Annotated in this window: 49 protein-coding genes, 2 tRNA genes and 2 pseudogenes (1 of these 53 cut by a window edge); 17 read left to right on the top strand and 36 right to left on the bottom strand. The window is 72.2% G+C overall.

The features are described 5' to 3' along the window. The 5 genes from mreC to ACFQ87_RS28620 all read right to left on the bottom strand — a co-directional run. On the bottom strand, positions 1–275 hold the start of the coding sequence (gene mreC / locus ACFQ87_RS28640) for a rod shape-determining protein MreC (RefSeq protein WP_380613724.1). 679 nt of this gene lie to the left of the window's left edge; 275 of the gene's 954 nt are visible here — the first part of the coding sequence; the start codon lies at positions 273–275; its stop codon lies off the left edge, out of view. Positions 276–372: 97 nt separating this feature from the next. After that, positions 373–1,398, bottom strand: a complete 1,026-nt coding sequence (locus ACFQ87_RS28635; protein WP_030256393.1) for a rod shape-determining protein — start codon at positions 1,396–1,398, stop codon at positions 373–375. Between the two features lie 365 nt (positions 1,399–1,763). Next, a complete protein-coding gene (gene ndk / locus ACFQ87_RS28630; protein ID WP_380613723.1) occupies positions 1,764–2,177 on the bottom strand; it encodes a nucleoside-diphosphate kinase in 414 nt (137 codons plus the stop codon). Positions 2,178–2,308: 131 nt separating this feature from the next. Further along, positions 2,309–2,662 carry a DUF4233 domain-containing protein gene (locus tag ACFQ87_RS28625; RefSeq protein ID WP_380613722.1) on the bottom strand — a complete coding sequence of 118 codons (354 nt, stop codon included), beginning with the start codon at positions 2,660–2,662 and terminating at the stop codon, positions 2,309–2,311. A gap of 1 nt (position 2,663) precedes the next feature. Next, entirely contained in the window at positions 2,664–4,055 is a 1,392-nt protein-coding gene (locus ACFQ87_RS28620) for a bifunctional folylpolyglutamate synthase/dihydrofolate synthase (RefSeq protein WP_380613721.1), read from the bottom strand. Positions 4,056–4,291: 236 nt separating this feature from the next. On the opposite strand from ACFQ87_RS28620, the gene ACFQ87_RS28615 reads away from it, so the two are divergent. Beyond that, positions 4,292–5,908 (top strand): glycosyltransferase, encoded by a 1,617-nt coding sequence (locus ACFQ87_RS28615; protein WP_380613720.1) that lies wholly within the window; start codon positions 4,292–4,294, stop codon positions 5,906–5,908. 245 nt (positions 5,909–6,153) lie between these two features. Here the strand turns inward: ACFQ87_RS28615 and ACFQ87_RS28610 are convergent, their stop codons facing one another. Together ACFQ87_RS28610 and ACFQ87_RS28605 are read right to left on the bottom strand one after the other, a co-directional pair. Next, a complete protein-coding gene (locus tag ACFQ87_RS28610; RefSeq protein WP_380613719.1) occupies positions 6,154–6,678 on the bottom strand; it encodes a hypothetical protein in 525 nt (174 codons plus the stop codon). 284 nt (positions 6,679–6,962) lie between these two features. After that, positions 6,963–9,599, bottom strand: coding sequence for a valine--tRNA ligase (locus tag ACFQ87_RS28605; protein WP_380613718.1), 2,637 nt, complete (start codon positions 9,597–9,599; stop codon positions 6,963–6,965). A gap of 191 nt (positions 9,600–9,790) precedes the next feature. Here ACFQ87_RS28605 and ACFQ87_RS28600 point away from each other — a divergent pair, with 191 nt between their 5' ends. Then, the gene (locus tag ACFQ87_RS28600) at positions 9,791–10,615 is read left to right on the top strand and encodes a hypothetical protein (RefSeq protein ID WP_380613717.1); all 825 of its coding nucleotides are present in this window, start codon (positions 9,791–9,793) and stop codon (positions 10,613–10,615) included. Between the two features lie 68 nt (positions 10,616–10,683). Here the strand turns inward: ACFQ87_RS28600 and clpX are convergent, their stop codons facing one another. The 5 genes from clpX to ACFQ87_RS28575 all read right to left on the bottom strand — a co-directional run bounded on the left by clpX (position 10,684) and on the right by ACFQ87_RS28575 (position 15,726). After that, the gene (clpX, locus tag ACFQ87_RS28595; protein WP_063347569.1) at positions 10,684–11,973 is read right to left on the bottom strand and encodes an ATP-dependent Clp protease ATP-binding subunit ClpX; all 1,290 of its coding nucleotides are present in this window, start codon (positions 11,971–11,973) and stop codon (positions 10,684–10,686) included. A gap of 247 nt (positions 11,974–12,220) precedes the next feature. Then, positions 12,221–12,883, bottom strand: a complete 663-nt coding sequence (locus ACFQ87_RS28590; RefSeq protein WP_153460658.1) for an ATP-dependent Clp protease proteolytic subunit — start codon at positions 12,881–12,883, stop codon at positions 12,221–12,223. Positions 12,884–12,939: 56 nt separating this feature from the next. Continuing rightward, positions 12,940–13,557, bottom strand: a complete 618-nt coding sequence (locus tag ACFQ87_RS28585; protein ID WP_380613737.1) for an ATP-dependent Clp protease proteolytic subunit — start codon at positions 13,555–13,557, stop codon at positions 12,940–12,942. A gap of 420 nt (positions 13,558–13,977) precedes the next feature. After that, positions 13,978–15,354 (bottom strand): trigger factor, encoded by a 1,377-nt coding sequence (gene tig, locus ACFQ87_RS28580; RefSeq protein WP_380613716.1) that lies wholly within the window; start codon positions 15,352–15,354, stop codon positions 13,978–13,980. 298 nt (positions 15,355–15,652) lie between these two features. Continuing rightward, positions 15,653–15,726, bottom strand: a tRNA-Pro gene (locus ACFQ87_RS28575). A 159-nt stretch (positions 15,727–15,885) separates the two neighbouring features. On the opposite strand from ACFQ87_RS28575, the gene ACFQ87_RS28570 reads away from it, so the two are divergent. Further along, positions 15,886–15,956, top strand: a tRNA-Gly gene (locus ACFQ87_RS28570). 76 nt (positions 15,957–16,032) lie between these two features. Here the strand turns inward: ACFQ87_RS28570 and ACFQ87_RS28565 are convergent. Then, complete coding sequence (locus ACFQ87_RS28565) at positions 16,033–16,593, bottom strand: hypothetical protein (protein WP_380613715.1); 561 nt, start codon at positions 16,591–16,593, stop codon at positions 16,033–16,035. Positions 16,594–16,794: 201 nt separating this feature from the next. Between ACFQ87_RS28565 and ACFQ87_RS28560 the strand changes: the two genes are divergently transcribed. After that, positions 16,795–17,586, top strand: coding sequence for a DUF6348 family protein (locus ACFQ87_RS28560; protein WP_380613714.1), 792 nt, complete (start codon positions 16,795–16,797; stop codon positions 17,584–17,586). 72 nt (positions 17,587–17,658) lie between these two features. Here ACFQ87_RS28560 and ACFQ87_RS28555 read toward each other — a convergent pair whose 3' ends face one another. The 4 genes from ACFQ87_RS28555 to ACFQ87_RS28540 form a co-directional block, all read right to left on the bottom strand. Next, positions 17,659–17,856, bottom strand: coding sequence for a hypothetical protein (locus tag ACFQ87_RS28555; RefSeq protein ID WP_380613713.1), 198 nt, complete (start codon positions 17,854–17,856; stop codon positions 17,659–17,661). Between the two features lie 595 nt (positions 17,857–18,451). Continuing rightward, the gene (locus tag ACFQ87_RS28550; protein ID WP_380613712.1) at positions 18,452–19,678 is read right to left on the bottom strand and encodes a PP2C family protein-serine/threonine phosphatase; all 1,227 of its coding nucleotides are present in this window, start codon (positions 19,676–19,678) and stop codon (positions 18,452–18,454) included. Between the two features lie 334 nt (positions 19,679–20,012). Further along, a complete protein-coding gene (locus tag ACFQ87_RS28545; RefSeq protein WP_380613711.1) occupies positions 20,013–20,498 on the bottom strand; it encodes a ribose-5-phosphate isomerase in 486 nt (161 codons plus the stop codon). Positions 20,499–20,544: 46 nt separating this feature from the next. Beyond that, on the bottom strand, positions 20,545–21,144 hold the full coding sequence (locus ACFQ87_RS28540; RefSeq protein WP_380613710.1) for a biotin transporter BioY: 600 nt from the start codon (positions 21,142–21,144) through the stop codon (positions 20,545–20,547). A gap of 267 nt (positions 21,145–21,411) precedes the next feature. Here ACFQ87_RS28540 and ACFQ87_RS28535 point away from each other — a divergent pair, with 267 nt between their 5' ends. Beyond that, on the top strand, positions 21,412–22,833 hold the full coding sequence (locus ACFQ87_RS28535) for an amino acid permease (RefSeq protein ID WP_380613709.1): 1,422 nt from the start codon (positions 21,412–21,414) through the stop codon (positions 22,831–22,833). Between the two features lie 72 nt (positions 22,834–22,905). Here the strand turns inward: ACFQ87_RS28535 and ACFQ87_RS28530 are convergent, their stop codons facing one another. Further along, a complete protein-coding gene (locus ACFQ87_RS28530) occupies positions 22,906–23,538 on the bottom strand; it encodes a DsbA family protein (protein WP_380613708.1) in 633 nt (210 codons plus the stop codon). A gap of 219 nt (positions 23,539–23,757) precedes the next feature. Here ACFQ87_RS28530 and pepN point away from each other — a divergent pair, with 219 nt between their 5' ends. Beyond that, the gene (pepN, locus tag ACFQ87_RS28525; protein WP_380613707.1) at positions 23,758–26,349 is read left to right on the top strand and encodes an aminopeptidase N; all 2,592 of its coding nucleotides are present in this window, start codon (positions 23,758–23,760) and stop codon (positions 26,347–26,349) included. A 176-nt stretch (positions 26,350–26,525) separates the two neighbouring features. Here the strand turns inward: pepN and acnA are convergent, their stop codons facing one another. The 3 genes from acnA to ACFQ87_RS28510 all read right to left on the bottom strand — a co-directional run bounded on the left by acnA (position 26,526) and on the right by ACFQ87_RS28510 (position 30,564). Then, on the bottom strand, positions 26,526–29,171 hold the full coding sequence (acnA, locus tag ACFQ87_RS28520; protein WP_380613706.1) for an aconitate hydratase AcnA: 2,646 nt from the start codon (positions 29,169–29,171) through the stop codon (positions 26,526–26,528). Between the two features lie 224 nt (positions 29,172–29,395). Further along, complete coding sequence (locus ACFQ87_RS28515) at positions 29,396–29,554, bottom strand: hypothetical protein (protein ID WP_380613705.1); 159 nt, start codon at positions 29,552–29,554, stop codon at positions 29,396–29,398. After that, positions 29,551–30,564 (bottom strand): hypothetical protein, encoded by a 1,014-nt coding sequence (locus ACFQ87_RS28510; RefSeq protein ID WP_380613704.1) that lies wholly within the window; start codon positions 30,562–30,564, stop codon positions 29,551–29,553. Before ACFQ87_RS28510 ends, ACFQ87_RS28515 begins: the two co-directional genes overlap by 4 nt. A gap of 30 nt (positions 30,565–30,594) precedes the next feature. Between ACFQ87_RS28510 and ACFQ87_RS28505 the strand changes: the two genes are divergently transcribed. The 5 genes from ACFQ87_RS28505 (at position 30,595) to ACFQ87_RS28485 (ending at position 33,776) form a co-directional block, all read left to right on the top strand. Next, on the top strand, positions 30,595–30,942 hold the full coding sequence (locus tag ACFQ87_RS28505; protein ID WP_380613703.1) for a hypothetical protein: 348 nt from the start codon (positions 30,595–30,597) through the stop codon (positions 30,940–30,942). Between the two features lie 114 nt (positions 30,943–31,056). After that, positions 31,057–31,581 carry a SigE family RNA polymerase sigma factor gene (locus tag ACFQ87_RS28500; RefSeq protein WP_380613702.1) on the top strand — a complete coding sequence of 175 codons (525 nt, stop codon included), beginning with the start codon at positions 31,057–31,059 and terminating at the stop codon, positions 31,579–31,581. Between the two features lie 36 nt (positions 31,582–31,617). Further along, complete coding sequence (locus ACFQ87_RS28495; protein ID WP_380613701.1) at positions 31,618–32,673, top strand: hypothetical protein; 1,056 nt, start codon at positions 31,618–31,620, stop codon at positions 32,671–32,673. Between the two features lie 59 nt (positions 32,674–32,732). Beyond that, entirely contained in the window at positions 32,733–33,140 is a 408-nt protein-coding gene (locus ACFQ87_RS28490) for a type II toxin-antitoxin system VapC family toxin (protein ID WP_380613700.1), read from the top strand. A 102-nt stretch (positions 33,141–33,242) separates the two neighbouring features. After that, positions 33,243–33,776, top strand: coding sequence for a superoxide dismutase family protein (locus ACFQ87_RS28485; RefSeq protein WP_380613699.1), 534 nt, complete (start codon positions 33,243–33,245; stop codon positions 33,774–33,776). A 35-nt stretch (positions 33,777–33,811) separates the two neighbouring features. Here ACFQ87_RS28485 and argF read toward each other — a convergent pair whose 3' ends face one another. The 3 genes from argF to ACFQ87_RS28470 form a co-directional block, all read right to left on the bottom strand. Beyond that, positions 33,812–34,813, bottom strand: a complete 1,002-nt coding sequence (gene argF / locus ACFQ87_RS28480) for an ornithine carbamoyltransferase (protein ID WP_380613698.1) — start codon at positions 34,811–34,813, stop codon at positions 33,812–33,814. A 160-nt stretch (positions 34,814–34,973) separates the two neighbouring features. Then, positions 34,974–37,610 carry a polynucleotide kinase-phosphatase gene (locus tag ACFQ87_RS28475; protein ID WP_380613697.1) on the bottom strand — a complete coding sequence of 879 codons (2,637 nt, stop codon included), beginning with the start codon at positions 37,608–37,610 and terminating at the stop codon, positions 34,974–34,976. Then, positions 37,607–39,250 (bottom strand): 3' terminal RNA ribose 2'-O-methyltransferase Hen1, encoded by a 1,644-nt coding sequence (locus ACFQ87_RS28470; protein ID WP_380613696.1) that lies wholly within the window; start codon positions 39,248–39,250, stop codon positions 37,607–37,609. Before ACFQ87_RS28470 ends, ACFQ87_RS28475 begins: the two co-directional genes overlap by 4 nt. Before the next feature lie 141 nt (positions 39,251–39,391). Here ACFQ87_RS28470 and dapD point away from each other — a divergent pair, with 141 nt between their 5' ends. Continuing rightward, positions 39,392–40,381, top strand: coding sequence for a 2,3,4,5-tetrahydropyridine-2,6-dicarboxylate N-succinyltransferase (gene dapD, locus ACFQ87_RS28465; RefSeq protein ID WP_380613695.1), 990 nt, complete (start codon positions 39,392–39,394; stop codon positions 40,379–40,381). Positions 40,382–40,571: 190 nt separating this feature from the next. Here dapD and ACFQ87_RS28460 read toward each other — a convergent pair whose 3' ends face one another. Both ACFQ87_RS28460 and helR read right to left on the bottom strand, forming a co-directional pair. Next, entirely contained in the window at positions 40,572–40,871 is a 300-nt protein-coding gene (locus tag ACFQ87_RS28460) for a DUF6087 family protein (RefSeq protein WP_380613694.1), read from the bottom strand. 146 nt (positions 40,872–41,017) lie between these two features. Beyond that, the gene (gene helR / locus ACFQ87_RS28455; protein ID WP_380613693.1) at positions 41,018–43,177 is read right to left on the bottom strand and encodes an RNA polymerase recycling motor ATPase HelR; all 2,160 of its coding nucleotides are present in this window, start codon (positions 43,175–43,177) and stop codon (positions 41,018–41,020) included. A 348-nt stretch (positions 43,178–43,525) separates the two neighbouring features. Between helR and ACFQ87_RS28450 the strand changes: the two genes are divergently transcribed. Continuing rightward, positions 43,526–43,762 carry a hypothetical protein gene (locus tag ACFQ87_RS28450; protein ID WP_380613692.1) on the top strand — a complete coding sequence of 79 codons (237 nt, stop codon included), beginning with the start codon at positions 43,526–43,528 and terminating at the stop codon, positions 43,760–43,762. Here the strand turns inward: ACFQ87_RS28450 and ACFQ87_RS28445 are convergent. The 6 genes and pseudogenes from ACFQ87_RS28445 to ACFQ87_RS28420 all read right to left on the bottom strand — a co-directional run. Beyond that, the gene (locus tag ACFQ87_RS28445; protein WP_380613691.1) at positions 43,708–44,337 is read right to left on the bottom strand and encodes a DUF6099 family protein; all 630 of its coding nucleotides are present in this window, start codon (positions 44,335–44,337) and stop codon (positions 43,708–43,710) included. The two genes, ACFQ87_RS28450 and ACFQ87_RS28445, sit on opposite strands and share 55 nt — an antisense overlap. Before the next feature lie 169 nt (positions 44,338–44,506). After that, the gene (locus ACFQ87_RS28440) at positions 44,507–44,848 is read right to left on the bottom strand and encodes a nucleotide pyrophosphohydrolase (RefSeq protein ID WP_380613736.1); all 342 of its coding nucleotides are present in this window, start codon (positions 44,846–44,848) and stop codon (positions 44,507–44,509) included. Between the two features lie 50 nt (positions 44,849–44,898). Continuing rightward, on the bottom strand, positions 44,899–46,218 hold the full coding sequence (locus ACFQ87_RS28435) for an AAA family ATPase (RefSeq protein WP_380613690.1): 1,320 nt from the start codon (positions 46,216–46,218) through the stop codon (positions 44,899–44,901). 164 nt (positions 46,219–46,382) lie between these two features. Then, positions 46,383–47,234, bottom strand: coding sequence for a putative RNA methyltransferase (locus tag ACFQ87_RS28430; protein WP_380613689.1), 852 nt, complete (start codon positions 47,232–47,234; stop codon positions 46,383–46,385). 52 nt (positions 47,235–47,286) lie between these two features. Continuing rightward, positions 47,287–48,114: pseudogene (locus tag ACFQ87_RS28425) on the bottom strand (RimK family alpha-L-glutamate ligase). Next, positions 48,111–48,641: pseudogene (locus tag ACFQ87_RS28420) on the bottom strand (RimK family alpha-L-glutamate ligase); the annotation flags it as partial. The pseudogenes ACFQ87_RS28425 and ACFQ87_RS28420, both read right to left, overlap by 4 nt. A 139-nt stretch (positions 48,642–48,780) precedes the next feature. Between ACFQ87_RS28420 and ACFQ87_RS28415 the strand changes: the two are divergent. Continuing rightward, complete coding sequence (locus ACFQ87_RS28415) at positions 48,781–49,635, top strand: GNAT family N-acetyltransferase (protein ID WP_380613688.1); 855 nt, start codon at positions 48,781–48,783, stop codon at positions 49,633–49,635. Between the two features lie 123 nt (positions 49,636–49,758). Here ACFQ87_RS28415 and ACFQ87_RS28410 read toward each other — a convergent pair whose 3' ends face one another. Further along, positions 49,759–50,187 (bottom strand): fic family toxin-antitoxin system, toxin component, encoded by a 429-nt coding sequence (locus ACFQ87_RS28410; RefSeq protein WP_355669577.1) that lies wholly within the window; start codon positions 50,185–50,187, stop codon positions 49,759–49,761. Next, complete coding sequence (locus tag ACFQ87_RS28405) at positions 50,184–50,420, bottom strand: toxin-antitoxin system HicB family antitoxin (RefSeq protein ID WP_380613687.1); 237 nt, start codon at positions 50,418–50,420, stop codon at positions 50,184–50,186. Before ACFQ87_RS28405 ends, ACFQ87_RS28410 begins: the two co-directional genes overlap by 4 nt. Positions 50,421–50,703: 283 nt before the next feature. Here ACFQ87_RS28405 and ACFQ87_RS28400 point away from each other — a divergent pair, with 283 nt between their 5' ends. Beyond that, entirely contained in the window at positions 50,704–50,898 is a 195-nt protein-coding gene (locus ACFQ87_RS28400) for a hypothetical protein (protein WP_380613686.1), read from the top strand. 67 nt (positions 50,899–50,965) lie between these two features. Here the strand turns inward: ACFQ87_RS28400 and ACFQ87_RS28395 are convergent, their stop codons facing one another. After that, positions 50,966–52,315 carry a class I SAM-dependent RNA methyltransferase gene (locus ACFQ87_RS28395; RefSeq protein ID WP_380613735.1) on the bottom strand — a complete coding sequence of 450 codons (1,350 nt, stop codon included), beginning with the start codon at positions 52,313–52,315 and terminating at the stop codon, positions 50,966–50,968. Positions 52,316–52,656: 341 nt separating this feature from the next. Beyond that, complete coding sequence (locus ACFQ87_RS28390; protein WP_380613734.1) at positions 52,657–54,732, bottom strand: APC family permease; 2,076 nt, start codon at positions 54,730–54,732, stop codon at positions 52,657–52,659. Between the two features lie 247 nt (positions 54,733–54,979). On the opposite strand from ACFQ87_RS28390, the gene ACFQ87_RS28385 reads away from it, so the two are divergent. Together ACFQ87_RS28385 and ACFQ87_RS28380 are read left to right on the top strand one after the other, a co-directional pair. Next, a complete protein-coding gene (locus ACFQ87_RS28385) occupies positions 54,980–55,648 on the top strand; it encodes a potassium channel family protein (protein ID WP_380613685.1) in 669 nt (222 codons plus the stop codon). Next, complete coding sequence (locus ACFQ87_RS28380) at positions 55,648–56,319, top strand: potassium channel family protein (protein ID WP_380613684.1); 672 nt, start codon at positions 55,648–55,650, stop codon at positions 56,317–56,319. The genes ACFQ87_RS28385 and ACFQ87_RS28380 overlap by 1 nt, the downstream gene beginning before the upstream one ends. The last annotated feature ends 145 nt before the right edge of the window (positions 56,320–56,464 follow it).

The following is a 56,464-nucleotide window of genomic DNA, read 5'->3' as shown; positions in this document are numbered from 1 at the left end:
GAGGCGAGCTTCTGCCGCAGTTCGGTGTTCTCGCGGGCGAGCTGGTCGGTGCGGCCGTTGTGGGTGGCGGCGTCGCGGAAGGCGCGGACGGTGTTGGCCACCGGGTCGACGACGGTGGCGGCGCTGCGCTCGACCGGGCCGAGGACGCTGGCGGCCGCGTGCCGGGCCGGGCCGAGCGGGGAGTCCGCACCGCCCTTGATGTCCACGGTGATGAGCGCGAAGGCGACGGCCACCAGCAGGATGAGCAGCAGCCGGCTCTCTCGTGTGTCCCTCACGGTGCTGGTACTGCCCCTTCGTACCTGGCGGCCGCCCGGGGCCGTGGGGCCCGGGCGGCGGCCCGTTCAGTTGAGTGTCGGATGTCTCGTCGTGGTGCTAACGGCGCGGCTGGGCGTCCAGTACCTGCTGGAGCGCCTCGAACTCCTCGACGCACTTGCCGGAGCCGAGCGCGACGGAGTCGAGCGGGTTCTCGGCGATGTGGATCGGCATGCCGGTCTCGCGGCGCAGCCGCTCGTCCAGGCCGCGCAGCAGGGCGCCGCCGCCGGTGAGGACGATGCCGCGGTCCATGACGTCGCCGGCCAGCTCGGGCGGGCACTGGTCGAGGGTGGTCTTGACCGCGTCGATGATCGAGTTGACCGGCTCGTCGATGGCCTCGCGGACCTCGGCGGCGGAGATGACCACGGTCTTGGGCAGGCCGCTGACCAGGTCGCGGCCGCGGATCTCGGCGTGCTCGTCCTTCTCGCCCTCCAGGCCGAAGGCGCTGCCGATGCTCATCTTGATCTGCTCGGCGCTGCGCTCGCCGAGGAGGAGCGAGTACTCCTTCTTGATGTGCTGGACGATCGCGTTGTCCAGCTCGTCGCCGGCCACCCGGATGGACTGGGCGGTGACGATGCCGCCGAGGGAGATCACGGCGACCTCGGTGGTGCCGCCGCCGATGTCGACGACCATGTTGCCGGTGGCCTCGTGGACGGGCAGGCCGGCACCGATCGCGGCGGCCATCGGCTCCTCGATGATGTGCACCTGGCGCGCGCCGGCCTGCGAGGAGGCCTCGATGACGGCGCGGCGCTCCACGCCGGTGATACCGGAGGGCACGCAGACCACGACGCGCGGGCGGGCGAGATAGCGGCGGCGGTGGATCTTGAGGATGAAGTAGCGCAGCATCCGCTCGGTGATCTCGAAGTCGGCGATCACGCCGTCCTTGAGCGGGCGGATGGCGACGATGTTGCCGGGCGTACGGCCGATCATCTTCTTGGCCTCGGCGCCGACCGCGAGGATGCCGCCGGTGTTGGTGTTGACCGCGACGACGGACGGCTCGTTGAGGACGATCCCCTTGCCCCTGACGTACACCAGCGTGTTGGCAGTTCCGAGGTCGATCGCCAAGTCGCGGCCGATGAACGACAGGTTGCTCGCCATGGGGTGTGGGTGCCTTCCCGGGCTCGGAGTTCATGGGGTGTGGACGGATGCAGCGCCCACGCTTGGGCGGAGACCAGCTGAGCTGCCTTACCGGGCCCTTGAGTCGCGTCCATCGTAGTCACGCCGCGCGGCACGGACGTCGACGTGGGGCACACCGTCCATTGTCCGGAGCGTGATCGCTTCTCCGAGCATTGGGACGCCGTGTCGGCATCCCCAGTTCCCTATTTCACGATAAGAATGCCCCGGCCGGGCCAATGGTCCCGACCGGGGCAGTCCCAAGGTCCTGCGGGCCGTGACGAGCTGCCCGCCGGGGCGGATCGTCCGGCCTTCCCGGGCATGTCGCCCGGCTCGGATCAGGCGTGAGCCGGGAAGAAGATCTTGATCTCGCGCTCGGCGGACTCCGGGGAGTCGGAGGCGTGGATCAGGTTCTCGCGGGTGATCGTCGCGTAGTCGCCGCGGATGGTGCCGGCCCCGGCCTCCAGCGGGTTGGTGGCACCGGCCAGCATGCGGATGCCCTTCACGACCTCCTCGCCCTCGACGATCATCGCGATCGACGGGCCGGAGGTCATGAACTCCAGCAGCGGCTCGTAGAACGGGCGGCCGACGTGCTCCTCGTAGTGCTGCTCCAGCGTCGCCCGGTCGAAGGTGCGCAGCTCCATGGCGGCGAGCTGCCAGCCGGCCTTGCGCTCGATGCGGCTGATGATCTCGCCGGCCAGGCCGCGGCGGACGGCGTCGGGCTTGAGCAGGACGAGAGTGCGCTGGGACACGGTGCGTCTCCTGGGGATTCGGTTCGGCAGACAGTCGGGTCGCGAGGCGGGAGCCGACAGGGCAGAGGTTACCTTGCGTACACGGCGTGTCGGTCCGCCGGTCCCGGCCCCGGCCCTGTACGGCCGCCGGCTCAGGCCTGTACGGCCGCCCCGGCCTCGGCGGCCGCGCGGGCGGCCTTGAACTCGTCCACCTTGCGGCCGTAGTGCACCGAGCACCACCACAGGCCGGCGAAGACCACGCCGAGGCCGAACATGGTCGGCAGGATGAAGCCGCTGGCGATCAGGCCGATCTGCAGCACCCAGCCGATCTGCACCGCGCCGGGGCGGTTGATCATGCCGCAGAGCGCGACGCACAGCGCCATCGCGATCCCGCTGACGATCCACACCGTGGCCGTCGAAACGCTGGAGAGCTGCATCGCGACCAGCGCCGCGAAGAGAACCAGCAGCGCCTCGCCGATCAAGGTCGAGGAGCAGAGCGTCCTCATGTCACTTCCTCCCGAGCAGCAGGCGGGCCTCGCCCACCGTGATGACCGAACCGGTGACCAGCACCCCGGCGCCGCCGAGGTCGCCCTCCTCCTCGGCCAGGGTGACGGCGGCGGCGATGGCGTCGTCGAGCCGGGGCTCGACCTGGACGCGGTCCTCGCCGAAGATCTCGACGGCCAGGGCCGCGAGCGCGTCCACGTCCATCGCACGATGGGTGGAGTTCTGGGTGATGACGACCTCGGCCAGGATCGGCTCGAAGGCCTCCAGCACGCCGGCCACGTCCTTGTCCCCGGAGGTGCCGATCACACCGACCAGGCGGGTGAAGCCGAAGGACTCGGAGATCGCGGCGACGGTGGCCTGGGCGCCGTGCGGGTTGTGCGCCGCGTCGAGGATGATCGTGGGGCTGCGGCGGACGATCTCCAGGCGGCCCGGCGAGGAGACGCCGGAGAAGGCCTGGCGGATCTTGTCCACGTCAAGCTGCCCGCCGCGGGCGCCGCCGACGCCGAAGAAGGCCTCGACCGCGGCCAGCGCCAGCGCCGCGTTGTGCGCCTGGTACTCGCCGTGCAGCGGGATGAAGACGTCCTCGTACTCCTCGCCGCCGAGCCCGCGCAGCGTCACCAGCTGGCCGCCGACGGCGAGTTCACGGCGGATCACACCGAACTCCATGCCCTCGCGGGCGACCGTGGCGTCCACCTCGACGGCCCGGCGCAGGATGGTCTGGGCGGCGTCCAGCTGCTGCTGGGCGACCACGGCGACGGCGCCGGACTTGATGATCCCGGACTTCTCGACCGCGATCTCGCCGGTGGTCTCGCCGAGCTTGTCGGTGTGGTCCAGCCCGATCGGGGTGATCACGGCGACGGCGGCGTCGATGACGTTGGTGGCGTCCCAGGAGCCGCCCATCCCGACCTCGACCACCGCGACGTCCACCGGGGCGTCGGCGAAGGCGGCGTAGGCCATGCCGGTCAGCACCTCGAAGAAGGACATCGGCACCGGCTGCGTCGCGTCGACCATCTGCACGTAGGGCTCGATGTCGCGGTAGACCTCGACGAACCGCTCGGGGCTGATCGGGGCGCCGTCCAGGCTGATCCGTTCGGTGACGGTCTCCACGTGCGGGCTGGTGTAGCGGCCGGTGCGCAGCTCGAAGGTGTTGAGCAGCTGCTCGATCATCCGGGCGGTGGAGGTCTTGCCGTTGGTCCCGGTGATGTGGATGGAGGGGAAGGACCGCTGGGGCTGGCCCAGGATGTCCATCAGCGCCTCGATCCGGTCGAGCGAGGGCTCCAGCTTGTTCTCCGGCCAGCGCTTGGACAGCTCGAGCTCGACGTCGCGCAGGGCGTCGCCGGTGCCGCCGTCGGCGGGGCGGAGGGTGTACGGGTTCGGGTCGGCCTTGTCGCTCACGACCACAGTCTACGGAGCGGCGGCGGTCCGTCCCCACAGGGTGAGAGCGGGGGCGGTGGCGGGGGCGGCGGCCGCGGCGAGAACGGCCAATTTGCCCGGGCTCTGCCCCATGCCTCCGATTTACTCCCTTTGCTATTGTTTTAGCGAGTTTGAACGGCAATGAAGCATCGATTCGCAAGTCATAGGAGCTGACAGCCTTTGATCATGAGGCCCTTGATAGTGAGGAGAGCCGCGCCATGCCCGACACCCTGCACGACTGGATCGTGTTCCGTCAGGAAGAGATCGTCTGGGTCGCCGGACTGATCTCCCCGGCACTCGTCGGCTACATGGCCTTCGTCTTCGGACGCTTCCTCGTGTACCGGGCCGGCTCCCGCCACGCCTTCGAGCACAACAAGCCCGCCGAGCCCGGCGACCCGTCCGCCTTCCAGTGGCACCTGGTCATCCCCTGCCGCGACGAGGAGGCCGTGGTCACCCAGACCCTGGCGGGTCTGCGGGCCGGCGCGCCCGACGCCCACCTGTGGGTGATCGACGACGACAGCGAGGACGCCACCCGCGACCTCGTGCTCACCGCCGCGGCCCGCGACCCCCGCATCCACCTGGTCCAGCGCCGCCGCCCGCACGCCCGGACCGGCAAGGGCGCCGCCCTCAACGTCGCCTACCGCGAGATCTCCGCCTGGCTGCCCGAGTCCACCGACCGCTCCCGCGTGGTGATCGGCGTGGTCGACGCCGACGGCCGGCTCGGCCCGGGCACCCTCGGTCAGGTCTGCAACCCCAAGGCGCTCGGCCGCCCCGACACCGGCGCCGTCCAGATCGGCGTGCGGATGCGCAACGCCGACGACGAGCGACCGCTGCCCGGCCGCGGCCGCACCGCCAACGCCTTCGCCCGCGCCCTGGTCCGGATGCAGGACGTCGAGTTCCAGGCCAACAACGCGGGCATGCAACTGCTGCGCCGCCGCACCGGCAGCGTCGGCCTCGGCGGCAACGGACAGTTCGTCCGGCTCACCGCCCTGGACTCGCTCACCACCGAGGAGGGCCGGGCCGGCCGCCCCTGGCCCGAGCGCGCCCTGCTGGAGGACTACGAGTCCGGCCTCGACCTGCGGCTGGCCGGCTGGCGGCTCACCCACATCACCGAGGCCCAGGTCTCCCAGGAGGCCCTGGTCTCGCTGCGCCGCTTCCTCACCCAGCGCACCCCCTGGGCCCAGGGCAACATGCAGTGCCTGCGCTACACCGGCCGGGTGCTGCGTTCCCCGCACTACACCTGGTCCGGCAAGGCCGAGCTGCAGGGAGGTGATGTACACCTTCCTGCAGCCCGTGGTCTGTGTGCTGCTGGTGCTGCTCTTCCCGCTCTCGCTCGGGATCACCGCCGCCGGGCTGGTGCTCTTCCCCGCCGAGACCGCCGAGTTCCAGCTCCGGTTCGGCCCGTGGATGCTGCTCGCCTTCGCGCTCGCCGCCCTGTCGATGGTGTTCTGGGGCCTCGCCTACCGCAAGCACGTCCACACCGACCGCAGCCGGCTCACCGGGCTGCTCTGGGGCGTCCTGGTCTGGCTCTACGCCTACCACCTCTTCGTGGTCGCCCCACGTGCCGCCGTACGGATACTGCTCGGCCGCAACGGCTGGGCCAAGACCCGGCGCAATGCCGAGAAGGTCGCCTTCGGCGCCCCCACGGCGCTCGAATCCTGTGCACCGCTCCACCGAGCGCCCGGAGGCGATGGCGGCCGGCTTCGCCGCGCTGGTGCAGCCCGGCGAGGAGCTGGACGAGCTGGCCCGCGCCTGGCTGTCCGACACCCCGGAGCGGCTGGCCCGGCTGGCCGCCACCCCGAGCCCGTACGGCGACGGCCTCGCCTCGGCCCTGATCGCCACGCTGACCGCCGAACTGGCCACCGGGTCGGCCGGGCACAGCGAGGCCCCGGCGCTGCCGCTGGCCGCGTAGGGCCTCTTGACGACCGGATCGGCCCACTCCACCTTGCGAGTCAAGTCTCCTTTGTGGAAAGGGACTTGAGCTGGTCGACCAACCGGACCGCCAGAACGGGCGATCCGGCCGCCGACGCCGTCGGCACACCCTTCGGCTCGGGGCACAGGGCCCGGGCCCGTCGAGGGGTCAGGCCCCGGCCCGGGCCTCGGGGACGTGCGCGGAGCCGCCGTGGCGACGGCGCAACTCGGCCGTGATCTCGGCCAGTTCGCCCTCGGGCAGCAGCGGCAGCATCATCGCGACGCCCTGCAGCAGGCCGCCGAGCAGGAAAGTGGTGTCCGCCGTCGCGGCGACCAGCCCGCGGACCTCGGCCACCTCGCCGGCCGCCACCGCCTCGATCAGCTGGGCTGCGGACGCGGTCTCCTCGTCCACCTGGACCGCCGCGGTGTCCTCGGGGGCCCGCCGGGCCATCGACCGCAGCACCCGGTCGCCGACCTCGGGGGCGTACGCCTTGCGGACGGCCTCGGCGGCGATCCAGGTGAGCAGCGTGGTCACCTCCCGTTCGACGTTCTCCTCGAACAGCAGGTCCAGCTCGTGGTCGAACGCGAGCTGGTTCCCGTGCCGGAAGGCGAGCAGCAGCGTCGCCGCCCTGGCCTTGGCCTCCTCGACCGCCGCGGCAGGCAGCTCCTCGGCCAACTCCTCGGTCACCACCACGCCATGCCCTCCCGTCCGTCGTTCACTAGGAACGCTCAGCAGAAACGCCTTCGGAAACTCCGTGCACACCGTACACATCCGACCTGCAAACTTCCGCGAACGCGCGCGGGCAAGACCGGAATCAATTCGCTCGGAATAGGACCCCACCCGGTCCAGGATGAATATTCGCCGGAAGGGAGCAATGTTTCTGCTCTATTAGGCGTAGCGACTGCGACTTTCCGGAAAAGCCCGAGGGGCCGCACCCCGCGTGTCGCGGAGTGCGGCCCCTCGAAGGGCGATCGGGCTCAGCCCTGCGGCAGCGCCGCGAGCTGGGCGGTGATCCGCGCGATGTCGGCCTCGGCGGCCTCCTGGCGGCCCCGGATCTTGGCGACCACCTCGTCCGGCGCCTTGGCCAGGAAGGCCTCGTTGCCGAGCTTGGCGGCGGTCTGGGCCTTCTCCTTCTCGGCGGCCGCGAGGTCCTTGGCGAGGCGCTTGCGCTCCGCCGCGACGTCGATGGTGCCGGAGAGGTCCAGCGAGACGGTGGCACCGGCGACCGGCAGCGAGGCGGTGGCCGCGAAGCCCTCCTCGGGGGCGGTCAGCCGCAGCAGCGAGCGGATCGCGTCCTCGTGGGCGGCCAGCGCGGTGCCGTCCAGCTCCAGCTGCGCCGGGACGCGCTGGCCCGGCTTGAGGCCCTGGTCGGTGCGGAACCGGCGGACCTCGGTGACCACCTGCTGCAGCGTGGCGATCTCGGCCTCGGCCGCGGTGTCACGGTAGCCGCTGTCCTTCGGCCAGTCGGCGATGACCACCGACTCGGCACCGGTGAGCGTGGTCCACAGCGTCTCGGTGACGAAGGGCACGATCGGGTGCAGCATCCGCAGCGTGACGTCCAGGACCTCGCCGAGCACCCGGCGCGCGGCGTCGGCCTGCGGGCCGCCCTTGGCCAGGGTGGTCTTGGAGAGCTCGACGTACCAGTCGAAGACCTCGTCCCAGGCGAAGTGGTACAGCGCCTCGGAGAGCTTGGAGAACTGGTAGTCCTCGTACAGCGCGTCCACCTCGGCGACGGTGCTGCCCAGACGCGACAGGATCCAGCGGTCGGTCGCGGTCAGCTCCTCCGGCGCGGGCAGCGGGCCCTCGACGGTGGCGCCGTTCATCAGCGCGAAGCGGGTGGCGTTCCAGATCTTGTTGGCGAAGTTGCGGGCCGCCTGGACCCAGTCCTCGCCGATCGGCACGTCGACGCCGGGGTTGGCACCGCGCGCGAGCGTGAAGCGCAGCGCGTCGGAGCCGTACTTGTCCATCCAGTCCAGCGGGTTGACCACGTTGCCGAAGGACTTCGACATCTTCTTGCCGTTCTGGTCACGGACCATGCCGTGCAGCGCGATGGTGTGGAACGGCGGGGTGCCGTCCATCGCGTAGAGGCCGAACATCATCATCCGGGCGACCCAGAAGAACAGGATGTCGTAGCCGGTGACCAGGACGGAGTTCGGGTAGAACTTCGCGAGGCTCTCGGTCTGCTCCGGCCAGCCGAGCGTGGAGAACGGCCACAGGCCGGAGGAGAACCAGGTGTCCAGGACGTCGGTGTCCTGGTGCCAGCCCTCGCCGGCGGGCGGCTGCTCGTCGGGGCCGACGCAGACGATCTCGCCGTTCGGGCCGTACCAGACCGGGATGCGGTGACCCCACCACAGCTGGCGCGAGATGCACCAGTCGTGCAGGTTGTCGACCCAGTCGAAGTACCGCTTCTCCATCTCCTGCGGGTGGATCTTGACCTTGCCGTCGCGGACCGCGTCACCGGCGGCCTGGGCGAGCGGGCCGACCTTGACCCACCACTGCATGGACAGCCGCGGCTCGATGGTGGTCTTGCAGCGCGAGCAGTGGCCCACCGAGTGGACGTACGGGCGCTTCTCGGCGACGATCCGGCCCTCGGCGCGCAGCGCGGCGACGATCGCCGAGCGGGCCTCCAGGCGGTCCAGGCCGAGGAAGGGGCCGTGCGCGGTGATGACGGCGTGCTCGTCCATCACGGCGATGTTGGGCAGGCCGTGCCGCTGGCCGATCTCGAAGTCGTTCGGGTCGTGCGCGGGCGTCACCTTGACGGCGCCGGTGCCGAACTCCGGGTCGACGTGGGCGTCGGCGACGACCGGGATGCGACGGCCGGTCAGCGGCAGCTCGATCTCGGTGCCGACCAGGTGCTTGTAGCGCTCGTCCTCCGGGTGGACGGCGACCGCGGTGTCACCGAGCATCGTCTCGGCGCGGGTGGTGGCCACGACGATCGAGTTCTCACCCTCGCCGTAGCGGATCGAGACCAGCTCGCCGTCGTCGTCCTGGTACTCCACCTCGATGTCCGAGATGGCGGTCAGGCAGCGCGGGCACCAGTTGATGATGCGCTCGGCGCGGTAGATCAGCTCGTCGTCGAAGAGCTTCTTGAAGATGGTCTGGACGGCCTGGGACAGGCCCTCGTCCATGGTGAACCGCTCACGGGACCAGTCCACGCCGTCGCCGAGGCGGCGCATCTGGCCGGAGATCTGGCCGCCGGACTCCGCCTTCCACTTCCAGACGCGCTCGACGAAGGCCTCGCGGCCCAGGTCGTGGCGGGACTTGCCCTCCTTGGCGAGCTCGCGCTCGACCACGTTCTGGGTGGCGATGCCGGCGTGGTCCATACCGGGCTGCCACAGCGCCTCGTAGCCCTGCATCCGCTTGCGGCGGACCAGCGCGTCGATCAGCGTGTGCTCGAAGGCGTGGCCCAGGTGCAGACTGCCGGTGACGTTCGGCGGGGGGATGACGATCGTGAACGGGGGCTTGTCGCTCTTCGCGTCCGCGGTGAAGTAGCCACGCTCTACCCAGCGCTCGTACAGCTCGCCCTCTACGTCCGCGGGGGTGTAGGTCGTCGGGAGGGTTGCCGCATCGTCCCCGGTGGTGTTCACGGGGCGCTGGTTCGTCGTGTCGGTCACGACGCACAGTTTACGTAACCCCGGGCGCTGGTTACGAACCGCTTTCGGTCCGTGGACTCGCCCCGCCCGAACGCTCCCTCGACGGGCACCGTGCGGTAGCGTGCCCGGGCACTTGTCCGGGTGTCCGGGCGTGCACGGAACTACCCAACACCACGATCGGCCGCGGGTGCGGCGGGGGAGCACGAGGACAGATGTACGGCCAGGGACAGCAGTATCCGCAGGGTCAGCCTTACGGCGGTCAGCCTTATGGCGGCCCGCCGCCCCAGCAGCCCTACGGCGCCCCGCAGCCCCAGTACGGATACCCGCCGCAGCAGCAGCCCTACGGCGCCCCGCAGCAGCCGTACGGCGTGCCGCCGCAGGCGCCGTACGGGCAGCCGGGCTACCCGACGCAGCCGCAGAAGGGCAAGGGCGGTCTGGTGATCGGCCTGGTGATCGGCGCCCTGGTGCTGGGCGGCGGCGGTTTCGCGGCCTGGAAGTTCCTCGGCGGCAGCGACGCGGGCGGCCAGTACAAGCTCACCGCCCCGCAGACGCTGCTGGACGGCTACGTCCAGAAGTCGGCGAAGGACCAGCCCGCCGACATGAGCAACCCCCAGGCGGCGAAGTTCGGCAAGGACCTGCACGGGCTGGGCGCCAGCTACAGCAAGGGCGCCGACATCAAGAACATGGACTCGCTGTCGATCATCGGCATCTATGGGGACCTCAACGACCCGGACCAGATCATCGCCGACTCGAAGAAGGACAGCGGCGGACTGACCTGGACCACGCCGATGACCGACTACCCCGCGCAGGACAGCCACGCCTCCGCGGGCAAGCTCAGCTGCGGCGTGGCCAGCGTCATCGCGGGCAAGCCCGGGCCGACGATCTGCGTGTGGGCGGACAAGTCCACCTTCGGCCGGGTCACCTTCACCCACCTCAGCCTGGGCAGCACCGGCGGTGACACCAACCAGGGCATCACCCCGGACCAGGCCGCGGAGAAGACCCGGGCGATCCGCGACGCCATGAAGGTCGCCAAGTAACGGGCACGTCATGCGAAGGGGCCCCGCACCGGATCCGGTGCGGGGCCCCTTGCGTGACTGCCGTCGGGTCAGGCGCTCTTCTCGCGGCGCTCGCGCTTGATCATGTCGCGCGGGACGAGGGTGGGGATGGCGTGCTTGGAGACCACGTCCCCGGTGACCACCACGCGGGCGACGTCCTGGCGCGAGGGCACCTCGTACATCACGGACATCAGCACCTCCTCCATGATGGCCCGCAGACCGCGCGCGCCGGTGCCGCGCAGGATCGCCTGGTCGGCGATCGCCTCCAGCGCGTCCCGGGAGAACTCCAGCTCCACGCCGTCCAGTTCGAAGAGCTTGCGGTACTGCTTGACCAGCGCGTTCTTCGGCTCGGTGAGGATCTGCAGCAGCGCCTCGCGGTCGAGGTTGTGCACGCTGGTGATCACCGGCAGACGGCCGATGAACTCGGGGATCATGCCGAACTTCACCAGGTCCTCGGGCATCACCTGGCGGAAGTGGTCGCTGGCGTCCGACTCGCGCTTGGAGCGGATGTTGGCGCCGAAGCCGATGCCCTTGGCACCCGCACGGCCCTCGATGATCCGCTCCAGGCCGGCGAACGCGCCGCCGACGATGAACAGCACGTTGGTGGTGTCGATCTGGATGAACTCCTGGTGCGGGTGCTTGCGCCCGCCCTGCGGCGGCACCGAGGCGGTGGTGCCCTCCAGGATCTTCAGCAGCGCCTGCTGCACGCCCTCGCCGGAGACGTCGCGGGTGATCGACGGGTTCTCGCTCTTGCGGGCGACCTTGTCGATCTCGTCGATGTAGATGATCCCGGTCTCGGCCTTCTTGACGTCGTAGTCGGCCGCCTGGATCAGCTTGAGCAGGATGTTCTCGACGTCCTCGCCGACGTAGCCGGCCTCGGTCAGCGCGGTGGCGTCCGCGATCGCGAAGGGCACGTTCAGCATCCGGGCCAGGGTCTGCGCCAGCAGGGTCTTGCCGGAGCCCGTGGGGCCCAGCAGCAGGATGTTCGACTTGGCCAGCTCGATGGCGTCCTCGCGGCCGTTGCCGCCGCTGCGCCCGGCCTCGCCGGCCTGGACCCGCTTGTAGTGGTTGTAGACGGCCACCGACAGCGCCTTCTTGGCGAGGTCCTGCCCGACCACGTACTGGTCCAGGAACTCGTAGATCTCGCGCGGCTTCGGCAGTTCCTCGAAGCGGACCTCGGAGGTCTCGGCGAGTTCCTCCTCGATGATCTCGTTGCACAGGTCGATGCACTCGTCGCAGATGTACACGCCTGGGCCGGCGATCAGCTTCTTCACCTGCTTCTGCGACTTGCCGCAGAACGAGCACTTGAGCAGGTCGCCACCGTCTCCGATGCGTGCCACGAGGTGCTTCCCCTTCGCCAGGGGCCCCGCAGGGGTTCCGGGGCCTGGTGCTGTGGACCGTCCGCGCCGACGGCGCTCGGTCTCGCTATCCGACGGTACTCTGCCGGGCTGGTGATTCCGTCCTCTTCGCCGGGTCTGCCCTACGCCCTGGGCGAATTGATACCGAACAGATGCCGTGCCAGAGCCCGCCGACGGGTCGGGGCGGGACGCGCGACCGGGTGCGCGTCCCGCCCCGACGGTGCCGGCCTCAGGAGGTCAGCGAGGTCTTGCGGGTGGAGATGATCTGGTCGACCAGACCGTACTCGACGGCCTCCTCGGCGGTCAGGATCTTGTCGCGCTCGATGTCCTCGCGCACCTGCTCGACCGACTTGTTGGAGTGCTTGGAGAGCATCTCCTCCAGCTGCTCGCGCATCCGGAAGATCTCCTTGGCCTGGATCTCCAGGTCGGACACCTGGCCGCGGCCGGTCTCGGTGTACGGCTGGTGGATCAGGATGCGGGCGTTCGGCAGCGCCATCCGCTTGCCGGGGGTGCCGGCGGCGAGCAGCACGGCCGCGGCGGAGGCCGCCTGGCCCATGCAGACCGTGGTGATGTCCGGCTTCACGTACTGCATCGTGTCGTAGATGGCCGTCAGGGCCGTGAACGAGCCGCCGGGCGAGTTGATGTACATCTGGATCTCGCGGTCCGGGTCCATCGACTCCAGGCACAGCAGCTGCGCCATGATGTCGTTCGCCGAGACGTCGTCCACCTGCGAGCCGAGGAAGATGATGCGCTCCTCGAACAGCTTGGCGTACGGGTCGTACTCGCGGATGCCCTGCGTGGTGCGCTCGACGAAGCGCGGGACGATGTATCGGCCCTCGGCGCGCATGTCCTCGACGCGGGCCTTGGCGGCCGACAGGCTGGGGATGTTCATGGGGGTTCTTGTCCTCCGGGGCGTTGGGGCTGTGGTCTCGTGGGCCGGGCCGAGGCTCAGGCGCCCGTGCCGCCGCCGCCGGGGACGTCCGCGGCGCTGTGCATGATCGCGTCGATCAGGCCGTACTCCAGGGCCTCCTCCGGCGTGAACCAGCGGTCGCGGTCGGAGTCCCTGGTGATCTGCTCGAAGGACTGGCCGCTGTGGAACGCGATCAGCTCGGACATCCGCTTCTTGGTGCGGAGCAGCTGCTCGGCCTGGATGCGGATGTCGGTGGCGGAGCCGCCGAGGCCCGCGGAGGGCTGGTGCATCAGGATGTTGGCGTTCGGCAGCGAGAAGCGCTTGCCCTTGGCGCCGGCGGTCAGCAGGAACTGGCCCATCGAGGCGGCCATGCCCATCGCGATGGTGACGACGTCGTTCTTGATGTACTGCATGGTGTCGTAGATCGCCATGCCGGCCGAGATCGAGCCACCCGGGGAGTTGATGTAGAGGAAGATGTCCTTGTCCGGGTCCGCGGCCAGCAGCAGCAGCTGGGCGGTGATCTTGTTGGCGATGTCGTCGTCGACCTGCTGGCCGAGGAAGATGATCCGCTCGCCCAGCAGCCGGTTGTAGACCTGGTCGCCGAGGCCGCCGAGCACGTCACCAGCGGCGGCGTGCGGCGCCATCGGGCCAGGCATCTGCATCTGCGGGAACGTCACTTAGCCACCTGCTCAGTCGATTTGGACGGTCGCTCCACGGCCGTCGCGGTGTCGCACAGCTTCCGGGTATCACGTCGTGATTGTTGCTGTCCAAGGACCCTAACGCGCAGGCCGGGCCGCAGAATCCCTCACGCAGAACTGTTCGCTGTGAGCGCAGGGTCGCGGCGGTGCGCGGGGGGACGACAGCGGGGCCAAGGGAAAGGAGAAAGCCCGGGCACCCCTTCTCCCCCCCCGGGGCCCCCCAGGCCCCCCCCCCCCTCTCTTCCGGCCGCCCCCCCCCAGCGCGGGTGGTGTGTGGGTGGGGGGGTGGTGTGGTGGGTGTGGGGGGGACACCGGCCGTTCCCCCCCCCCCCTCCCCTCCCCTTCCCCCGCTGGGCTGCCTCAGGGGGCTACCGGGGCTCAGGCCTCGGTGTTCTCCTCGGCGGCGGCCTCGACGGTCTCGCCCGTCTCGTCCTCGTCGTCGAAGTTGATCTCGTTGCCCTCGGTGTCGACGACCTTGGCGGCCTCGACCACGGTGGCCAGCGCCTTGCCGCGGGCGACCTCGCCGACCAGCAGCGGAACCTGGCCGCCCTGGACGACCTGCTGGGCGAACTGGTCCGGGGTGAGGCCGGAGCCGGCGGCGCGGCGGATGAGGTGCTCGGTGAGCTCCTCCTGGTTAACACCCAGCTCCTCGTTGGCGACGATCTGGTCCAGGACGAACTGGGTCTTGATGCCCTTCTTCGCCTGCTCCTCGATCTCCGCGTCCCACTCCTCGCGGGTCTTGCCCTGGGTCTCCAGGTAGGTGTCGAGGTTCAGGCCCATCGGCTCGAGCTGGTGGTGCTCGACGTTGTGCTTGCGGGTCTCGATCTCGTCCTTGAGGAGCTTCTCGGGGTACTCGATCTCAACCAGCGCGAGCAGCGCGTCCAGCACCTTCTCCTGGGCCTGGGTGGCCTGGTCGTACTCCTTCATGCGCTCCAGGCGCTTGCGGGAGTCGGCGCGCAGGTCCTCCAGGGTGTCGAACTCGCTGGCCAGCTGGGCGAACTCGTCGTCCAGCTCCGGCAGCTCCTTCTCCTGGACGGTGGTGACGGTGACGGTGACCTCGGAGGTCTTGCCCGCCTGGGTGCCACCCTTGAGCTCGGTGCTGAAGGTCTTCTCCTCGCCGGCGGACAGGCCGGTCACGGCCTCGTCGATGCCGTCGATCAGGCGGCCCGAGCCGATCTCGTAGCTGACGCCGTTCGCGGTGCCGTCCTCCGGCACCTCGCCGTCGACCTTGGCGACCAGGTCAACGACCACGATGTCGCCGGCAGCGGCGGCGCGCTCGACGTCCTTGACCGAGGAGAAGCGCTCGCGCAGCTGCTCGAGCGACTTCTCGATGTCCTCGTCGGAGACGGCGATCGGGTCGACGGTCACCTCGATGGAGGAGAACTCCGGCAGGGTGATCTCCGGGCGGATGTCCACCTCGGCGGTGAACTTCAGGTCACCACCGTCGGCGATCTTCTCGACACCCTCGATGTTGGTGATGTCGGGCTGGCCGAGGACCTCGATCTTGCCCTCGTCGACGGCCTGCGTGTAGAAGCGCGGCAGGGCGTCGTTGACGGCCTCCTCCAGCACGGCGCCACGGCCGAAACGCTGGTCGATGACGCGAGCCGGGATCTTGCCCTTGCGGAAGCCCGGAACCGTGACCTGCTGGTTGATCTTCTTGTACGCCGCGTCGAGGCTGGGCTTGAGCTCCTCGAAGGGCACCTCGACGGTGAGTCGAACCCGGGTCGGGTTCAGAGTCTCGACGGCGCTCTTCACGGTTAGGTCTCCTATGGGCTTGCGGTCAGATTGTCTCCGCCTGTTCCGTTCCGTTCGGACGGGGCCGGTACGGGCGGTTCGGGCGAGACGGGCGATGGGCGGTTGGAGCTGCATCTCCCGTGGGCGGACGGTGAGCGTGACTCCTCGCCCTCGTGCGGTTGACCTGGGTGGACGCCACAGGGACTACCGCCAGCGCCCCATCCTACCGGTACCACGAAAGGCGGACGCCAGACGCCACCGTACCGCCCCGACAGAACAGGGCCCCGCCCCGATGGGCGAGACCCTGCCGCACTCACTGTCGGGGTGACCGGATTCGAACCGACGGCCTTCCGCTCCCAAAGCGGACGCGCTACCAAACTGCGCCACACCCCGTGGTGCCGAGAGGAAGCGTACACGCCGGGCCTGTACGGCTCGCCGACTATTTCGGGGCGGGGCGCAAGCGGGTTCGCGGGGAATGCGGTGTGCACAGGAGCGACCGGACCAGGTACGCTGTCTCCCGAACTTCCGGCCGGAAACGGCCCGGGGGGTCGCGCGGGCGTAGCTCAATGGTAGAGCCCTAGTCTTCCAAACTAGTCACGCGAGTTCGATTCTCGTCGCCCGCTCTTCCGGCCCGGCCCCGGTGCGCCCAGCGCATCGGGGCCGTCGGCGTTTTCGGCGTGTCCGGGGTTCCCGGCGGGATCAGAGCCCGAGCCGGGCGGCCCGGGCGGCGGCCCGGTCGAGCAGCTGGTGGATGTCACCCTCCCGGGTGGTGGGGCGGTCGTTGTACTCGTCCGGGGAGCGTGCCGGGCGCCCGGTGGCGTGCAGCACCTCCATCAGCTGGGCCCGGGCGGTGCGCACGGTCGCCGGGGTGCCGTAGCCGTACGCCAGGACGGCGGCCTGGGCGCCGAGCAGGCAGACCCGGCCGGAGTGGTCCCACATCGCTCCCTGCAGCCAGCCGTGGGCGCCGATGAAGCGGGAGGCGAGCCGCAGGTGGTCGGCGGCGCTGACCGGGACGGGACGGGCGGGCCGGCGCAGCGCCCGGTCGAGCAGGGTGGCCCGGGGCGCCGGGTGGCCGGCGTTCCAGGGGCGCAGGGTGCTGCCGTACCGGCAGACGTACGGCGCCGGGGTGCGCGCAGGGGCCGGCAGCGAGGCGAGGTACGCCTCGATCTCGGCGACCAGGCCGGAGCCGTCCGGGCCCGCCGGCAGCCCCGACAGGGGGGCCGGGAGCTGCGGAAGGGGCGTCAGGTCGGTGCGGGGCATGCGGGCTCTCCAGGCGGGCGGCCTTCAGGTTCCGCTCACCAAAGTGGGGCATTCGGAACATTTCCGCGACCGGAGGGTGGGCCTGCGCGAACGGTTTCCCGGTTGGCGGTCGGGCCGATAGCCTCGGCGGCGTTCGAGCGCAGTTCGAGCGCAGTTCGAGCGCGGCCGCAGCCGGCGCGCTCCCTAGGTGGAGGAGTCCCGGTGCGTCCGCAGGAGCGACTGGCCGTCATACAGCGCTGCGTGGTCCGGGAGATGGCGCGACTGGGTCAGGAGTTCCATCCGGACGGCGAGATCGTGCGCGGCCCGGGCACCACGGCGGTGGCGGTGCGCGAGCACCCCGGGGACGACGGCGCCGGGCACGTGGACCTCGGCTTCGTGCTGCAGCTGGGCCGGGCGGACGCGCCGGTGGTGTGGGACTGCGCGGCGGGCCTCGGCAAGACCGAGGAGGAGAAGCTCGCGAACGCGGTGAAGATGTGGGCGACCACCACCGCCTCGGTGCTGGTCGAGCTGGCCGAGGGCCGCGGGGTGCACGCCGACCACGCCGATCTGCCCCAACTCCCGGGCTGGCACGCGGTGCAGGGGCCGGCGGCGGTGTTCGGCTTCGGCAACGAGCACCTGGCGGCCTGGCTCGCCGAGCACCGGGTGCTGCCGGCGCTGGCGCCCGCGCTGCGGGCGGAGCTGGCCGGGCCGGGCCCGGTGGGGGTGAAGCTCTTCCTGGGCGGGAAGGCGGGCGACGACGTCGCCGAGGTCCGGGTGGGCGGCGAGGTGTCGGAGGCGGCCTCCGCGGCGCTGCGCGCGCTGGACTGGCCGCGGGGCGAACGGCTGTGCTGGGCACGGCTGTTCGTGCTGTTGACGGCGGAGCGGACAGCACCGGTCACGGCCGCGCCGGCGGGTGCCGCGGCACCCGCACCCGTGCGCGTCCCGGCCCCGGCGGCGATGCGCCCCCGGGGTCTGTTCGCCCGCTGGCGGGAGGCCCGACGGGCCGGCCGGTGAGAGCGATTCGCCCGCTCGCCCCCTTCGGCTCGGGGCCGGCGTGGTGCGAGAAGCCCGGCGGCCCGTACCCGGTCAGCCGCCGGTGATGCTGGAGATGCTGTGCGCCAGGTTGGACAGCAGGGAGTTGATCGAGCCCGCCATGGTCGTCTCGTGCAGCATGAAGCCGAACAGGGCGGCGACGATGCCATGGGCGATCTTCATCTGCTTGTTCCGGATGAAGATGATGCACAGGATCGCGAACAGGACCAGCGCGGAGACGGAGAGTGCCACCCGGACTCACTTCCTCGTTTCATAGCGTGGTGCCGCCGCCCGGCGGCACCTGCGAAGCCGGACCCCGGCCTGTCCGACGGTCCCGAGGCGGAATCGCGGACCGTCCGGCGCAGTGCCGGTGAGGGAGCCCACGCTCGAGCGCTGTCTGCCGTACCGCACGTGTCGCCCCCCATCCCCCGAATCCTGAACAGTCCCGCCCGGACTCAGTGTGGTCGACCGTGCCGATTGCGTAAAGGTCTGACAGTCAGCCCAACGCCGATATCCTGCGATGCGAGACGAGTTTCCGCCGACCGGGACGATATCGGAGCCGTCCTGACGAATCGTCGGCGGGGCGTGCTGAGCGGCCGGGAAACGCCCGGAGGCGGGGAGCGGAAGCCGCTGATCCGGTCAGCCGACGGGGCGCCCGATATGGCCGAAGATCAGCTGCCAGGCTTGACAGCGAGGCTGCCGGTGGCACATGACGCGAACCCACGCCCCGAGCCGAAGGGGCGCGCCGGTGCCGAAAAGGAGAAGCGACCAGCGAGGTACGAGCGCCGGAGCGCCGACCGTCGGCACCGGGTCCGAGCGCCCCGGAGGCGAGCGGGCGAGTAACAGCTCAGTCGCGCCAGAGCAGCAGGACCGCTCGGTCGTCGTTGATGTCCCGGGCCACCGTCTCGATCAGCGCGGCCGCGGCCCCCGCGCCGCTGCCCGGGCCGCCGCCGGGGACCAGCCGGTCCGCCTCCCCCATCAGCCGGTCCATGCCCTCGGCGAGGTCCCGGCCCGGCGCCTCCACCATGCCGTCGGTGCACAGCATCAGCACGTCGCCGCGGTTCAGCCGGCCGCGCACGCCCTCGAACTTGGCGCCGTCGTAGATCCCGAGCAGCGGTCCCTCGGCCTGCTTGACCTCCCAGCGTCCGGCGCCGGCCAGTCGCTGCATGCCCGGCAGGTGCCCGGCCGAGAGCAGTTCGTACTCGCCGGTGTCCAGGTCCAGTACCAGGTGGACGGCGGTGGCGAAGCCCTCCTCCCAGGACTGGCGCAGCAGGTAGCCGTTGGCGGCGGGCAGGAAGTCGTGCGCGGGCAGCGAGCCGACCAGGCCGCCGAAGGCGCCGGAGAGCAGCAGCGCCCGGGAGCCGGCGTCCATGCCCTTGCCGGAGACGTCCGCGAGGACCACCTCCAGCAGCCGCTGGCCGGGGCCGGTGCGGGCGGCCACCACGAAGTCCCCGGAGAAGGACTGCCCGCCGGCCGGGCGCAGCGCCATGTCGGCGTGCCAGCCGTCCGGCAGCCGGGGCACCCGGCTCTGCACCCGCAGCCGCTCGCGCAGGTCGAACAGCATGGTGGAGCCGCCCCACCAGGGAACGCCGACCCGGGCCCGGAACTGGGCCAGCAGCAGGCCGCCCACCCCGGCGGCGCCGACCACCAGGGCGGCGCCCGGGGTCACGCCGTAGACGTAGGCCTCCGGGTTCTCGCTGGCGACCCGCTGGCCGGTGTGGATCACGGACTCGGCGGACAGCCCGAGGGCGGCCAGCGCGTAGAGCACCACCAGGCTGCCGGGGCGCAGCAGCAGCGCGCCGGCCAGGATCGGCAGGACCAGGGCGGTGGGCGGGGCCCAGTCGGGGATCCAGACGTTGAGCAGGATCAGCAGCGGGACGAGCAGGGCCAGCGCGCAGAGCACCGGCCAGTCGGCGGCGCCGCCGCGGAAGTAGTCGACACCGGCCGTGCGCAGCCTTCGGCGGACCCGGCGGAGCCTCTTGCGCAGCCGGGCCGTCACGGGCTCGGACGCCGGGGCGGCGCCGGGCCTCGTCGCAGTCGTCTGGGGCGGTGCGCCCGGCGGTCTGCCAGCCATGGGGCCCGACCCTATCCACGGGTGCGGCCCGGCGTCGACGGCCCGGGGGCGGGCAGCGATGTCGACGCGCGGGGGGCTCAGCGGGTTTCGGCCGATCGGAGCGGTGCCGGGCGCGCCGTCAGGAGGCATGCGCCGGTTGGGCGTACGGAGCCTGCGAGTGGCGTGCGCGCCCCGCGTGCGGGGGTGTGCGTGCGCCGGGGCCTGTGGCCGATCCCACAGGTCCGGGGGCCGGGGCGGGTCTCGCGGATCTCCGCCGCGCCCCCGGGGCGGAAACGGCGGCGGCCGGTCGCACCCGAGGGTGCGGCCGGCCGTCGTGGGCGGGTGGGTGGCGGGATCAGCCCTGCGGGTGGTGGGCCGGGATCGGCGGGAGTTCGCCGGTGGTCTCGTACTCGCTCAGCATCTCGATCCGGCGGGTGTGCCGCGGCTCGCCGCTGTAGGGGGTGTTGAGGAAGACCTCGACGAACTTGGTGGCCTCCTCCTGCGTGTGCATGCGGCCGCCGATGGAGATCACGTTGGCGTTGTTGTGCTGACGGCCGAGCTCGGCGGTCTGCAGGCTCCAGGCCAGCGCCGCACGGACGCCCTTGACCTTGTTGGCGGCGATCGCCTCGCCGTTGCCCGAGCCGCCGATCACGATGCCCAGGGCCTCCGCGTCGGCGGCGGTGCGCTCGGCGGCGCGCAGGCAGAACGGCGGGTAGTCGTCCTCGGCGTCGTAGATGTGCGGCCCGCAGTCGACCGGCTCGTGGCCGGCCTCCTTCAGCCACTCCACCAGGTGGTTCTTCAGTTCGTATCCGGCATGGTCGGAGCCCAGGTACACGCGCATGCCATGAGTGTGGCATGCGCGCGCGCCCGGGCCCGACAACGGGGTGTCAGCGCTTGCCGAGCAGCTTCCAGGCCAGCGGCAGCGCGCCGGCGGCGAAGGCCGCCTTGAGCGCGTCGCCGACCAGGTACGGGTAGAGGCCGAGCTCGGCGGCGCGGGCGAGCGACACGTGCAGGGTGAAGGCCAGGTACGGCACGCCGACCGCGTAGATGGCGAGGCTGCCGAGGACCATGGTGACGGCGGTGTTCACCGGGGTGCGGTCGGCGCCGCGGCGGGCCAGCGCGCCGGTCAGGGCGGCGGCGAGGACGAAGCCGAGCACGTAGCCGAAGGAGGGCATGGCCCAGCCGGAGGTGCCCTCGGCGAACCAGGGCATGCCCGCCATGCCGGCCAGCAGGTAGAGGGCGAGCGAGGCGACGCCGCGGCGGGCGCCGAGCGCGGTGCCGACCAGCAGGGCGGCGAAGGTCTGGCCGGTGACCGGCACCGGCGAGCCGGGGACGTTGACCGACAGCTGGGCGGCCACACCGGTCAGCGCGGCGCCGCCGACCACCAGGGCGAGGTCACGGGCCTGCGCGCCGAGGCGGGTGGAGGCGGCGGGCAGCAGGTCGGCGAGGACGGCGCGGCGCGCTATCGGGGTGGTGGCAGTGGCCATCGGGGGATCCTCCGTACGGGTCCAGGTGAGTGAACACCTGTGAACCTACGCGGTGATCCACTGCGTCGCCGCCACGGTTTCGGACAAAGCCCCGCCCTCGGGCGTTGTCGGAACCGACCCGAAGCGACGTTCCGCAATCGGTCGGTCACGCCGGGGTGCGACCCGGTCCGCATGGTGGGCCGGAAGTGGACATTGTTGGCATGACCGGAGGGGTCCCCGGATATTGGACAGCTCATGCCGCATTCCGCACAGTCTGGATCCACCCCTATGGCCCCCACCTCCGCGCCCACGGCGTCCGGGACCACCGACGCCGCCCAGCCGGACGCCGGCCCGGCGTCCGGCCAGCAGCTCAGCCACGGGCTCAAGCAGCGCCACCTGTCGATGATCGCCCTCGGCGGCGTCATCGGCGCCGGCCTGTTCGTCGGCTCGGGCGCCGGCATCGCGGCCGCCGGTCCGGCGATCATCCTCGCCTTCGCCCTCTCCGGCCTGCTGGTCATGCTGATCATGCGGATGCTCGGGGAGATGTCCGCCGCCCGTCCGGCCTCCGGCTCGTTCTCGGTGCACGCCGAGAAGGAGATCGGCCCCTGGGCCGGGATCACGGCCGGCTGGATGTACTGGGTGATGCTCTGCTGCGGCGTCGCCGCCGAGGCCACCGCGGCCGGGAAGATCGTCAACGGCTGGATCCCCGGCGTCTCCGCCTGGGTCTGGGTCGGGCTGTTCATGGTCTTCTTCTGCGTCAGCAACCTGACCGCGGTGAAGAACTTCGGCGAGTTCGAGTTCTGGTTCGCCACCATCAAGGTCGCCGCGATCGTCGCCTTCCTGGTCCTCGGCGCGCTCGGCGTCGCCGGGGTGATCGGCCCCGGCGCCCCCGGCGCTGGCAACCTCACCGGGCAGGGCGGCTTCCTGCCCAACGGCGTCAGCGGGCTGATCGTCGGCCTGCTCGCCTCGGTGTTCGCCTACGGCGGCCTGGAGACGGTGACCATCGCCGCGGCCGAGTCCGACGACCCCAAGAAGAACGTCGCCAACGCGGTGCGCACGGCCGTGTGGCGGATCGCGATCTTCTACATCGGCTCGATGGCCCTGGTGGTCACCCTGGTCTCCTGGAAGGACCCGGCGGTCGTCGCCGACGGCCCGTACGTCACGGTGCTGCGCCACCTCGGGGTGCCCGCGGCCGGGACGATCATGGAGGCGGTGGTGCTGATCGCGCTGCTGTCCGCCATGAACGCCAACATCTACGGCGCCTCCCGGATGGCGTACTCGCTGGTCGGCCGCGGCCAGGGCCCCAAGGCGCTGGCCAAGGTCAGCGGCGGGGTGCCGCGCCGGGCCGTGCTGGCCTCCTGCCTGTTCGGCTTCGGCGCCGTGCTGGCCGCCAAGTTCTGGCCCGCCACCGTGTTCACCTGGCTGATGAACACCACCGGCGTGGCGATCCTGGTGGTCTGGCTGTTCATCTGCATCGTCCAGCTGCGGATGCGCCGCCGGCTGGAGCGCGAGGCGCCCGAGCTGCTCACCGTGAAGATGTGGGGCTACCCGTACCTGACCTGGATCGCGACGGCCGCGGTGGTCGGCATCCTCGCGCTGATGACCACCACCGACGGCAACCGCCAGCAGCTGTACGCGGCCGGGGTGCTGGTCGCGCTGCTGAGCGCCGCCGGCCTGCTCAAGCAGCGCCGGGACGCGGCCGCGCGCTGAGCCCCGGGACACGCGGAAGGGCCCGGTACCGCCACACGCTCGGTACCGGGCCCTTCCGCGTGCCGGACGGACCTACTCGAAGGACGGGCCCGCCGTACGGGTGCGCTTGATCTCGTAGAAGCCCGGGGTGGAGGCCACCAGCAGGGTGCCGTCCCAGAGCCGGGCCGCTGCCTCGCCCTTCGGGGCCGGGGTGACGACCGGGCCGAAGAAGGCCACCCGCTCGCCGTCCGCGCCCTCGACCGCGATCACCGGGGTGCCGACGTCCTCGCCGACCAGGGTGATGCCCTCCTTGTGCGAGGCGCGCAGGGCCTCGTCGTACGCGTCGGTGTCGGCCGCGTCCGCCAGCTCGGCGGGCAGGCCGGCGGCCACCAGGGCGGCCTGGATGGTCTCCCGGTTCTGCGGCAGGCCCTGGTTGTGGAAGCGCAGGCCCAGCTCGGTGTAGAGCCGGCCCAGCACCTCCTCGCCGTGCTGCTGGGCGGCCGCGATGCAGACCCGCACCGCGCCCCAGGCGTTGTCCAGCAGCTCGCGGTACTCCTGCGGCAGGTCGCGGTGCTCGTTGAGCACCGACAGGCTCATCACGTGCCAGTTCACGTCGACCGGGCGCAGCTGCTGGACCTCGATCAGCCAGCGGGACGTCATCCACGCCCACGGGCAGGCCGGGTCGAACCAGAAGTCGGCGGTCTTGCGCTCAGCGGCAGTCGTCACTGGGTCTCGTCCTTCGTGCGGTGATCCGAGGCAGCGGGGTGTTCCCCCACCCAGCCCCAACACCCGTCCGGCGCCGGTGATTCCGGCCCCGACCTGACGGCCTGTGCAATGGTACTGGCCGGGGCGGGCGTGAAAGGATGCCCCTGCGTGCACGGCGCACACCGCGCACGGGACATCCACGGACGCACCACCGTACGAGCCGGACAAAGGAGTACCGCCGTGCCGGGCAAGAACCTGAGCCGCGACGAAGCACAACAGCGAGCCGGCATCCTGGCCGTGGACGGCTACCGGGTCCGGCTGGACGTGACCTCGGCCCCCGACCCGGCCGCCGCCACCTTCCGCTCCACCACCACCGTCGCCTTCCGCTGCTCCCAGCCCGGCGCCGCCACCTTCCTCGACCTGCTCGCCCCGGCCGTCCGCTCGATCACTCTCAACGGCCGTGCCCTGGACCCGGCGACCGCCTACGACGGCGCCCGGGTGCACGTCGACGGCCTGGCCGCGGAGAACGTCCTCACCGTCGAGGCCGACTGCGCCTACAGCCGCACCGGCGAGGGCCTGCACCGCTTCGTCGACCCGGCGGACGGCGAGACCTACCTCTACACCCACTACGAGCCGGCCGACGCCCGCCGGGTGTTCGCGAACTTCGAACAGCCCGACCTGAAGGCCCCGTTCAGCTTCACGGTGACCGCCCCGGCCGCCTGGGACGTGTGGTCCAACGCCGTGCACGAGAGCGTGACCGAGGAAGGCGCCGCCCGCACCTGGGAGTTCGCGCCGACCAAGCCGATCTCCACCTACCTCACCGCCGTGGTGGCCGGCCCGTACCACGTCGCCCGCGACCACTACAGCCTCGAACTCGCCGACGGCACCACCCTGGAGATCCCGCTCTCCGCGATGTGCCGCAAGTCGCTCGCGCCGTACTTCGACGCGGACGAGATCCTCGGCGTCACCAAGCTCGGACTCGACTTCTTCCACGAGGAGTTCGACTTCCCGTACCCCTTCGGCAAGTACGACCAGGCCTTTGTCCCCGAGTACAACATCGGCGCGATGGAGAACCCGGGCTGCGTGACCTTCAAGGAGGAGTTCGTCTTCCGCTCGAAGGTCACCGACGCCGCCTACGAGGCCCGCGCCAACGTCGTCCTGCACGAGATGGCGCACATGTGGTTCGGCGACCTGGTCACCCCGCGCTGGTGGGACGACCTGTGGCTGAAGGAGTCCTTCGCCGACTTCATGGGCTCCTACGGCCTGATCGGCGCCCGCACCCGGTACTCCTCCGCCTGGGTCACCTTCGCCAACCAGCGCAAGGCCTGGGCCTACCGGCAGGACCAGTTCCCCACCACCCACCCGATCACCGCCGACATCCGCGACCTCGAGGACGCCAAGCTCAACTTCGACGGCATCACCTACGCCAAGGGCGCCTCCGTCCTCAAGCAGTTGGTCGCGTACGTCGGTTCGGAGGCCTTCTTCGAGGGCGCCCGGCGCTACTTCAAGCGGCACGCCTTCGGCAACACCGAACTGGCCGACCTGCTGGGCGTGCTGGAGGAGACCGGCGGGCGCGACCTGAAGAGCTGGGCCGCCGCCTGGCTGCAGACCGCCGGGGTCAACGCGCTCACCCCGCAGGTCACCACCGACGCCGAGGGCCGGATCACCGAGCTGGCCGTGCTCCAGGACACCGCGGACGATCCTGCGACTCCGTCGCGTGGCGTACTGCGCCCGCACCGGATCGCGGTCGGCCTGTACGACCGGGACGCCGACGGCGCCCTGGTGCGCACCGAGCGGATCGAGCTGGACGTCACCGGCACCCGTACGGTCGTCACCGAGGCGGTCGGCCGCCCGCGCCCGGCCCTGGTCCTGCTCAACGACGAGGACCTGACCTACTGCAAGATCCGCTTCGACGCCGAATCGCTGGAGGCCCTGCGCACCGGCCTCGGCGACATCCGCGACGAGCTGGCCCGCGCGCTCGCCTGGTCCGCCGTCTGGAACCTCACCCGGGACGGCCTGATGCCGGCCCGCGACTACGTCGCCCTGGTGCTGCGCTTCGCCGGCCAGGAGGGCAACATCGGCGTGCTGCAGTCGCTGCACGCCCAGGCCAAGACCGCCGTCGACCTGTACGCCGCCCCCGAGTGGCGTGCCGAGGGTGCCCGGCAGCTCGCCGACGGCGCCCTGCGCGAGCTGCGCGAGGCCGTTCCCGGCAGCGACCACCAGCTGGCCTGGGCCCGCTTCCTGGCCCAGACCGCGGGCGGCGCCGAGCACCTCGGTCTGGTCCGCGGCCTGCTGACCGGCAGCGCCCGGATCGACGGGCTGGAGGTCGACCAGGAGCTGCGCTGGTCGCTGTGGCTGGCGCTGGCCGCCGCCGGGCAGGCCGCCGACGAGGAGCTGGCCGAGGAGCTGGCCGCCGACAACACCGCGGGCGGCAAGCGCCAGTACACCCAGTGCCTGGCCGCCCGGCCCACCCCGGAGGCCAAGGCCGCCGCCTGGTCGGCCGTGCTCGACTCGGACGAACTGCCGAGCGCCATGGTCGAGGCCAACACCGCGGGCTTCTCGATCCCGGCCCAGCGCGACCTGACCGTCCTCTACGCGGCGCCGTACTTCAAGCTGCTGGAGAAGGTCTGGGCCGAGCGGACCATCGAGATCGCGATGCGGATCGTCGGCGGCTTCTTCCCGATCGCCCAGACCGACGAGCAGACCCTGGCCGAGGCCGACGCCTGGCTGTCCGGCCACCCGCAGGCGGCGCCGGCGCTGCGCCGCCTGGTGCTGGAGCGCCGGGACGACCTGGCCCGCGCGCTGCGGGCGCAGTCCTGCGACCGCGCCTGATCCACAGGTGACCGAAGGGCCCGCCGTACACGGCGGGCCCTTCGGCGTGGACCACGGCGTCAGCTCCGCTCGGGCGGCGTCGCCGGCCCCTTCGCGGGCGAGGAAACCGCGAGGAGGCCGGACCGCGGGGTGCGGTCCGGCCTCCCTGAGGCGCTCGGGCTCAGCCCTGTGCCTGATTAACCGATGAGCGAGCGCAGCACGTACTGCAGGATGCCGCCGTTGCGGTAGTAGTCCGCCTCACCGGGGGTGTCGATGCGGACGACCGCGTCGAACTCCTTCTCACCGGCCTTGACCTTGACGGTCTTGGGGGTGCGGCCCTCGTTGAGCTCGGTCACGCCGGTGATGGAGAAGGTCTCCTCGCCGGTCAGGCCGAGGGAGTCGGCGTTCTCGCCCTCCGGGAACTGCAGCGGCAGGACGCCCATGCCGATCAGGTTCGAGCGGTGGATGCGCTCGTAGGACTCGGCGATGACGGCCTTGACGCCGAGCAGCGCGGTGCCCTTGGCGGCCCAGTCGCGGGACGAGCCGGAGCCGTACTCCTTGCCGGCCAGGACGACCAGCGGGGTGCCGGCGGCCTGGTAGTTCTGCGAGGCGTCGTAGATGAACGACACCGGGCCGTCGGCCTGGGTGAAGTCGCGGGTGTAGCCGCCCTCGGTGCCCGGCGCGATCTGGTTGCGCAGACGGATGTTGGCGAAGGTGCCGCGGATCATGACCTCGTGGTTGCCGCGGCGCGAGCCGTAGGAGTTGAAGTCACGCTTCTCGACACCGTTGGCGGTCAGGTACTGCGCCGCCGGGGTGCCCGGCTTGATGTTGCCGGCCGGGGAGATGTGGTCGGTGGTGACCGAGTCGCCCAGCTTGGCCAGGACGCGGGCGTCGGCGATGTCGGTCACCGGGCTCGGGGTCTTGGCCATGCCCTCGAAGTACGGGGGCTTGCGGACGTAGGTGGACTCGGCGTCCCACTCGAAGGTGTTGCCGGTCGGGACCGGGAGCGACTGCCAGCGGTAGTCACCGGCGAAGACGTCCTGGTAGCCCTTGTCGAACATGTCCTGGTCGATGGAGCCCGCGACGGTGTCGGCGACCTCCTGCTCCGACGGCCAGATGTCGGAGAGGAAGACGTCGTTGCCGTCGGCGTCCTTGCCCAGGGCGTCCTTGGTGATGTCGACGTTCATGTTGCCGGCGAGGGCGTAGGCGACCACCAGCGGCGGGGAGGCCAGGTAGTTCATCTTGACGTCGGGGTTGATCCGGCCCTCGAAGTTGCGGTTGCCGGAGAGCACCGAGACGACCGCGAGGTCGGACTCGTTGACGGCGGCCGAGACCTCCTCGGGCAGCGGGCCCGAGTTGCCGATGCAGGTGACGCAGCCGTAGCCGACCAGGTTGAAGCCCAGCTTCTCCATGTACGGGAGCAGGCCGGCCTTCTCGTAGTAGTCCATGACGACCTTGGAGCCCGGCGCCAGGGTGGTCTTGACCCAGGGCTTGACCTGCAGGCCCCGCTCCACGGCCTTCTTCGCCAGCAGGGCGGCGCCCAGCATGACGGAGGGGTTGGAGGTGTTGGTGCAGGAGGTGATCGAGGCGATCACGACCGCGCCGTTGTCGATCTCGTAGGTCGAGCCGTCGGGGGCGGTGACGGCGGTCGGCTTCGAGGCCTCGGCGGAGTAGGTCGGCAGCGCCTCGGCGAACTTCTGGGCGGCCTCGGCCAGGATCACGCGGTCCTGCGGGCGCTTCGGGCCGGAGATCGACGGGACGACGGTGGAGACGTCCAGCTCCAGGTACTCGGAGTAGACCGGCTCGACCGACGGGTCGTGCCAGAGGCCCTGCTCCTTGGCGTACGCCTCGACCAGGGCGAGCTGCTGCTCGTCGCGGCCGGTGAGCTTGAGGTAGTTGATGGTCTCGGCGTCGATCGGGAAGATCGCGCAGGTCGAACCGAACTCCGGCGACATGTTGCCGATGGTGGCGCGGTTGGCCAGCGGGATGGCGCCGATGCCGTCGCCGTAGAACTCGACGAACTTGCCGACCACACCGTGCTTGCGCAGCATCTCGGTGATGGTGAGCACCAGGTCGGTGGCGGTGGTGCCGGCCGGCAGCTGGCCGGTCAGCTTGAAGCCGACCACGCGCGGGATCAGCATGGAGACCGGCTGGCCCAGCATCGCGGCCTCGGCCTCGATGCCGCCGACGCCCCAGCCCAGCACGCCCAGGCCGTTGACCATGGTGGTGTGCGAGTCGGTGCCGACGCAGGTGTCCGGGTAGGCCTGGCCGCCGCGGACCATGACGGTGCGGGCCAGGTGCTCGATGTTCACCTGGTGGACGATGCCGGTGCCCGGCGGGACGACCTTGAACTCGTCGAAGGCGGTCTGGCCCCAGCGCAGGAACTGGTAGCGCTCCTTGTTGCGGCCGTACTCGATCTCGACGTTCTGGGTGAAGGCGTCCTTGGTGCCGAACTTGTCGGCGATGACGGAGTGGTCGATGACCAGCTCGGCCGGGGCCAGCGGGTTGATCTTGGCCGGGTCGCCGCCCAGCTCCTTGACGGCCTCACGCATGGTGGCGAGGTCGACCACGCACGGCACACCGGTGAAGTCCTGCATGATCACGCGGGCCGGAGTGAACTGGATCTCCTGGCTCGGCTGGGCGTCGGCGTCCCAGTTGCCGAGGGCGCGGATGTGGTCGGCGGTGATGTTCGCGCCGTCCTCCGTGCGGAGCAGGTTCTCCAGCAGCACCTTGAGGCTGTAGGGCAGCCGCTCGGAACCCTCGACGGCGGAGAGCTTGAAGATCTCGTACGACTCGTCGCCCACCTGCAGCGAGCTGCGGGCGTCGAAGCTGTTCGCGGACACGACTGACTCCTTCTGGGTGCTTCGTGCTTAGTCCGGCCGTCACGCGGTGGTAAGGTCAGCCTTACTTGGGCTGACCTTGCCCGCATCGCCGGGGAGCGCCTCTCGGCAAGTATCTTGATGTCGAGATATATCGTAAGGGGCAGTTATCTCGATGTCGAGATAAACCATAGTGCATGCCGCCGCCATCACCACCGCAGGCATGCCCCGGGGTGCGACCGCGCAGGTCACCGGCCGTCCGGGCCGCGACGCTTGCGCTCCAGCCGGATCAGCCAGACCGCTCCCGCCACGACGGCGGCGGCCACCAACAGCACCACCACCAGCTCACCACCGGAGCCGCCGGTCGGCGAGGGGGCGATGTCCGCCAGCAGGGTCATCGTGCTCATTCCTTCTCCTTCTCATCCGCCTGGTCCGCGCCCAGGCCCAGGACCAGCATCAGCAGCACCGGGAACTCCAGATAGGCGTGGTAACTGGCCAGCGCCGCGTACACCGAGCGACCCTGGGCGTAATCCACGACGAACAACAGGGCCAGCAGCGCGCCCGCGCCCGCCCCCAGCGCCCAGGCCCGAGCCCCGCGCAAGGACGGCACTCGGGCTTCGAAGCGCTCCGCCGCCTCCGGCGCGTACCGCGGCAGGAACCACACCCAGACCACGTAGTGCATCGTCTGCAGGAAGGCGAACACCGCCAGGAACCGCAGACCGCCCTCCGGGCTCAGCCAGGCCGGCGGGGTGTAGGCGGCGGCCAACCTGTCCGTCCAGCCGCCGGGGCGCTGGGACAGCACTCCGTCCAACAGCCCGCTCAGCAGCAGAGCCGGAACCAGCAGCACCCAACCGAACTGCAGCGCCAGGAACGCCGCGCGCCCCCGAGCCAGCCGGCGCGACCACTCGGCCAGGAACAGCAGCGGCACCACGTTGTGCAGATGCGCCAGCACCACGAAGTGGTACGCCGGGAAGGCCAGCGAGGCGGCGCCCGCACCCGCCAGGCCGACGCCGCTCACCACCAGCAGCCGCGGCCGGCCGCGCAGGCCGTACCAGCAGGCCGCCGCCAACAGGCCGTAGGCGAGCAGGATCTCCGCCGACTGGGACAGTCGGGAGGGCGGCAGCAGGCGGCACACCACGATCCCGGTCACCAGCGCCAGCAGCAGCCGCAGCAGCGGACCGGCCAGCACCGCGGCGAAGCGGCCGGCCACGTAGCGCAGCTCCAGCACGTTGTGCAGCAGGCCGAAGGCGGCCAGACCCAGCACCGCCAGACCGGTCGGCGCGCGCAGGGCCAGCGCCAGCGCCAGGACGGCCGACAGCGCGAAGCCCGCGAACGGCGCGGCGGACAGCCGGGCCGTCGGGCCGGGCGCGGGCCAGGGGCCGACTCCGGTGCCCGCTCGGATCCCCGTGGTCGCCATGCTCCCCCTCCCCGTGGCACGATCCCCGCCGTGCGCTACCCGGTGGCCCTCGCCCTCACCCTGCTGACCGAGACACCCGTCTACACCGCCGCCCTCACCCGGATCGGGCGGGTGCGCCCGGCGCGGGCCGCCGCAGCCGGCGTGCTGGTCAACCTGGCGACGCATCCGCTGCTCTGGTGGACCCTCCGGCACTGGACCGACGGACCCGCCGCAGCGTACTGGACGGGCTTCGCGCTCAGCGAGACGTCGGTCGTCGTGGTCGAGGCACTGCTGCTGTGCCCGGTCACCGGACTGCGCCCGCGCGACCCGCTGCCCTGGATCGCCTCCCTCACCGCCAACGCGACCTCGCTGCTGGCGGGGCTGCTGCTCGGGACCTGACCGCCGACGGCCCGTAACGCGGTCTCCGGGCTCGGGCGTCTAACCGTGCGCAGAGGGCGCGCCGTGCGCAGATGGTGCGGAGCCCACCACATCACGGGGTTCGAGGGGACAGCAGTGATCAGGAAGACGCGACGGGCCGAGGAGAGCGCGGAGTTCGAGAGCTTCGCGCACAGCCGGGGGCAGCGACTCTTCCGCACCGCCGTACTGCTGTGCGGCGACTGGCACCTCGCCGAGGACCTCACCCAGGTCACCCTGGCCAAGCTCTACGCCTCCTGGTCCAAGGTCCGCCGGGCCGAGAACCAGGACGCGTACGCCCGCAGCACACTCGTCCGCTCCTACCTCTCCCACCGCCGGCTGCGCCGCACCGGCGAACGACCCGCCCTCGGCGAACTGCCGGAGGGCGTCTGCCCCGAGGGCGACCCGGCGCTGCGCGTCACCCTGCTCACCGCCCTCGCCGAACTCCCGCCCCGGGACCGGGCCGTACTCGTCCTGCGCTACTGGGAGGACCGCAGCGTCGAGGAGACCGCCGCCGAACTCGGCCTGAGCGCCGGGGCGGTGCGCAGCCAGGCCCTGCGCGCCCTCGGCCGGCTGCGCACCGCCCTCGGCCCGGACGCGGCCGAGCAGCTCACCCGCTCCTGAGTCCACCACCACCTGGTCTCTGAAAGGAACCTCACCATGAACGAGCCTGACGTGGACGGCCACAGGCTGTCCGCCACCTTCGAGCAGGCGATGCACGGTGTCGGCCCCGACCTGGGCCCGCTGATCGCCGCGGGCGCGCAGCAGGGGCGCTCGATCCGGCGCCGCCGCCGGCTGACGGTCGCCGCCGCCGTGACGGCGGTGGCCGCGCTGGCCGTCGGCGGCTCGGTCGCCCTGCGGGCGGGCGGAGGCGCTTCTGCCACTGTGGCCGCCGCCTCGGCATCACCCTCGGCTTCGCCATCGCCGTCGTCGGCCGCGGCGACTCCCGACAAGAAGGACCCCCAGCCGGTCCGGGAGTCGGACGACGGCGCCGAACAACCGCTTCCGGGCAACGGCCCCAACGCGGGCAAGGTCGGCCTGACCGGCCACGCCACACTGCTCGCCCTGTCCCGGGCGCTGCCGGCGAACGGTCGGACGTCGGGCTACGCCGGCTACTCCCAGACGGTGGGCTGGACCGGCCCCGAGCGGAAGGACGTAATGGTCCGGGCCCGTCTGACCTACGACGACGGCACCGGACCGGCCGAGGTCGGCATCGTCGTCGAGGGAGGCATCGGCGCGCAGTTCCGGCCGGGCTCCCACCCCGTGGGCCCCGGCTCCGATCCGTACATCATCGGCTACGACGACTACTTCAGCTGCGACAAGCTGAACGCGACCGGGCAGCTCCGCTCCTGCTCCGGCAGCGTCCTCCCGGACGGCAGTCACCTGGTCCTCACCGAACGGGCCGTCGGCGCCACCGTCTCCCGCAACGCCAGCCTGCTGCGGCCGGACAACACCAAGGTGACGGTCACCGCCTCCAACACGCGACTGATCACCTACCAGGGCGGGCCCGTCGTGCTCCGGGACGGGTTGCCGCTCACCCTCGACCAGTTGAAGGCCGCCGTCATGGCCACCGGCTACCAGGAATGGATCACGCCGGAGGAGGCGAAGCAGGCCGAGCAGACGATCCGGCCGTTCCACGACGACACGCCGGAACGGAACATGCCGTCCCCCCTCCCCACCGCGACGCCCGTCACGAAGCCCGCCGACCAGGGCTGAGGCCCGTCCCGGTACGGTGGCCGGTGAGTTGACGTGCGGAAACGGGCAGGGGCCGACTGATGATCGTGGTGGACGCATCCGCGCTGGTGCTGGCGCTCGCCGACCAGGGCCCGCGCGGGGCCCGGGCCCGCGCCGAACTCGCCGCCGACGGCGAGTGGTTGGCGCCCGAGCACATCGTCATCGAGGTGATGCAGTCGCTGCGCGGGCTCTACCTGGCCAAGGAGCTGACCGCCGAGCGGGTCGCCGAACTCACCGGGGAGCTCGCGGCGGTGACGATCCGCAAGGTCGAGGTGGCGCCGCTGCTCGGCCGGATCTGGGAGCTCAAGGACAACCTCACGCCGGACGACGCCGCGTACGTCGCGGTCGCCGAGCAGTACGGGGTGCCGCTGGTCACCGCCGACCTGCGGCTGATGCGGGCCAGCGGGCCGCGCTGCGAGATCCGGGGGATCCGGCGGGACGCGGACTGAGGGTGTCCTCGGCGCCAGGCGCGAGGCGGACCGGGGGTGTCCTCGGCGCTCCGGCCGCGTTAGCAGGGTGACCGTCGCCCTGCCCGTGGAAGGCCCGTCCCGATGCCCGCTCAGTTCGCCGCCGCCCTGCTGCCGCTGGCCCTGCTCGCCCCCGCCGCCTCGCCGGTCTCCGTCCTGGACGCGCACTTCGACCCGGCGACCGCCTTCGTCCCACCGGCCGCGATCAGCTACGCGGACGACCTGGTGCCGTACGGCTCGCACGCCCGGGTGGTCACCGACCGCTCGGTGCCCGGGCGGACGGTGATCACCCTGACGGTGGCCGGGCTCGCCCCCGGCCACGAGTTCCCGGTGCACCTGCACACCGGCAGCTGCGGGGCGGACCCGGCCGCCTCCGGCCCGCACTACCAGGACGTGGTCGACCCGGTGCAGCCGTCCACCGACCCGGCGTACGCCAACGCCCGCAACGAGCTGCGGCTGGTGCTGCGCACCGACGGGCGGGGCGACGGCACCGCCTCGGCCGCGGTGGACTGGCGGCCGCGGCCGGGCAAGGCTCGCTCGCTGGTACTGCACGCGGGCACCCCGGCCGGGCCGCACGCGGCGGGCGACCGGGCGGCCTGCGTCCGGCTGGAGAAGTAGCCGGTCGGCTCCCCGGGGGCAGCCGGTCCGTTCGTTCAGGAGCCCAGGGTGGCGACCAGGACCGCCTTGATGGTGTGCAGGCGGTTCTCGGCCTGGTCGAACACGATGGAGTGCGCCGACTCGAACAGCTCGTCGGTGCACTCCAGCTCGGTCATGCCGGTCACGTCGTACATCTGCCGTCCGACCACGGTGCCGAGGTCGTGGAACGCGGGCAGGCAGTGCAGGAACTTCACGTCCGGGTTGCCGGTCGCCCGGACGGTGTCCACCGACACCTGGTACGGCTTGAGCAGCTCGATCCGCTCCGCCCAGACCTCCTTGGGCTCGCCCATCGACACCCAGACGTCGGTGTAGAGGAAGTCGGCGCCGGCCACGCCCTCGGCCACGTCCTCGGTCAGGGTGATCCGCGCGCCGGTCTCCTCGGCCAGCTGCTCGGCGGCCTTCCGCACGTCCTCGGTCGGCCAGAGGGCGCGCGGGGCGACGATCCGGATGTCCATACCGAGCAGAGCGCCGGTCACCAGCAGCGAGTTGCCCATGTTGGAGCGGGCGTCGCCCAGGTAGGCGAGGGCGACCTCGGTGAGCGGCTTGGCGGTGTGCTCGGTGACGGTGAGCACGTCGGCCAGCATCTGGGTGGGGTGCCACTCGTCGGTCAGGCCGTTCCAGACCGGGACGCCGGCGTACTCGGCCAGCTCCTCGACGATCTCCTGGCCGTGGCCGCGGTACTCGATCCCGTCGAACATCCGACCCAGCACCCGGGCGGTGTCCTTCACCGACTCCTTGTGGCCGATCTGCGAGCCGGCCGGGTCCAGGTAGGTGGTGGTGGCGCCCTGGTCGTGGGCGGCGACCTCGAAGGCGCAGCGGGTGCGGGTGGAGGTCTTCTCGAAGATCAGCGCGATGTTCTTGCCGCGCAGCCGGGGCTGCTCGGTGCCCGCATACTTGGCCGCCTTGAGCCCGGCGGCGAGGTCCACCAGGAAGCGGAACTCCTGGGGCGTGAAGTCGAGCTCCTTGAGGAAGTGCCTGTTCCGGAGGTTGAAGGCCATACCGGGCTCCTGGGGTGACGGGACTACAAGGAAGGCGGCAAGTGTATACGACAGATGGAATTTCTATACAGAATGGCGGTGAACGAAGGGGGAGCCCGGAGTCGGACTCCCCCTTCACCGGCCGTACCGGAGGTCCTCGCCGCCGGCCTGCCGACCCCCGCTACAGGCGCGGATCGACCGGCTCGGACTCCAGCGCCAGCACCGCGAACACCGGCTCGTGCACCCGCCACAGCGGCTCACCGGCCGCCAGCCGGTCCAGCGCTTCCAAGCCCAACGCGTACTCGCGCAGCGCCAGCGAGCGCTTGTGGCCCAGCGAGCGCTGGCGCAGCCGGTCCAGATGCCCCGTGTAGTCCGGGCCGTAGATGATGCGCAGGTACTCCCGCCCGCGCACCTTCACACCCGGCTGCACCAGCCCGCCCGAACGGCCCTCGCCGCGCATCGTCCGCGCCACCGAGGCCAGCGGCTTGACCACCATGCCCTCACCGCCCGCGCCGGTCAGCTCCTCCCACCAGGCGGTGGCGGCGGCCATCGAGGCCTCGTCCTCGGTGTCCACCAGGACTCGGCCGGTGCGGTGCAGCATCGGCTCCTTCCCGACCGCGTTCCCGGCGTCGGCGTTTCCGGCGTCGGCGTTCCGCTCGTCGGCGTCCACCAGGCGGTCGATCCAGGCCAGGTGCTCGTCGTGCGGGCGCACCGCGAGGTTCGCCCCCTCGGCGGCCAGCAGCTGGAACGGCGCGAGCCGGATGCCCGACAGTCCCTCGGTCGGCCAGCAGTAGCGCCGGTAGGCCTCGGTGAACGCCGCCGCGTCGGCGGCGCGCCGGCGCTGGCGATCGGTCAGCTCCACGAGGTCCAGCCCGCGCCCGGCGGCCCGCTCCAGCGCGGACAGCACCTCGGGCAGGGCGGCTCCGGCCGCCGCGCCGACCGCCGCGTACTGACGGCGCAGCAGCTCCACCGCCTTCAGCGACCAGGGCATCAGCTCGGCGTCCAGCAGCAGCCAGTCCGTGCCCAACTCCTCGAACAACCCGGCGCGTTCGGCGGCCTCGCGGACCCGCCCGAGCACGGCTCCGGTCAGCTCCCCGTCGTTGAGGAAGGCCCGGCCGGTCCGGGTCCAGATCGCACCCGGCCCCGCCACCCCGAAGCGCCGCTCCAGCGCGGCGTCGTCCCGGGCGACCAGCACCACCGCGCGCGAACCCATGTGCTTCTCCTCGCAGACCAGGTGCCGGACGCCGTCCGCGCGGTAGGCGAGGAAGGCCTCCTCCGGGCGCTCCAGGTAGCCGTCCCGGCGGGAGGTCGGGCTCGGCGCCATGGTCGGCGGCAGGTAGGTGAGCAGCCTCGGGTCCAGCGCGAAGCGGCTCATCACCTCCAGCGCGGCCGCCGCGTTCTCCTCCCGGACGGCGACCCGCCCGTGCAGGCCGGTCTCCACGGTCCGGCGCCCGGCCACGTCGGCGAGGTCCAGCGGACGGCCCTCGCGGGCGCCCGGCGCGTCGGTGAGCAACGGACGCACCGGCGCGTACCACTCCTGCTCGGCCTCGACGCTCACCAGCTCGCGCTCGGGGTAGCGCAGCGCGGTCAGACTGCCGCCGAAGACGCAGCCGGTGTCCAGGCAGATGGTGTTGTTGACGAAGCTCGCGCTCGGCACCGGGGTGTGGCCGTAGACCACCAGCGCCCGGCCCCGGTACTCCTCGGCCCAGGGGTAGCGCACCGGGAGGCCGTACTCGTCCGTCTCGCCGGTGGTCTCCCCGTACAGGGCATGCGAGCGGACCCGGCCGGAGTTGCGGCCGTGGTACCTCTCCGGCAGACCGGCGTGGCAGACCACCAGGGCGCCGCCGTCCAGCAGGTAGTGGCTGACCAGGCCGCGCATGAAGGCGCGCACCTCGGCCCGGAACTCCTCGCTCTCCCCGGCCAGCTGGTCCAGCGACTCCTGGAGGCCGTACGAGACGGTGACCTTCTTGCCGTCCATCGCCCGGCCGAGCTTGTTCTCGTGGTTGCCGGGCACACAGATCGCGTGACCGGCCGCCACCATGCCCATCACCAGGCGCAACACTCCCGGGGTGTCGGGGCCACGGTCCACCAGGTCGCCGACGAAGACGGCGGTGCGGCCCGCGGGGTGGGCGGCGTCCACCGGGCGGCCCTCGGCGTCCCGGGTGAGGGTGTAGCCGAGGCGGGTGAGCAGGGTCTCCAGCTCGGAGCGGCAGCCGTGGATGTCGCCGACGATGTCGAAGGGGCCGGTGAGGTGGCACAGGTCGTTGTAGCGCTTCTCCAGCTCGATCTCGGCGGCCGCCACCTCGGCCTCACCACGCAGGATGTGCACCTTGCGGAAGCCCTCGCGCTCCAGGTCGCGCAGCGAACGGCGCAGCTCGCGGTTCTGCCGCGGGACGACGTGGGCGGCCAGCTGGCGGTCCGGGCGGGAGCGGTTGCGCTCGGCGCACACGCCGGGTGGGACGTCCAGCACGATCGCGATCGGCAGCACGTCGTGCTCGCGGGCGATCCTGACCAGCTGCTTACGGGCCTCCGGCTGGACGTTGGTGGCGTCCACGACGGTGAGGCGGCCGGCCGCGAGGCGCTTGCCGACGATGTAGTGCAGGAGGTCGAAGGCCTCGGCGGAGGCCGACTGGTCGTTCTCGTCGTCGGCGACCAGGCCGCGGCAGAAGTCGGAGGAGACCACCTGGGTGGGCAGGAAGTGGCGGCGGGCGAAGCTGGACTTGCCCGCGCCGCTGGTGCCGATCAGGACGACCAGGGAGACGTCGGTGACGGGGAGGCGGCGGGGGGTGGTGGTGCTCCCGGTTTCGTCGTCGGTCATCGGAGTCCGCCTCCTTCGGGCGTCGCGGTGGTGGTCGTCGTGGTGTTGGCGGCCGTGGTGGTGGCGGCCGTGGTGGCCGTGATGGTCCGGTCGGTGCCGGAGCCGGAGCGGAACAGGGCGAGTTGGGTCGGGGCGCCGACCTCCTCGTCCTCGGGACCGACCGGGCGCAGCTCGACCGTGTAGCCGTACGCGGCCGCGACCTTCTCGGCCCAGGCGCGGAACTCGGTGCGGGACCACTCGAAACGGTGGTCCGCGTGCCGGACGCTGCCCGCCGGGAGGCTCTCCCAGCGGACGTTGTACTCCACGTTGGGCGTGGTGACCACGACGGCCTTCGGGCGGGCGGCGCCGAACACCGTGTACTCCAGGGCGGGCAGCCGCGGCAGGTCCAGGTGTTCGATCACCTCACACAGCACCGCCGCGTCGTAGCCCTTCAGCCGGGCGTCGGTGTAGGTCAGCGCGCCCTGCGCCAGCGTCACCCGGGCCGCGTGCCGCTCGGGCAGGCGTTCCAGGCGCAGCTTGCGGTTCGCCGCCTGCAGCGCCCGCGCGGAGACGTCCACGCCGAGGATGTCGGTGAACCGGGCGTCCTTCAGCAGCTCGCCGATCAGCTCGCCCTGGCCGCAGCCGAGGTCGGCGACCCGGGCCGCGCCGGTCTCGCCGAGGGCGGCGAGGATCGCGGCGCGGCGCTGCTCGGCGAGGGAGGGCGGCCGGGGCTCCCGCCGCTCCCCGATCTCGGCCGTCTCGGCCGTCTCGGCGGTCTCGGCGGTCTCGGCGGCGTCGGCGGTCTCGGCGCTCTCCTCCTCCGGCCGGTCGTCGACCGCGTTGTCGATCTCCTCGACCTCGCGGTCGTCCGCCTCGGCCAGCCGGGCCAGCTCCAGGCGCTCCATCGCCGCCCGGGTCAGCGACCAGCGCCGGGACAGGTAGCGGCGGGCGATCAGGGCGCGCTCCGGGTGGGCGGCCAGCCAGCCCTCGCCGGCGGCGAGCAGCTTGTCCACCTCGTCCGGGGCGACCCAGTAGTGCTTGGCGCCGTCCAGCACCGGCAGCAGCACGTACAACTGCTGGAGCGCGTCGGCGAGCCGTACGGACTCCGAGGAGAGCGCGATCCGCACGTAGCGGGACTCGCCCCACTCCGGGAAGGCCTCGTCCAGCGGGATCGCCGTCGCCTCGACCCGCCAGCCCAGCGGTTCGAACAGCCGGGCCACCATGGCCGGGCCGCCGCCCTCGCCCGCGCCGTTCGCGGGCACGGCGGGCAGCTCGATCCGCAGCGGGCGGGTCTGCCCCGGCAGTTCGGGGCGGGCCGGGCAGGCGCCCTTCATCGCGGACCGGAACACCGTCCGCAGCGCCACCGCGAGCAGCGAGGACGCGGCGTACGGGCGGTCGTTGACGTACTGCGCGAGGGCGAAGTCGGGCGAGCCGCCGCGGCCTTTGCCGTTGCCCCGACCCTTGCGGACGAGGGCGATCGGGTCGATGTCCAGCAGCAGCGCCGCCGTGCAGGCCTCGTCCCCCGCCTCGGGGTAGAAGACGTGGGCCTCGCCGTGCGACGTCGTGAACCGCTGGACCTTGCCGGGATGCTTGTGCAGCAGGAACCCGAGATCCGTGGCCGGGTTCTCGGCGCTGCCGGTGGTGGAGATCGACATGAACACCCGCCGAAGTATTGCCCAGCACACGACCTCCGAGCACCGGGTTTTCCCTCCGCACGGTCCGCCGACCTGCGGCTCCGCCCGGCACGTCCGCACGGTGGGCGTGTTCGGCAGTGGGGCCCCGCATTGGTTAACGTGCACGGTGTGACTGCTGAATCCACCTCCCTTCCGAACGGCGCCGTGGCCACCGGTCTGGCCACCATCGCCGCCGACGGCACCGTCCTCGACACCTGGTTCCCCGCCCCCGTCCTGGCCGCCGAGCCCGGCCCGGCCGGCACCGTCCGCCTGACCGCCGAGCAGGCCGAGGCCGAGCTCGGCGCCGGCGCCGCCGACGCCCTGCGCGCCGACGCCCGCCGGGGCGTCGAGGTGGTCGCCGTGCGCACCACCATCGCCTCGCTGGACGAGAAGCCGCTCGACACCCACGACGTGTACCTGCGCCTGCACCTGCTCAGCCACCGCCTGGTCAAGCCGCACGGCCAGAACCTGGACGGCATCTTCGGTCTGCTCGCCAACGTCGCGTGGACCAGCATCGGCCCCGTCCCGGTGGACAAGGTCGAGCAGGCCCGCCTCGCCGTCCGCGCCCAGGGCGGCCAGCTGGCCGTCTACGGGATCGACAAGTTCCCGCGGATGACCGACTACGTCGCCCCGACCGGTGTGCGCATCGCCCACGCCGACCGCGTCCGGCTCGGCGCGCACCTGGCGTCCGGCACCACCGTGATGCACGAGGGCTTCGTCAACTTCAACGCCGGCACCCTCGGCACCTCGATGGTCGAGGGCCGGATCAGCGCGGGCGTCGTGGTCGGCGACCACAGCGACATCGGCGGCGGCGCCTCGATCATGGGCACCCTGTCCGGCGGCGGCAAGCAGGTCGTCTCGGTCGGCGAGCGCTGCCTGCTCGGCGCCAACGCGGGCATCGGCATCTCGCTGGGCAGCGACTGCGTGGTCGAGGCCGGCCTGTACGTCACCGCCGGCACCCGGGTCACCACCCCGGACGGCACGGTGGCCAAGGCCGTCGAGCTGTCCGGCCAGGACAACCTGCTGTTCCGCCGCAACTCGCAGACCGGCGCGGTCGAGGTCATCGCCCGCTCCGGCTCCTGGGGCGGTCTGAACGCGGACCTGCACGCCCACAACTGACCTTCGGGCAGTGGCCCTCGGGGTCCGGCGCCGGATGCGCCGGGCCCCTTCGGCGTTCTACGGGGTTAACGGCCGGCGCGGCCCCTGTGCGCGCGGCACCGGACACGCCCGCCGCACCGGACACGCCCGCCGCAGCCGGCGCCCGCCGAGCCCGAGCCCGGCACACCGAGCACCCGACCGCCGTCGCGCCCTACGGCCGACGGTGGCGCCCCGGTGCCTTCCGCTGCCGCGGCGCCGAGTAGGGCGGCCGCCGCACCCCGTCGCCCTCGATCCCGTGCAGGATCCGCTGGGCGGCGGCGTAGTCCTCGGCCACCGTCTCCGCCAGCCACTGGTAGCCGTCCCACCGCACGATCAGCCGCGGCTCGCCCGGCGCCACGTGAGCGCCCCGCCGTTGCTCGTCCGTGAGCCGTACGGCCATCAACTGCCCGACTGGCCGCAGCCGTTGCTCCCACTTCGCGGCCCACGACGCCAGCGGTTCGTCCTCGTCCATCGTCCCAGTCTGGCCTCCTCACCCTGTTGATCGGCACCCTCGTCACTCGACCGGGGGACGCACCGGCCCCGGCGCCCGAAGCTCTCCGCTCCCCCCCCGGTATCCACCGCGATATCCACCGCGATCCACCACGAACTATCGCGCCATCAGCGGCTCCTCAGGACGGCGAGCTGCTGGGTCGCCCTGGTCATCGCGACGTAGCGGTCGACAGCCCCCTCGACGCCCTCGCCGAACGCCTCCGGGTCGACCAGGACGACCAGGTCGAATTCGAGGCCCTTGGCAAGCTGCGGGGTGAGCGAACGGACCCTCGGCCGCTCCCGGAAGCCCGGGTCGCCGATGACGCACGCGACCCCTTCGGCGTGCTCGGCGAGCCAGGTGTCGAGCACCGCGCCCAGCTCCGCCACCGCCCCGTGCCGGACCGGGATGCCGCTGCTGCGCACCGAGATCGGCACGTTGGCGTCCGGCAGGGCCGCCCGGATGGCCGGCTCGGCCTCCGACATGACCTCCTCCGGCGTCCGGTAGTTGATGCTCAGCGAGGCCAGGGTGGCGCGGTCGAGCCCGACCCGTTCGAGCCGCTCCTGCCAGGACTCGGTGAAGCCGTGCCTGGCCTGGGCGCGGTCCCCGACGATGGTGAAGCTCCGGGACGGGCAGCGCAGCAGCAGCATCTGCCACTCCGCGTCGGTGAGTTCCTGGGCCTCGTCCACGACGATGTGCGCGAACGGGCCGGCCAGCGGCTGCGCGTCGGCGCCGGGCAGCGCGGCCTCGTCGATCAGGGTGTCCCGGAGGTCCCGGCCGCGCAGCATGGTCACCGCACCCTCGCCGTCGTCGTCGGCCTGGAGGAGGTCGCCGATCACGTCGGCCATCCGCGCCCGCTCGGCGGCCACCGAGGCCTGGTGGCGGTTCCGGCGCAGGGTGGCCTCGCGGTCCCCGAGCCGCTGGCGGGCCGCGTCCAGGAGCGGCAGGTCGGAGACCGTCCAGGCCTGCGGGGCGTGCTTGCGCTGGAGCGTGCGGACCTCCTCGGGGGCGAGGTGGGGGGCACACATCCGCAGGTAGGCGGGCACCGACCAGAGGTCGCCGACCAGGTCGGTCGCGTCGAGCAGCGGCCAGGCGCGGTTCAGCGTCTCGACCAGCTCCCGGTCCTGCCGCAGCGAGCGCCGGAACAGCTCGGGCGAGACCTCCTCCTCGTCCTGCTCCAGCTTGTCCATCAGGATCGAGGCCAGCTCGTCCCAGATCTGCTCGCGCGCCTCGTTGTGCGGGGTGCCCGGGTCCGGGGCGTCGAAGGCCTCGACCCAGTCCTCGGCGCTCAGCCAGAGGTCGGACCAGTAGGTGGTGACCGCCATCCCCTCGGTGGGCGGCTCCTCGTAGAACCGGACGGCCTTCTCGATCGCCTTCACCATGTCGACGGAGGACTTCAGCCGGGCCACCTCCGGGTCGGCCTCCGGCACCGCGCCCGCGCCCTCGGGGAGCAGGTCCCGCACGGTGCAGGTCCGCACCCCGTCCTCGCCGAGGCTGGGCAGGACGTCGGCGACGTAGGCCAGGTACGGCTGGTGCGGGCCGACGAACAGCACGCCGCCGCGCCGGTGGCCGAGGCGGGGGTCGGAGTACAGGAGGTAGGCGGAGCGGTGCAGCGCGACGACGGTCTTGCCGGTACCGGGGCCGCCGTCGACCACCAGGGCGCCGCGCGAGCCGGCCCGGATGACGGCGTCCTGGTCGGCCTGGATGGTGCCGAGCACGTCCCGCATCCGGGCCGAGCGGTTGGTGCCCAGGCTGGCGATGAAGGCGGACTGGTCATCCAGCGCGGCGTGCCCCTCCAGGCCGTCGGCGGTGAACACCTCGTCCCAGTAGTCGGCGATCCGCCCGCGGGTCCAGCGGTACCGGCGGCGGCTCACCAGACCCATCGGGTCGGCGTGGGTGGCCGCGAAGAACGGCTCGGCCGCGGGCGATCGCCAGTCGACCAGCAGCCGGCGGCCCTCGCTGTCGGTGAGCCCGAGCCGGCCGATGTACACCGGCTCCTCGTCGTCCGCGGCGACGATGCGCCCGAGGCACAGGTCCAGGCCGTAGCGGCGCAAGGCGCGCAGTCGACCGCTCAGCCGGTGGACCTCGATGTCCCGGTCCATCGCCGCCTGCCCAGCACCGCCCGGGGCCCGGCGCACCACGTCGAGCTGGTCGGACAGTTCGGCGATCGCCCGCTCCAGGCTCTCCGCGATGTCCGCGAAGTGCCGCTCGTCGCCCGCGATCAGCGCCGGGTCGGCCTTGGCGGAAAGTCGCTCGGGAAGGTCGAAAGCACTGGTGGTCAGGGGGTTCATGGCATCAGCTCCGATCTGAGGTCAGCGATTCTGCGCCATCACCGGGGCCTTGCCGCAAGACCCCCGGTGCGCTATACGTTGAGAGTGGCAAGGGGTGGGTTCTCCCCCTTTCCCTCTTCCTCCCGCCCCTTCGGCAGTCGCTCTCGACTCCTTTCGCCGTCGCTCCCGTCGCTCCCCCGTCGGCCCGGGCCCTAGCCGAGGCTGCGCCGCGGCGGCAACCCCGGCTCACCCGGGAGGCTTACGGCGTACCGGAGTTGGACCGCATCGGGTGGTCCGCGGTGACCGCCCGCCGGAACGGTTCGTTGGTCGCTGCGGCATACCGCACCACCGATCCGAAGAGGTCCCGCCATGTCCGAACCCTCTGCCCCGCCGCAGCTCCCGAGCAGCCCTACGGGCTCGGCCACCGGCGCCGCGGCCGGGCCCGCGACCCCCAAGAGCCTGCTGGAGCAGATGCAGGAACTGCTCGCCTCGGTGACCGCGGACCTCGCCGAGCTGCAGTCCGGCACCCGGCAGGCCGCCCCGGCCGCCGCCTACCCGGCCGGCACCGAGAGCTCCGAGGCCTCGGCCGCGCCGGGCACCCGGTAGCCCGGCGCCCGCTCCTGCTCCGTCGGCCCGCCCTCACCCGGCGGGCCGAGCCGGACCACGAGCGACGGCGAACCGTGACCGACCCGTTCCGGCTCCGCGCCACCGAGCGCCGTACGCTCCGCTCCTCCGCCCCGGTCGGCCGCCTCCCGCAACCGGGCGGTCACGTCCTTGCACTCCGACATCGCGTCGACACCGTCGATGCACGTCCAGTAGAGACTCTCGGTATCGGCTCCGCAGGCCAGCACCACGAGCGTCTCGCCAACCTCCCTCAGCAGTTCGTCCAGCGCTCCCAACGTCGGCGCCGGTTCGCCGAGTTCGGTGAGCCGCCGGGCCCGTCCGCCACTCACCAGGCTGCCGCCGGCGACGGACCTGTCCAGGCAGACCGCCGCGTGCGCCCCCGCCTCGGAGAGCTGCTGGCCGAGCCCGGCCAGTTCCTCGTCCTCCGACTCCGCCAGCCTGGCACCCACCGCCTCGGTGAGCAGCGCGGCCTGCCGCGCCTCGGCCAGCACATCCGGTACGTGTCTGGCCTCGGCCAGAGCGTGCCGGGCCGTTCTGATCAGTCGCAGCGCCTCCATGGGCCCCGCTCCTTCCGCTCGCTGTCGCCGTCGCCCCCGACCGCCGCACCGGGGCGGTCGAGTGGTCACGGCGAAAGCGTGCGGGGAAGCGGGTCGACCCGCATCCACCAATTCCGAAGCTGTGGAAAACCCCGGGGTTGTGGATAACTTCCTTCCCCCACAAGGGTGATCAGCCCACGTCAGGGTTGACGTCGGCCGCCCCTCCCGGCACCGGGAAGCGGTGCTCGTTGCGCTCGATCTTGGCCGCGAGCGCCTCCAGCGGATCCACCCCGACCGCGGTGCAGAACTGCACCAGGTAGGCGAGAACGTCCGCGACCTCGTCGCGCACCCGGTGGGCCCGCTCCGGGTCGGACATCACCGCGGCCGCCTGATCGGGCGTGAGCCACTGGAAGATCTCCAGCAGCTCCCCCGCCTCCACGCTCAGCGCCGCCGCCAGGTTCTTCGGCGTGTGGTACGGCCCCCAGCCCCGGGCCGCCGCGAAGTCCACCAGCCGCCGCCGCAGGCCCTCCAACGTCAGCTCCGCCGGCACGTCCCGCTCCCCCGGCCCCGTCTCTCGCTCGTTCACGCCCCCAGGTCTACCGCATCCGCGTCCCCGACCGCCGCAGGGGCACCACCGCCCCGGTCCCCGTCCCCACCGCCGTCCCCGCGCCCACACTGCACCGGCACCCGGGCCGCCTCCGGCCGCAGCACCGTGAGCCCCGACCCCGGATCGCGCCGGCACTCCACCAGCGCCACCGCCCCCGACCGTTCCCCGCCCGCCCCGAACGCCTCCCGCGCCGCCGTCGGCTCCTGCAGCGCGGCCACCACCCTCAACTGGTTGCGCCCCGCCATGTCCCGCGCCAGCCGCAGCAGCGAGGCGGTCTGCTCGGTGGCGAGTCCGGCCCCGAGGTCCTCGGCGAGCACGGTGAGCTGCCGGTGCGCCCAGGGCACCTCGGCGGCCACGTCGAGGTCGAGCACCCCGGCCCCGGTCAGCAGCACCGCCGCGAAGGCGAGGTGGCGCAGCATGCCGTCGGAGGCCTGGTCGGCTCCGGTGCGTCCGAGCACGCCCTCGTCGAAGACGGCGAGCACCCGCGGCACGCCCCCGCTCTCGCGCGCCGCGAGGGTGAGCCCGAGCAGCGGGTGCGGCGCGGCGGCCTGGACGGCCCGCAGCAGCTGCCCGTACCGGCGCGGGCACTCGTTGCTGAGCCGGTTGATCAGGGCCGAGATGTTGGCGGCGTTGCTGCGCAGCCGGGCCTGCGGATCGGCCTTGGCCCAGCCACGCATCAGCGCCGGGACGGGGTGCAGCGGGAAGACCTCGCGCAGCGCGGTGAGCAGGTCCTCGACGGCGGCCAGGACCAGCCGCTCGCCGGTGGAGGAGCCGGCCACCCGCAGCGGCAGCTGCGCGGTGATCATGGTGCCGCTGGGGAGCGGCGCCCGGATGTCGCCCTGCCGGGTGTCGTTGTGCCAGCAGACGTTGACGCGCCGGCTGCGCACGTCCTGCTCGCCGGTGTCCACCAGCGTCCGGCCGTCGAGGCTGAGCGACTCCCGGGCGATCCGGACCGGGCCGTCGGTGCGGATCACCAGGTCGAGCCGGATCCGGCCGCGCGGCGAGCGGACGGTGCAGCCCAGGATGACGGCGTCCCGCCCGTGCGGCACGCACCCGTCCAGGCCCCCGCGCACGGGTGCGGCGAGCGGGCCGGTGCGGTCCGGCAGCCCGTCCAGGGAGTCGGCGATCTCCTCGCCGAGGGCGAGCCGGGACAGCACGGCCAGCGCGTCGAGGGCGTTGGACTTGCCCACCCCGGCCGGCCCGTGCAGCACGGTGAGCGGCGCGAGCGGCAGGACGGCGCGCCGGTACGACTTGAAGGCGGTGAGCCGGAGCTCCTCAACGGTGGGACGTGGCACGGGCGGCCGGTCAGGCCCCGGAGTGCCCGGTCGCAGATGGGCCGGCCCGGCGGGCGCGGCGGCGTCGCGGTTCACCCGTCGGACGTTAGCCGCAGCCGGATCGGGAGAAACGTGCCTGCTCAGCAGATTCATCCCAACGTGCGGCCACACCCCGACGCGGTGACCTAAGGCCGCCGGTACCCGGCCACCGTCACCGAGGCGGTCACCTCGACCGGGTCCGGCAGGCCCGCCAGGGCGGCGGCGAGCCGGTCAGGGTCGGTGTGCCAGGCGCTCGGGCCCATGCCGACGACGGTACGGACGTCCTGCGGGGCGAGCCGCAGGGTGAACTCGACGTCCCGCTGCTCCACCGGCGTCAGATGGGGGCCGAGCTTCTCGTCGATCCGGCGCTGCTTGTCCTCGTCCACCGACAGCAGCCCGAGCGCGGCCACCAGTTCGCGCAGGTGGCGAGCGGTGGGCGAGACCAACAGCAGGGTGCCGCCGGGGCGCAGCACCCGGCGGATCTCGGGTCCGTTGCGCGGGGCGAACACGTTGAGCATCAGGTCGGCGGAGGCGTCCCGCAGCGGCAGCGGACGCCAGGCGTCGCAGACCACGGCGCCGATCCTGGGGTGGGCCTTGGCGGCGCGGCGCAGCGCGTACTTGGAGATGTCGAGCGCGGCGCCGACCCGGCCGGGCAGGGCGTCGAGGACGTGGGCCAGGTAGTGGCCGGTGCCGGCCCCGAGGTCGGCGACCAAGCCCTCCGCGGCGGCGGCCGGAGCGGCCAAGGCGGCGGAAGCGGCCTCGGCGAGGGCATCGGCGATCGGCCGGTAGTGGCCGGCGGCGAGGAAGTCCGCGCGGGCGGCGACCATCTCGGCGGTGTCGCCGGTGCCGGTGTGGGCGTCGCCGGCGAGGAGGCTGACGTAGCCCTGCTTGGCGAGGTCGAAGCTGTGCCCGGCGGGGCAGCGCAGGCTGCGCTCGTGCCGGGTGAGGGCCTGCGCGCAATGGGGGCAGGCCAGGTAGGGCTCGATGTCCTGCAGCAACGTTCCGTCTTCTCTCGCCGTTCGCCCCAGCTGTTCGGAGGCGCCAGCCAGCCTAACGACCCCGGCCCGCCGAATCCCGACCCCGCTCCGCAGCCAGCCGCAACGCCAGCCCGGCGAGCGCCTCCGGCGCGCCCGGCCGCCCGCGCGCCCCCGGGAACGCGTTGACGTCCACGATGACCGGCTCCGCCGCCCCGTCCAACAGGTCGACCCCGTACACGTCGAGCCCGAACACCTCCCCCACCCGCAGCGCCAGCGCGGCCAGCCCGGCGGACGGCTCCCACTCCCCCGCCGTCCCGGACCCGCCCTCGTCCGGGGACAGTTCGGAGCGCCGCCGAGCCGCGAACACCCGCCCGTCGACCACCCACAGCTTCTGGTCCCAGCCGCTCCCCGGCAGGTACGGCTGGGTGACCACCTCCTCCTCCGGCCAGCGCTCGACGAGTTCCCTCAGCCGGGCCGCGCCGTCGACCCGCGCGACCAGGTCGTGCCGTCAGCTGTGCCGACTCTTGACCACGAACGGGTAGGCCGGAGGCGCCAGTTCGCCCAGCCGCCCGGCCGCTACGGTCGCCGCGAACGGCAGTCCGGCGCCCCGGGCGAGTTCCGCCATCCGTACCCGGTCCTGGCAGAGCTCCGTCGCCGCCGCCGAGTTGACCACGACCGCGCCCCGCCGCTCCAACTCCCTCGCCAGGGACAGCGCTTGCGGCGTACGGGCCTTGAGCAGATAGACATCGGCGAGCGCCCCCACCCCGCCGCCGAGCGGCACGACCCCCACCCTTCCGCCGGGCAGAACGACCTCCACCTCGCACCCGCGCCGCACCAGCACCTCGGCGGCGGCCGCGAGCACCGGGTGCCCCGGGTCTCGCGCGATCAGCCCGACCCTCACAGCAAGTCACCGTCCACGAGGCCCAGCCGGCCGTACGAGGCGCCGCCCGCAGGCACCAGCACGGGCGCCGACACGGCCGTCCCGCTGCGCGCGAGCCGCAGCACCGCCCGGGCGACCCGGGCCACCGCGTCCGGCACCTGCCGGAAGCTCGGGAAGTCGTTGACGTCCACCACCACCGGCCCGTCCGGCCCGAGCAGCACGTCGAGCCCGTACAGGTCCAGCCCGAACACCTCGCCCACCTGTGCCGCGATCCGCGCCACGCTCGCCGGCAGCGGCACCTGCCGTTCGCGCACGCCCTGCCCGGTGTGCAGCGGGGAGGAACGTTCCGTCGCGAAGAACTCGCCGTCGACGCAGTACACCTTCAGGTCCGTCCCGGAGTTGGGCACGTACGGCTGCGCGATCAGCAGCCCCTCGTCCGCGAGTTCGGGCCCGAGGCCGGGCAGGTCGTCGGGCCCGGCCACCAGCCGGACGCCCCGCCCCGAGCTGCCGTCGGCCGGCTTGACGACCAGCGGGTACTCGGCGGCCGGGAAGAGCTGTGGAGGATTCAGCATGCCCGGCGTATACGCACAAGATCACCGCGAGCCGGTGAGCGTTCGGCAACAATCCACGACCCGCCGCCCGGGCATCCGCACAAAGCGGTGGCGGACCGTCAACACCCCTGCTTGGATGCACGCCGTGACTTCCGTTGATCATGCTCCCGACGACCGCGCCCTGCTCGACGAGATCGAGCGCTACTACGACGCCGCGCCCCGCAGTGCCGCCGACGCCGAGGACTTCGGTCCGCTGACCCTGTTCGTCCGCAGGGGCGACACCGGCTGGCAGTACTACGCCCGCCCGACCCTCGGCCACGACGGCCCGGCCGCCACCGCCGAGGACGTGCGCGGGGTGCTGGAGCGGCAGCGGGAGTTGGGCGCTCCGGAGGCCTTCGAGTGGGTCGCCGAGCAGAACCCCGAGCTGCGCGCGGCCGTGGAGGCGGCCGGGCTGACGGTGCACGAGCACCCGCTGCTGGTACTGGGCCCGCAGGACGAGCCGGCCCCGGCCCCCGGCCTCCCCGAGCGGGTGGAGGTGCGGGTAGTGGGTGCGGACGCCCCCGAGCTGGCCGACGCGGTCGCCGTCCCGCACGTGGCCTTCGGCAACCCGGGCACCGCCACCGGCTCCGCGGGAGCGGCCGAACTGGCCGAGATCGCGGCGAAGTTGACGGTCGACGGCGGAGTGGCGCGGATCGCCCGGCGACTCACCGACGGCGTGACCGTGCTGGCCGCCGCCCTGGACGGCACCGAGGTGCTGTGCGCGGGCCAGCACAACCCGGTGGGCCCGGTCACCGAGGTGGTCGGGGTCGGGACGCTCCCGTCCGCGCGCCGTCGTGGCCTGGGCCTGGCCGTCACCGCGGCCCTGGTGGCGCACGCGCGCGCCAACGGCGTGCGGACGGTGTTCCTGTCCGCCTCTGACGAGGACGTCGCCCGGATCTACCGCCGGGCCGGCTTCCGCCCGTTCGCGACGGCCCTCATCGCGGAGCCCTGAGTCGCAGCGACGACGACGACGGCGATCAGGCGGTCAGGCGGTCAACCGGTCAGGGGGTCACCGGTCACCGACCGGGCGGCCGGCCAAACGGTCGAACAGCCCCGCGGTCAAAAGGCCCGGCAATCAGTCGTCGTCCTCGTCCTCGTCGTCCGCCCCGCTGACGCCCTCCCCCTCGGCCTCGTCCACCACCCAGGCCGCCAGCCGCTCCGCGACCCCGGACACCCCGAGCCTCCCCTCCCGGATGGCCCGGGACAGGCTGCGCACCTCGCGGGCGGTGGTGGCGACGGTGCAGCCGCTGGCGACGAGGTAGGCGTAGGCGACGGCGGTCGCGTAGAGCTCGTTGGTCTTCTCCAGGGCCGGCACCCGGATCAGCTGGTGCATCAGCGCGGCGGCGCGGTCCTGGGGTTCGGGGTAGACGGCTATGTCGAAGATCTCGGCCTGGTGCCGGGTGACGGCCGCGAGCAGCGAGCCGTAGTCGGTGACCTGCGGGTCACCGGGCGTGTACTGCTCGGCGGTCATGAGCAGCCACGAGAGGTCCACCTCCAGTTTCAACGGCGCACGTCCTGGATCTCGCCCGGCTCCCCGAACTCGGCGAGGAACGCCGTCTCGTACTCCTTCATGAACTGCGCGGCCGCGTCGACGAAGGCCCGCCCTGACTCACCCATGTCCTGCTGGACCAGGCGCTCGATGTACTGGTTCATGCTGATCCCCTGCTGCTCCGCCCGCTCCCGGGCCATCTCCGCGGTCGTGGCGTCCACTCGGACGTTCAGCTGCTTCTTGCCCATGCCGTTCAAGCTAGCGCTGAAGTGCTAGCACAACAAGGGCGCGCGCACACCGCCCGCACACCTGCCGCACGCCCCCGCGCAACCTTCCGTCAACGAAGTTGTCACCGAAGTTGTCACCGAAACCGTCACCGGACCCGCCGGAGGCGGCCCAGCTCCCATACCCGTCCCGCCGCCACCCCATCCCCACCAGGACGAGCGAGACTTGAAGAGTCCTTCACCATCCGGGACTCTGAACGCTCCTGAGCGTTCCCCCGAGCGGCACCGACCGGTCTGGAGGCCGGCAATGACAGCCATATTCGACCAAGAGCTGCGCGAGCAGCTCGCCCAGGCCCGCCGGGACCTCGCGGAGGCCCAGGCCCAAGGGGACGCCGACGGCGTCCAGGCGTACGAGGGCCGGATCGCCGAGCTCCTCCGGCTCGCCGCCCAGCACAGCATCGACCTTCCGCACAGCACCGACGAAGAGGAGCACAACGACTGACCGCGCCCCGAAAACGCCGAGGAGGCGGCACCCGTGCTGGACGGGTGCCGCCTCCTCGACAACGGGGTCACTCCCCGGCCGGCTCCAGGATCGCCACGCACTCGAAGTGGTGCGTCATCGGGAACAGGTCGAAGGCCCGCAGCGACACCGGACGGTAGCCGCCCTCGCGGAAGAACTTCAGGTCCCGGGCGAGTGCCGCCGGGTCGCAGGCCACGTACGCGATCCGGCGCGCCTCCAGGCCCACCAGGTGGGCGACCGTCTCGCGGCCGGCGCCCGAGCGCGGCGGGTCCAGGACGATCAGGTCGGTGGCGGTGATGCCGGTGCGCGGCAGCAGCGTCTCGACCCGGTCGCACTCGATCCGCACGTTGTCCAGCGCGGCCAGGTTGTGCCGGGCGTCGACCACGGCCTGCTTGGCCGACTCGATGCCCAGCACCGCGCCGTCCTCGCCGACCCGGTCGGCCAGCGCGCCCGCGAACAGGCCGACGCCGCAGTACAGGTCGAGCGCGTTCTCGCCCCACTGCGGGTCCAGCCCGTCCAGCACCGCGTCGACCAGGGTGTCCGGCGCCTCCGGGTGGATCTGCCAGAAGCCGCCGTTGCTGACCCGCCAGGTCCGCCCGGCCGCCCGCTCGCGGACGAAGCTGCGCCCGTGCACCTTGTGCACGTCGCCCTGCTCGTCCACCCGGGCGATCGACACCGGCTTGTCCAGCTCGACCAGCGGCAGCTGGGCGCCGTCGCGCGGGGTCAGCACCACCTGGCGGTCCGAGGAGCCCGTCGCGGCGATCACCTCGACGCTCGCCACGCCCGGCCAGTCGCGGGACTCGATGCCCAGCTCGGTCACGCCCTCGGCGGCGATCAGGCAGCGGTCCACCGGCTGCACCTCGTGCGAGCGGTACTTGCGCAGGCCGACCTTGCCGGTCTCCGCGTCCACCGCGTACTGCACCCGGGTGCGCCAGGCCGGCACCTGGCCGGCCGGCAGCTTGCCGCCGACCGGTTCGACGCTGCCGTCCCAGCCCGCATCGGCCGGGGTGAGCCCGGCCAGCTTCGCCAGCTGCTCGGTCAGCACCGCCGCCTTGAGCTTGCGCTGACCACCCGGGGTCACGTGCTGCCAGTCGCAGCCGCCGCACTTGCCCGGCCCGGCGAACGGGCACGGCGCCTCGATCCGGTCCTTGGCCGGCTCCAGCACCTCCACCGCGTCGGCCCGCAGGAAGCGCGAGGTGGTGGTGCCCTCGGTCACCAGCGCGACCACCTTCTCACCCGGCAGCGCGTGCCGGACGAACAGCACCCGGCCCTCGTGCCGGGCCACGCAGTGCCCGCCGCCGTGCGCGACCGGACCGACCTCGACCTCGTAGCGCTGGCCGACCAGCGGCTCGCCGGACGGCTTCTCCGGCCGCGGCGCCCGGGCGGCGGCCGCGCGCAGCGCCTTCGGCGGGCGCACCGCCTGCTTGCGCGGCGCCTTCCGGGCCGCCCCGGCGGCGCCCTTCTCGGCACCCGCACCCTTCTCGGCACGGGCGCCCTTCTCACCGCGCGCGGACTTCTCGGCCCTGACGGGCTTCTCGACCGGGGCCTCCGCACGGGCCTCCCCCGGCACGATCGGCGCCGTGCGCGCCGTCAGGCCGTCACGGTCGGTGGCCTCCGGGCGGTTCGGCTTGCCCCAGCGCGGCCGGGCGACCTGCCCGGGCTGGGAGCCGCCCCGACGGGCGCCCTTGCCCTTGCCGGAGGCACCGGAGGAGCCCGAGGAACGGGGCGGAGTGTTGCGCGTCACTGGGAGGAGTCCTTGCTGCGGTCGGAGGTGTCACCGGCGGTCGCACCGGCGGAGACGGAATCCTTCGACTTTACGGCCTTCGGCACCCGCGGCTCGCCACGGCGGACGGCACCCGGCGGCGACCAGGCCTTCTGCGGCTTGCGCCGCTCCGAGGACTCCAGCTGCCAGGGCACCGAGGTGACCATCACCCCGGGCTTGAACAGCAGCCGCCCCTTGAGTCGCAGCGCGCTCTGGTTGTGCAGCAGGTGCTCGTACCAGTGGCCGACCACGTACTCCGGGATGTAGACCGAGACCACGTCGCGCGGGCTGCTGCGCCGCAGGTTCTTCACGTAGTCGAGGACCGGCCCGGTGATCTCGCGGTACGGCGAGTCCAGCACCTTGAGCGGCACCTCGATGCCGCGCTCGTCCCACTCCCGCCGCAGCGCCGTGGTGTCCGCCGGGTCGACGTTGACGGTGATCGCCTCCAGCGTGTCGGCGTGGGCCAGCCTGGCGTACGCGAGGGCGCGCAGCGCCGGCTTGTGCAGCTTGGAGACCAGCACGATCGCGTGCACCCGGGTGGGCGGCACCACGTCGTCCGGCTCCTCGGCAGCAGTGAGCTCCTCGGAGACCCGGTCGTAGTGGCGGCGGATGCCCTTCATCATCACGAACAGCACGGCCATCGCGGCGATCGCGATCCAGGCATGGCCGATCTTGGTGACCAGCACGACGATCAGCACCGCCATGGTCATCACCAGGCCGAAGCCGTTGATCGCCCGGCTGCGCTGCATGTGCCGACGCTTGGCCGGGTCGGTCTCGGTGCGCAGCAGCCGGGTCCAGTGCCGGATCATGCCGGACTGGCTCATGTTGAAGGAGACGAAGACGCCGACGATGTAGAGCTGGATCAGCCTGGTCGGGTCCGCGTCGAAGGCGATGATCAGCAGGATCGCGGCGATCGCCAGCAGGATGATGCCGTTGGAGAAGGCCAGCCGGTCGCCGCGGGTGTGGAGCTGGCGCGGCAGGTAGCGGTCCTGGGCCAGGATCGAGCCGAGCACCGGGAAGCCGTTGAAGGCCGTGTTGGCGGCCAGCACCAGGATCAGGCCGGTGACGGCGGCGACGAAGTAGAAGCCGGGCGTGAAATTGTTGAAGACGGCCTCGCTGATCTGGGCCAGCGCGGTCTTCTGGTGGTAGCCGGGGCCGGAGCCGACCAGCTGCTCGGCCGGGTTCTCGGCCATCTGCACCCCGGTCAGCCGGGCCAGCCAGATGATGCCCATGAACATCACCACGGCGACGGAGGCCATCATCAGCAGCGTGGTGGCCGCGTTCTTGCTCTTCGGCTTGCGGAAGGCCGGCACGCCGTTGGAGATCGCCTCCACACCGGTGAGCGCGGCGCAGCCGGAGGAGAAGGACTTCAGCAGCAGGAACACCATCGCGAACCCGGCCAGCGAGTCGTTGCCCGGGGTGGCGACGAGGTGGAAGCCGGAGCTCTCGGCGGGCATGTCCTGGCCGAGCACGAAGTGCCGGAACACCCCGTAGCCCACCATCCCGATCACGCCCGCCATGAAGGCGTAGGTGGGCACCGCGAAGGCGGAGCCGGACTCACGGACGCCGCGCAGGTTCATGCCCATCAGCAGCACGACCACGACCACCGACACGATCATCTCGTGCCCGCGCAGTGCTGGAACGGCGGAGACCACGTTGGCGACGCCCGAGGTGGTGGACACGGCCACGGTCAGCACGTAGTCGACCATCAGGGCCGCCGCGACCACCAGACCGGCGGCCGGCCCGTGGTTGACGGTCGCCACCTCGTAGTCGCCGCCCCCGCTCGGGTAGGCGTGCACGTTCTGCCGGTACGAGGCGACCACGGCGAGCATCACGATCGCCACGACGAGGCCGATCTGCCAGGAGAAGTGGATCGCCGAGGCGCCCGCGACGGAGAGGGTGAGCAGGATCTCCTCGGGGGCGTACGCGACCGAGGAGAGCGCGTCCGAGGCGAAGACGGGCAGCGCGATCCGCTTGGGAAGAAGGGTTTCCCCGAGCTTGTCGCTGCGCAGGGCGCGCCCGATCAGGATGCGTTTCGGAAGGTCAGTCGGCATAGGCACGTTAAGGAATCGTAGGGGTTTCCCGGCAGGGCTTGCGCCGTTTATCCCCCCCTTCGTCGCGACTGCGTTCGGTGGACCGGCTAGCGTGTCGGATACGAGTCGGTGGGCAACACTCAGGTTGTCGAGCGGAGTCCGGCCGACGCCCCACGAGAACGCTCGCCCCGGAACCACCGGGCGGGAAAGGGAGATGAACGGTGTTTGCGCAGGTCAAGAACCCTTCGGAACGGGTGAGGTAGCGCCGGTGCACATCGTCATCATGGGCTGCGGCCGCGTGGGCTCCGCCCTCGCCAGAACACTTGAGAAACAGGGCCACTCGGTGGCCGTGGTCGACCAGGACCCGACCGCGTTCCGTCGGCTGGGCGCCGGGTTCAACGGGCGCCGGGTGACCGGGGTCGGCTTCGACCAGGACACCCTGCGCGAGGCGGGCATCGAGGAGGCCGGCGCCTTCGCCGCCGTCTCCAGCGGTGACAACTCCAACATCATCGCCGCGCGCGTGGCCCGGGAGACCTTCGGCGTCGAGAACGTCGCGGCCCGGATCTACGACCCCCGCCGCGCCGAGGTGTACCAGCGTCTGGGCATCCCGACCGTGGCGACGGTCCGCTGGACCGCCGACCAGATGCTGCGCCGACTGCTGCCGAGTGGCGCCGAGCCGCTGTGGCAGGACCCGAGCGGCAGCGTGCAGCTGGCCGAGGTCGCCTACCACCCGAGCTGGGTCGGCCACCGGATCAGCCTGCTGGAGGAGGCCTCCGGCGCCCGGGTGGCGTTCGTCACCCGGCTCGGTGAGGGCGTGCTGCCCTCGCCGCAGATGGTGGTGCAGGAGGGCGACCTGGTGCACGTGACGGTGCGCCGGAGCGACCTGACGGCGGTCGAGGCCGCGTTCGCGCAGGGGCCGAAGGAGGAGGGTCACTGATGCGGGTCGCCATTGCCGGGGCCGGTGCCGTGGGCCGCTCGATCGCGGGCGAGCTGCTGGAGAACGGCCACGAGGTCCTGCTGATAGACAAGAACCCGAACTCCATCTCGGTGGAGCGGGTCCCGATGGCGGAGTGGCTGCTGGCCGACGCCTGCGAGATCACCTCGCTGGACGAGGCGGCGCTGCAGCGCTGCCACGTGGTGATCGCCGCGACCGGTGACGACAAGGTCAACCTGGTCGTCTCGCTGCTCGCCAAGACCGAGTACGCGGTGCCGCGGGTGGTCGCCCGGGTGAACAACCCGAAGAACGAGTGGCTCTTCAACGAGTCCTGGGGCGTGGACGTGGCCGTGTCCACCCCGCGCCTGATGTCCGCCCTGGTCGAGGAGGCGGTCAGCGTCGGCGATCTGGTCCGCCTGATGCGCTTCAGCCAGGGCAACGCCAACCTGGTCGAGCTGACCCTGGCCGGCGAGGCCGAGCTGGTCGGCACCCGGGTCGGCGACGTGACCTGGCCGCAGGACACCGCGCTGGTGAGCATCATCCGCGAGGGCCGGGTGCTGGTGCCGGGCAAGGACGACACCCTGGAGGGCGGCGACGAGCTGCTCTTCGTCGCCGCGCAGGAGCGCGAGGAGGAGCTGGAGCAGCTGCTCTCGGCCACCACCGGCGCCCAGTAGGAACAGCGGGAGCACGGGACACGGCGGAGGGGGGGGGGCCACCCCGAGGGGGGGCCCCCCCCCCCCCCCTCCCCCCGGAAGAGGCAACCCCCCCGGCTCCCCCTCCCTCCATTCCCCTCCACCCCTACTCGTCGGTAACGACCCC

The organism is Kitasatospora sp. NPDC056531 (assembly GCF_042794375.1).
In the GTDB taxonomy this organism is placed as follows: Bacteria; Actinomycetota; Actinomycetes; order Streptomycetales; family Streptomycetaceae; genus Kitasatospora.
The sequence above is the reverse complement of the archived record's forward strand: the minus strand, read 5'-3'. Positions and strand labels throughout refer to the sequence as shown.

Bases quoted from the DNA above. Each gene is read 5' to 3' on its own strand.
- ACFQ87_RS28625 (WP_380613722.1), bottom strand. From the start codon at position 2,662: ATGAGGACGCTCTGCTCCTCGACCTTGATCGGCGAGGCGCTGCTGGTT.
- ACFQ87_RS28615 (WP_380613720.1), top strand. From the start codon at position 4,292: ATGCCCGACACCCTGCACGACTGGATCGTGTTCCGTCAGGAAGAGATC.
- ACFQ87_RS28600 (WP_380613717.1), top strand. From the start codon at position 9,791: ATGTACGGCCAGGGACAGCAGTATCCGCAGGGTCAGCCTTACGGCGGT.
- ACFQ87_RS28590 (WP_153460658.1), bottom strand. From the start codon at position 12,883: ATGAACATCCCCAGCCTGTCGGCCGCCAAGGCCCGCGTCGAGGACATG.
- ACFQ87_RS28585 (WP_380613737.1), bottom strand. From the start codon at position 13,557: ATGCCTGGCCCGATGGCGCCGCACGCCGCCGCTGGTGACGTGCTCGGC.
- ACFQ87_RS28565 (WP_380613715.1), bottom strand. From the start codon at position 16,593: ATGCCCCGCACCGACCTGACGCCCCTTCCGCAGCTCCCGGCCCCCCTG.
- ACFQ87_RS28550 (WP_380613712.1), bottom strand. From the start codon at position 19,678: ATGGCTGGCAGACCGCCGGGCGCACCGCCCCAGACGACTGCGACGAGG.
- ACFQ87_RS28545 (WP_380613711.1), bottom strand. From the start codon at position 20,498: ATGCGCGTGTACCTGGGCTCCGACCATGCCGGATACGAACTGAAGAAC.
- ACFQ87_RS28540 (WP_380613710.1), bottom strand. From the start codon at position 21,144: ATGGCCACTGCCACCACCCCGATAGCGCGCCGCGCCGTCCTCGCCGAC.
- ACFQ87_RS28535 (WP_380613709.1), top strand. From the start codon at position 21,412: ATGGCCCCCACCTCCGCGCCCACGGCGTCCGGGACCACCGACGCCGCC.
- ACFQ87_RS28515 (WP_380613705.1), bottom strand. From the start codon at position 29,554: ATGAGCACGATGACCCTGCTGGCGGACATCGCCCCCTCGCCGACCGGC.
- ACFQ87_RS28510 (WP_380613704.1), bottom strand. From the start codon at position 30,564: ATGGCGACCACGGGGATCCGAGCGGGCACCGGAGTCGGCCCCTGGCCC.
- ACFQ87_RS28495 (WP_380613701.1), top strand. From the start codon at position 31,618: ATGAACGAGCCTGACGTGGACGGCCACAGGCTGTCCGCCACCTTCGAG.
- ACFQ87_RS28490 (WP_380613700.1), top strand. From the start codon at position 32,733: ATGATCGTGGTGGACGCATCCGCGCTGGTGCTGGCGCTCGCCGACCAG.
- ACFQ87_RS28485 (WP_380613699.1), top strand. From the start codon at position 33,243: ATGCCCGCTCAGTTCGCCGCCGCCCTGCTGCCGCTGGCCCTGCTCGCC.
- argF (WP_380613698.1), bottom strand. From the start codon at position 34,813: ATGGCCTTCAACCTCCGGAACAGGCACTTCCTCAAGGAGCTCGACTTC.
- ACFQ87_RS28475 (WP_380613697.1), bottom strand. From the start codon at position 37,610: ATGACCGACGACGAAACCGGGAGCACCACCACCCCCCGCCGCCTCCCC.
- ACFQ87_RS28460 (WP_380613694.1), bottom strand. From the start codon at position 40,871: ATGGACGAGGACGAACCGCTGGCGTCGTGGGCCGCGAAGTGGGAGCAA.
- helR (WP_380613693.1), bottom strand. From the start codon at position 43,177: ATGAACCCCCTGACCACCAGTGCTTTCGACCTTCCCGAGCGACTTTCC.
- ACFQ87_RS28450 (WP_380613692.1), top strand. From the start codon at position 43,526: ATGTCCGAACCCTCTGCCCCGCCGCAGCTCCCGAGCAGCCCTACGGGC.
- ACFQ87_RS28445 (WP_380613691.1), bottom strand. From the start codon at position 44,337: ATGGAGGCGCTGCGACTGATCAGAACGGCCCGGCACGCTCTGGCCGAG.
- ACFQ87_RS28415 (WP_380613688.1), top strand. From the start codon at position 48,781: ATGCACGCCGTGACTTCCGTTGATCATGCTCCCGACGACCGCGCCCTG.
- ACFQ87_RS28405 (WP_380613687.1), bottom strand. From the start codon at position 50,420: ATGGGCAAGAAGCAGCTGAACGTCCGAGTGGACGCCACGACCGCGGAG.
- ACFQ87_RS28400 (WP_380613686.1), top strand. From the start codon at position 50,704: ATGACAGCCATATTCGACCAAGAGCTGCGCGAGCAGCTCGCCCAGGCC.
- ACFQ87_RS28390 (WP_380613734.1), bottom strand. From the start codon at position 54,732: ATGCCGACTGACCTTCCGAAACGCATCCTGATCGGGCGCGCCCTGCGC.
- ACFQ87_RS28380 (WP_380613684.1), top strand. From the start codon at position 55,648: ATGCGGGTCGCCATTGCCGGGGCCGGTGCCGTGGGCCGCTCGATCGCG.